Genomic DNA, 57,671 nt, shown 5'->3' on the forward strand with positions numbered 1-57,671 from the left:
TTATCTTCTATTTCTGAAAGTGCTTCGTTGAAGCGGTTCTCAAACCACAGGATAGCCTGCTTATTGGGGTTTTCAAGCTGATCGTTCACCTCCCAGCCTTTTACCAGCCTGAAGGCATTCCAAACTTTATTTGCAAAGTTCCTGCCCTGCTCACAATAGTTTTCATCAAACATGAGGTCATTTCCCGCAGGCGAACAAAGCAACATACCTACCCGTACTCCATCTGCACCGTATTTTTCTATAAGATCGATCGGATCAGGTGAATTGCCGAGCGACTTGGACATCTTACGGCCCAGTTTGTCGCGCACTATACCTGTCAGGTAAACATTGGTGAACGGCTTTTTGCCCCTGAATTCATGGCCTGCCATGATCATCCGGGCCACCCAGAAAAACAAAATCTCCGGCGCGGTCACCAGGTCATTCGTGGGGTAGTAATAATTAATATCCTTATTATCCGGATCCTTAAAACCGTTGAACACGGAGATGGGCCATAACCAGGACGAGAACCAGGTATCCATAACATCCGGGTCCTGTGTAAGAAAAGGCGCCAGCTGATGCTTAAAGCCCTTTTTCTCTTCCTCAGTAAAGACACCGTCAATGTCTTTAAGCTTAAGGAATTCGTCCAGCGCCTCATCTTTTGTTTTAGCTACCACCCAATTCCCTTTATCGTCGTACCAGGCCGGTATCTGCTGACCCCACCACAGTTGCCTGCTGATGTTCCAGTCGCGCACGTTTTCCATCCAGTGCCGGTAGGTGTTGATGAACTTGTCCGGAATTAACCTGATATCGCCGTTAATAACATCTTCCAGTGCTGGCTTGGCCATCTGATCCATTTTACAGAACCACTGCATCGAAAGCTTAGGTTCAATCGCAGCATTCGTACGCTCAGAAAATCCCACCTGCGACTTATACCCTTCCACTTTTTCCAGGTGCCCGGCTTCGTCAAGCAGCACAGCAATCTTCTTACGCGCGGCGAAACGGTCTTCACCAACCAGAATTACGGCAAGTTCATTTAAGGTACCATCATCGTTCAGGATGTCGATAACCGGAAGCTTATGTTTCACACCCAGCTCATAGTCGTTCAGATCGTGTGCGGGCGTTACTTTAAGGCAACCTGTACCGAAGTCCATCGTCACATACTCGTCCTCAACAATGGGTATCTCTCTGTTGATTAGCGGCACATACACTTTCTTGCCTTTCAGATGCGCATAACGCTCATCGTTAGGATTTATACATATCGCCGAGTCGGCCATAATCGTTTCCGGCCGGGTAGTCGCTATTGTCAGATATTCAGATGCTTCGCCGGTAGTGCCAGCAATTGTATATCTGATATAATAAAGCTTCTGGTCAACCTCCTTACGGATGACCTCCTCGTCAGATACCGCGGTCTTACCAGCAGGATCCCAGTTAATCATCCGCACACCACGATATATCCAGCCCTTCCGGTACAAGTGGATAAAACTGTCAATAACCGCCTCAGAAAGATCATCTTCCATGGTGAAGCGCGTACGCTCCCAGTCGCACGACGCGCCGAGCTTTTTTAACTGCTCGAGAATGATGCCGCCATATTTCTCTTTCCACTCCCAGGCGTATTTAAGAAACTCTTCGCGGCTGAGGTCTTTCTTCTCAATCCCTTTTTCCTTGAGCATGGCCACTACTTTGGCCTCCGTAGCAATAGACGCGTGGTCTGTACCCGGCACCCAGCAGGCATTCTTCCCCTGCATACGTGCTTTGCGGATCAGCACATCCTGAATGGTATTGTTGAGCATATGACCCATGTGAAGCACCCCCGTCACATTGGGCGGAGGAATTACAATCGTATAAGGTTCGCGCTCATCAGGCTCTGAATGAAAAAAATTCTTTTCCATCCAGTAGCTGTACCATTTATTTTCGGTTGCTGCCGGATCGTATTTAGTAGAAATGCTCATTGCTAATAAAAAAGTATCAGATTTTAGCCGGTAAAAATAACAATAAAATGCCGCTTACTTCAAGTACAGGTCAAAATAGTCCGTCACTTTCTGATACAAATGCGCACGGTCTTTACCCAATACATTGTGTTCGTGCCCCGGATAAATCATGTAATCTACCTGCACGCCCTTATCTACCGCATGCTTTACAAAGTCGACCGAATGCTGCTGCACCACAACCGGGTCTTGCTGACCATGAATAAGCAGGAGCTTACCTTTCAGCTGTTCCACACGATTACTCAGATAGGTCGCTGCATAACCCTCGGGGTTTTCCTGTGGTGTATCCATATAACGTTCGGTATACATCACCTCATAAAAGCGCCAGTTGATTACCGGTCCGCCAGCAACCGCCGCTTTAAACACACCAGGGTGAGTCAGCATGAAATTCGTGGTTACAAAACCACCAAAACTCCAGCCAAACAGTCCCATATTGGCGGCATCTACAAAAGGCTGCGCTTTCAGGTAGTCAGTCGCCCGCAGCATATCTTCCATCTGCACCGTACCTGCATTCCGGAACATAGACTGCTCAAATGCCTTTCCGCGGTTATCACTTCCCCGTACATCAACCGTTAGCACAACGTATCCGCGTTCGGCCATAAACCTGAACCAGTAGTCGCCCGCCCCTCCGTTCCAGCTATTGGTAATAAGCTGTGCATGCGGACCGCCATACCAGTATACCACCACCGGATATTTCTTTGCCGCATCAAAGCCCACAGGCTTGTATAACGTAGCGTACAGATCGTCGCCCAAATTACTCTTTATCGTGATCAGCTGAGGTGCCGAAACCGCGTAGGCCTGCAAAGGATTCTCTGCGCGGAGCAATACCTTAACATCCGATGGCTTCGCTACGGAAAGCAAACGTATTTCCCTCGGCAAGCTAATATTGCTGAAGTTGTCAATCACCGTTTTTCCCGAACTGCTTACCTGGGTGTTGTGTACCCCGGAGCCAGAGGTAATTCGCTTACTGCCACCTGTTTTCAGATTCAGCGCGTAAAGATTTCTGGTGAGAGGGGAGTCTTCGGTCGACACATAAAATAAGCTGCCGCCTTTGGCATCAAAACCCTTTACGTCCAGCACTTCCCACTGACCGCTGGTCAGCTGTTTCAACAATTTTCCAGTAGTGCTGTACAGATACAGGTGGTTCCAGCCATCGCGGTTGCTCTGCCAGATAAACTTCGAAGGGTCGTTTTTCAGAAATAGCATCGGCACCAGCGGCTCTACATATTTCTCGTCACGCTCTTCAAAAAGAGTCTTTACAAACTTTCCGTTAACGGCATCGTACTGGTTGAGCTTCATATGATTTTGCTCGCGGTTGACCACAGCGATGTAAACGAACCTGTTGTCCGGGCTCCAGGCGATATTCGTAAGATACTGTTCCGCCGGCTCGCCGGTCTGAACGTAAACCAAAGCCCTGGTCTCGGCATTGTAAACACCAAGGGTTACGTGGTGACTCTTGTCGCCCGCCATGGGATATTTTATATTTACATTTTTTGCCGGAATGCTTGTCCAGTCGATGATAGGATAATCGGTTACCATGCCCTGATCCATCCGGTAAAAAGCGAGCAGTTTACCGTTGTCACTCCAGAATGTACCTTTCGATATACCGAACTCTTCCCGGTGTACGGAAGAGGCATAAACGATGTCACTGCTGCCATCGGTAGTTACCTGAAACTTATCCCCGTCTTTGGATACAAACAGATTGTGGTTGTCTACATACGCCACATAGCCTGCACTGCTTTCCTCAGCATGCTGTTTTGTCGCGGCGTCTTTGTCGACCAGCACGCGGACTTTATTGCTTTGGGGATTAAGAGCAATCTTTTCAGTACCGGTATAAATCACCCAGTCTGCGCCCTGGTTGAACTGTATAAAGGGCATGGCCTGTAGCGTATCCCTTTGCGCTGCACGAAACCTCTGATTCAACTGCGTTAGAGTAAGGAAAGCTTTCTCCGCAGATTTCGCGTTGCCTGAATACCAAACGGGGCTTCCGCCAATAGGTTTGGCATATACATAATCCTCAGAACCGTAAATAAACTGGATCTGGGAAAGGTTCTGCGGTGCCAGGGCCGTCCGGGCATTGAGCATCGCATCCTGAATCGTTAGTTTCTTTTCCTGTGCCGAAGAACAAAACGCGACAGCCAGCAGCGGGACAATCGCTAGGAGTTTCCTGATCATATTGTAGAATAAATAGTAAGCTTGCCAAACATAACCATATTTGTTAAAATATGGTGACCAAATATCGGCTTTTTGGAGCTTACCTTTGATGTGTGAAAAACATCTTAATCGGCATCCTGTTCGCCATGCTATGGGCTTCTGCTGCCGTCGCGACCAAGTTCGGCATCCAGTCGGCACCACCTCTGTTACTCGCCAATGTACGCTTTCTGCTGGCGGGACTTGTATTGCTGTGCTACGGCTACATATACAAGCCCGACAGCTCCTATCGCCTGCCTGCCGGACCTGAATGGAAGCAACTCGCGCTCTTTGGCCTGCTCAATACCGCCGTTTATCTCGGACTGTTTGTCTATGCTTTAAAATTTACCGCCGCCGGTATCGGCAGTTTGGCTACGTCGACCAACCCACTGCTCATTGTACTCATCTCGGCATGGCTCATCGGGCGCCGGCCCGCCCGGTCTGAAGTGCTCAGTATCGTTATTGGCATGACCGGCATCGGCGTTGCCAGCTGGCCTTTGCTGCAGGACAGCTCGACTACGGTGTTCGGACTTGCCGTGCTCATGACCAGCATGGTATCGGTTTCTTTTGCCAGCGTGTACTACGCCAGCGTAAAATGGAGCCTGCCCAATATACTGATCAACGGCTGGCAGGTGGGTTTGGGCGGACTCTTCCTCCTGCCTTTTACCCTGGTGTTCAGCGACTGGTCGGCCGTAAGCATCGACAACCGTTTTATTTTCTCGGTGCTGTGGCTGGTGCTGGCCGTATCGGTAGTCGGACTCATCTGCTGGTTTTACCTACTTAAAATCGATACCGTTAAGGCTTCCCTCTGGCTGTTTCTCTGCCCTGTATTCGGTTTCTTTTACGCCTGGTGGCTGGTCGACGAGCCTATAACAATCTATACCCTTCTGGGTACTTTACTTGTTCTCGGCGGGCTTTATCTGGGGCAGCGGGACAGGCTAAAAAAAAGAACTCATGATTGAGTTTCAACACAATAAATTGTGTTAAAATATGTTAAATACATATACAACTTCAATCATGAAAACGATAAATGTTTTTTCTGTAACGGGCAACATCATGAGAAGGCTTGGGATCACAAAGATCTACTGCTGGTTTAACAAGTAATATCCTACCTTTTGAATGGTACAGTCTTACCTGTACGGGCAGACTCTTTTGCCGCTTCGAGGATCCTGACTACCGTCATATTGTTTTCTAAAGCATACAGACCAAAGTCCGGATCTTTTATTTTACCCTTAAGTACATCTGCCAGGTAAGCAAACGGATCTTCATACACCGGCATCTCTTTCGTTGTTACCGCCATAGCCTGCTCTTTCCGGTCATTTTTGGCCCTGATCCTCATATTGCTTTGGTCGACCGTGATCACATATCCGGTCTCGCCGTAAACTTCCATGTCCTTCCGGTTAAACGGCCAGTTCCAAGAGGCCTGGATGATGCATTGCGCATCTGGATAGTTCACAATGATGGTAGCGTCGTCTTCCACCTTAGGATAGATCTCCGGTTTATACTGTCGTGTAACCGCTGTAACCGATACCGGCTCCTGGCCTTTCATCAGGTTGGTCATCAGGTTTGCACCGTAACAACCGAAATCTACCAGCGCACCGCCACCATTGCCTACCGGATCGGTAAGGAAATCGAAGAATTCCTGCCCTACGCCAATCTCTCTCGGGCCTTGGTGACCATCGTGTACAACCACTTTTCTGATCCGGCCTACATAGTTGCTGTCGTTGACCAGCTGATAGGCCTTAGCCGTGCTTGGGTACCATGAGGTCTCGAAATTCGTCAGCAAATGAATCTTGTGCTTTTTAGCCAGCGTTTCCATTTTGCGGGCATGGGCCAGACTTGCTGCAAGTGGTTTCTCCACCATCACGTGGATGCCGCGGGGCGCGCAAGCCTCCACCACCATAAGGTGATCGAACACAGATCCGAAGGCCACGACAGCTTCCGGTTTCACTTCGTCGAGCATTTTGCCGAGGTCTGAATAGAAAAGCTTCGGATCGAGCTTGTAACTGTTTGCCCGTTTTTCCGCCAGCGCCTTTACAGGTTCAAAAATGCCCACAAGCTCCACGTCTGTTTTACCCTTCCTGTTCAATATCCACGGCACATGCCCATGCGCCGTACCTGCTACCGCGAGTCTTAGCGGTTTACCGGAGCTCTGGGCATATCCGCTGCTGAACGCACCACTCAACATCGCCGTGATTCCGGCAAAAAGCATGTATATTTTAACCTTGATACTGTTATGCATATTTCTGTTGCAGTTTTTTTGACAATTTAATTAATACCAGCTCCCGCGACTCCTTTACGCGCTTCAGGAGTTCCTGATCGGGCATCACCTCCAGCCCCTCTACCTCAATCCACTGCCTCCTGGCAAAATGCGGAGCCTGCCTGATGCCCGGGCGGGCGGCCAGAGCGTCGAACTCTTCGGGATTGCATTTCATACAAAAATGTCCGTCCTCAAGCAAAACCAGCACGAATATCTTTTCCTCCAGCATAAAGCAGAGGTGGTCCCATTTCATGCCTTCGGTTGTCCCCGGCAGTGCCAGACAATGATCTCTGAATGTTTCAATATCCATAACGTGCGTTGAAACTCCTAAAGTTAAACTTATTCGTGAAACCCTCATGCACATTTTATAAGTTTGCAAAGATGAACAGGATTACGCAGACGGCCGACGGTTCGAATACCCTTTACAGTGAGAGCATTGGTGAACACTATCATTCCAAACACGGCGCACTGCAGGAAAGCAGGCATGTATTTGTTGATGCGGGCCTGAACCATGCCATCGAGCGCTTCCCAGGTCGGGAGATTTCCATCCTTGAAGTAGGCTTCGGCACCGGCCTTAATTTCTTACTCAGTGCCGCGACTGCCCATGAGGCCGGTGTACCGTTAAATTATGTAGCCCTGGAGGCTTTTCCTTTACGCGCGGAAGAGCTTGAACTAACTGGCTACGGTGCTTATGTGCCTTCGGAACTCTGGCAAAGCATGCTGCTGAACTATGGAAAAGCTTTACAGCAAAGCGTAGAAATCATACCCGCACAGCGCCTCAAAATTCATCATACCTATCTTCACAGGTACGAACCTACCACATTATTCGATCTGCTGTATTACGATGCGTTTTCTGTACAACACCAGCCTGAAATGTGGACCGATGAGATCATCGCACATGCCTGCCGGTTTTTGAAGCCCGGCGGCATCTTTGTAACTTATGCCATTACAGGCAAACTGAAACGTGCCCTTAAAAGCCTAGGGTTCGATATTGAAAAACTCCCTGGCGCGCCCGGTAAGCGGGAAATGCTTCGCGCCATAAAAAATTAAACTGTCATATGCCAAATCATATACCTCCGCCAACCGCTACTGATCCAAGCTCTGCGTTTCAGCGCCTGCTCACCGTTATAGATACCCTGCGTACGGAATGCCCCTGGGATAAAAAGCAGACCATGGAAACCTTGCGGCATCTGACCATCGAGGAGACTTACGAACTTTCTGACGCTATCCTTGAGGGCAACCTCGACGAGGTTAAGAAGGAACTGGGCGATGTCATGATGCATCTGGTCTTTTATGCCCGGATAGCGTCGGAAACCAAGCAATTCGATGTTGTTGATGTGCTCAATAGTGTGTGCGATAAGCTCGTGAACCGCCATCCGCATATTTATGGGGATGTAAATGTTCAGGATGAGCAGGACGTGAAGCGAAACTGGGAGAAACTGAAACTAAAAGAGGGCAACAAGTCTGTGCTTGCCGGTGTGCCGGCCGGACTCCCATCTTTGGTAAAGGCAAGCCGTATTCAGGAAAAAGCCCGGGGCGTAGGGTTCGACTGGGACAATAAAGAACAGGTTTGGCAAAAGGTTGAGGAAGAACTCCAGGAATTTAAAGACGAATATAACGGTGCCGATCAAAAAGACATTGACCTCGACAAGGCCGAATCAGAATTTGGCGACCTGCTGTTCTCGCTGATCAACTATGCGAGATTTGTAAACATCAATCCGGAAAATGCACTGGAAAAAACCAACAAGAAATTTATAAAGCGTTTCCAGTACCTGGAGTCGAAAGCGAAAGAACAAGGCAAAGCACTTCAGGACATGACACTCGCTGAAATGGACGTCTATTGGAACGAGGCTAAAAAACTATAATACCCCTATTCTGCTTCTATAACGGCCGGAAAATTCATGAACTCGTCGACAATCCGGTTTAGCTTAGGGTGAAACGACTGCGCAAAGAACAGGTGCTGGCACTTCCCTGAACTTCTGGCAAGTTCAAAAACCTGCAGCTGCAATCCTTTGGCCATCAGTTCATCTGCGTCGTCCGCAATAAACATCTGGAGTTTATTCAGGTTCAACCCCAGCTTCAGGTAAACGGCTCTTGCCCGTTTAGGTGTAGCTATCACAATATCGGTTCCGGCAGAAAGTTCATCGATCTCATCGTCGAGCGAAACAGCGTCGGAAAGCATCATCACCCGGAGGTCGCGACGCTGGCTCAGCAGCTTGAATTGCTGTACCACTTCCCCTCCGCGTACCTCATCGGGTACCAGCACCAGGATCTTAGGAGCCTCATCTTCGGTGTATCTGATCTGTGCCAGCACACCCATCACATATGCAGTAGTTTTTCCGCTCCCGTCCGGAGCCAGCGCAACCAGGTCCTGCCCGCCGGCAATGCGTTTCAGCGTTTTTGCCTGAATGGCTGTGGCCGACTCATATCCCGCCTCCTGCATGGCCCGGATAAGGGGCTTGCTCAATTTTAACTTTTCTAACGATTCCTGCATGCTGAATGTTTAAGGACGCCGGCCTTCGTTGCCCGACGATGCAAATTTAACAGAAACACTTGTATATTTAGCCATGCAGCAACGACGAGACTTTATTAAAAAAGCTTCCCTCCTTACCGGGAGCATCGGACTGGCCGGGATACTTCCAGATTCCATTCAAAAAGCCCTTGCTATAAACCCTGTACCGGGCAGCACCTATCTGGATGCAGAACACGTGGTCTTCCTGATGCAGGAGAACCGGTCTTTCGACCATACCTTCGGCACACTTAAGGGCGTCCGCGGCTTTAATAATCCCCGTGCTATACGGCTGGCCAACGACTATCCCGTTTGGTTGCAGCGCAATAAAAAGGGCGAGACGTACACGCCTTTCCGGCTTAATATTAAAGATACCAGGGCGACCTGGATGAGTGACCTGCCCCACTCCTGGGAAAACCAGGTAGATGCAAGGAATAAGGGCCTTCATGATGGATGGCTCGAGGCGAAGCGTCCGGGCAACAAGGATTATGCAGATATGCCCCTCACCATGGGGTATTATAACAGGGACGATATTCCTTTTCATTATGCGCTCGCGGATGCGTTTACCGTATGCGATCACCATTTCTGCTCTTCGCTAACGGGTACCAGCTCCAACCGCTGCTTTTTCTGGACCGGCACGATACGCCCGGAACAAAACGCCCGGTCTAAACCGCATATCTCAAACGGCGATATAGACGGCCCGGAACGCGTATCATGGAAGACCTATCCCGAACGGTTGTCGGAACATGGGGTCGACTGGAAGGTATACCAGAATGAACTCAGTGTGGGCACCGATCTCGAGGGTGAAGCAGAGAGCTGGCTGGCGAACTTTACGGACAATGACCTGGAGTTTTTTAAGCAGTACCATGTCCGCCGTCATCCTGAACATCTGGTCTACCTGCGGCAAAGCAAGGCCAGGATCGAAGCGCAGCTTAAAGACAAACCCGACGCCAGCGCTCAGAAAAAACTCGATGAGATCAGCGAGCGCATCATCTTTCTGGAGCAAAACCCCTTAAGCTCGCTCAGTGCTGAGCAGCAGGACTTGCATAAACGGGCTTTTGTTACCAACCGGGCAGATCCGGACTACCATACGCTGGAAACCATCACGTACGACGATAATGGCGTGTCACGGACCGTACGTATTCCTAAAGGAGATGTGTTTCATCAGTTCCGGGCCGATGTTGATGCCGGCAGGCTTCCAACAGTCTCCTGGCTGGTGGCGCCCTGCAATTTCTCCGATCATCCCGGTGCACCCTGGTATGGTGCATGGTACTTGTCCGAAGCTATAGACATCCTTACCAAGAATCCGGAGGTCTGGAAGAAAACCATCTTTGTGCTGACCTATGACGAGAACGATGGCTATTTCGACCATATGCCGCCCTTTGTTGCGCCTGATCCGGAGGACAAAGAAAGCGGCCGGGTGTCTGATTCGCTCGACATCAGTACAGAGTATGCAGGCGAGGGCCAAACGAGCCGTAAAAGTCCGATAGGTTTAGGTTTCCGTGTACCTATGGTGGTGGTATCGCCTTGGACCCGCGGCGGCTATGTGAATTCGGAAGTCTTTGACCACACCTCGAACATACAGTTCCTGGAGAAGTTTCTTCAGCATAAAACCGGGAAACTTATCCGGGAAGAGAACATAAGTTCCTGGCGACGCAGTGTTTGTGGCGACCTGAGTTCTGTATTCAGGCCCTATCATGGGGAGGTGCTTAAAGGTCCCTCGCGTTTAAAACGCATTCCCTTCATTGAGCAGATTCACAAGGCTAAATTTGCAAAGCTGCCCGACGGCTTTAAAAAGCTCAGCGATGCGGAGATTACTGATATAATTAAAAACCCAATGAAGAGTCTGCTCCTGCCCCGGCAGGAGCCCGGCATTAAACCTGCCAGCGCCATTCCGTACGAACTGTATGCAGAAGCGGCGTTGACTAAGGACCGCAGCGCAATAGAACTTCGCTTTACAGCGGGCATTACTTTTTTTGGCAAGCGCTCCAGCGCCGGCAGTTTCCTTGTTTACGGCAATGGGCGACAATGGCCTTTTACCGCCGCGGCGGGAGATACGCTCAGCCATCAGTGGCGCTTGGAGGGTTTCCGGGAACAGGCGTACGACCTGCAGGTGTATAGCGTCAACGGATTCTACCGCAGGTATACCGGAAATGCCCAGGACCCCGGCCTTCTTATAAACCTGTTGTACGAACGCGACAACCGCAACCGGCCTACCGGTGGCGTAATACTGCGGGCCACGCGTACCGAGGCAGGAGCAGCCCTAAGCCTGAATATTTCCGACGCTATGTATAACATCGCTAACCGTAAGGTAAGCATGAAGAAAGGCCAGAAAGAATTGCTGCTTAGCTTCGATTTAAGCAAGGCGCACCACTGGTACGACATCAACGTAACGGTAGACCAACATCCCGGTTTTATCCGGCATTACGGAGGCCATGTAGAGCTGCTCAAGGATAGTTTTACTGACCCTTATATGGGCAAGGCTTAAGTCATATAAGCGTAATAGCTTGCAAATAAAGTTTTTAAGTTAGAATTGTTTTCGTTATATTTGTATCAACAAGGTTACAGAAAACGAAAACAATTCTATTCGTACATACGAATGCGAATTATTTAACGTATAATATCACAAGCTAACGCTTTTAACCAAATGAGTATGAGAAGAGAGATTTTAGGAGGAGCAGGATTATTGGTTACAACCATCGCTTTAACGTTTATCAGCTGGACAGCCAGTCCCGAAAAAGCAGCTTCCGCAGGCATTGACACCTCAGGTACCACCCTTAATGTACAGACAGCAGGTAAAGACACTGCTTCCGGGAACCTGATGGAAACAGAAACTTCAAGGTATCAAACCTATCTGAAGCGCGTATACGACCTTGCGCATCTTGCCGAGGCTGGTTTAAGTCTTCCGGTATTCGAGAAAGCCGTTACAGGCTTTTACAACCTTAAAAATTCAGGGAAGCTGAGCAAAGACAAATCCGTCCTTACCATTGCTGACTTTGACATGAGCAGTACAAAAAAACGTTTGTGGATCGTTGACCTGGACAAGGGGTCACTTCTGCTGAATACCTGGGTTGCGCACGGACAAGGAAGCGGAAACGATAAAGCTAATGCCTTTTCAAACAGGAGCAACTCGCACCAGAGCAGTTTAGGTTTTTATGTTACCGGCGAGATTTATCGCGGGCAGCACGGCCGTTCTTTACGTTTGGATGGTATGGATGCAGGCTTTAACTCCAATGCCCGCAGCAGGGCCATCGTTGTACATGGCGCCGACTATGTGAGTCAGGGTACCATAAATGCGCTGGGCCGTTTGGGCCGAAGCCATGGATGTCCGGCAGTGGCACCTGAACTGACAAACAAAGTGATTGACGCCATTGAAGGGAAAACCGTTTTGTTTATCAATTCAAGTGAACAGAACTACCAGTCTAAGTATCTTGATACCCAGGCTGCAGCTCTTTTCGCCAGTGCGCAGAACCTTTCGTCCGAGGTATCCGCAGCGAGCCTGGACTAAGCCTTACGCTTTTCCTGCATCTTGCTGAGGTACGAATACAGCACCACATCCAGTCCGTACACGTCCTTACGGAACTGAACCTTGCCGCCTTCATCGGCCCAGGCCGTTTTGTAGGTCAGGTGTACAGGGACTTTTTCCGGCAGTGCAATATCTTTGGCTTCGGGGTTACCCTCATTCTGCATCTCTCTGGCGATGGTTTCATATTTAGCGCCATTGCCGAAAAGTGCCTTAGCAAGTTCCAATGGTTTTTCTACACGCACGCAACCATGGCTCACCGCACGGTTGGCCAGACTAAAAGCTGCCTTAGCCGGAGTATCGTGCAGGTACACGGAACTGCCGTTCTTGAACAGAAACTTGATCTTGCCCAAAGCGTTTGCATCGCCTGGTCGTTGTTTAAAGCTGTATTTAGTACCCGCCTCCGGATCGCTCCAGTCAATTAACTCAGGATCCTCGATACGTTCACCATTCTGATACACGTCAATACCCTGGTTCGCGAGGTAGTAAGGATCAGCCGCAGCATGCTTGGAAATTTCATTGGTGGCAATACTTTTAGGTATGTTCCATACCGGGTTTACCTGTACACTGTGTATCAAACTGGCCAGTTGCGGCGTCTCGCGACTAAACGGCCGGTCTTTCTTCAAATCGTTTTCATCATACTCCCGCAATTGCGTGGGGTCAACTTCACGGCCCTCGCCTACGCAAACCTTCATGTTCAAAACAGATTTTCCATTTTCCAGCACATCGAGCCTGAAATCGGGGATATTTACCACCACCATCTTTTTAGCATCCTCACGGTTCTTCCAGCGCAGGCGCTCGAGGTTGACCTGCAAAATCCGCTTCGTTTCTTCCGCTGTCATGCCCGGCGCAGTCACTCCGCTCACCAGCGCTTTCTGCAGGGTCTGATACCCTTCAGCCTTAGGCTGTATACTGTCGAGGAAGGTTTTCAGGTCATCTACCTTCCACACCTGGCTCATAGACACACTGTCGGGCCGCTTGGTTTCGGTAAAGTAACGGGCGTAGATGCGACGCGGACTAATAATCCCGTATTGCAAAGCATTGCTGTAGTCGATCAGGGAGTTGGCCGTAGCCAGTTCCAGTTCGGCAATAGTCCTGTAGGCCTCGTCGACCGACTTAATGGCTTTTTTATCGTAAACTTTGTTCACCAAGCTGCTGATATGCGCCGCATCGAACATTTCCGGGGCCAGGCCATGCTCTTCGGCTTTGCCCAGCCTTTCCGCGAATGCCTTAACGTTCTCCTCGGGCATGTGCTTCATCATCAGCACCGGATCATAATCGTTCGTCTCATAAAACGCGCTGATCAGCTTTGGATTGCGGAGACTGCCTCGTTTCTCCTCTAGCGTTTGCTTGAAGACCTGAGCGAAGGTTTCCGCTTCAACCTTTTTAAAAATCCTGTTTTTCGTTTCATCAAAGAAAACCTTCCCGATGTCTGACCGGCTCTTCTTGCAGGCCTGCACTGCGAACAGCATAAACAGCGCAAAAATAGCGGCTGTTGTTTTGTATCTTCTCATATTGTTTAAATATCCCATAGCATACCTTAAATAAAAAAGATGATGCTTTTGTTTGACCCGGATTGCAAAACCGTCTGACCCAAGTGGCCACTTGGAAGCATGTGAGTCCGCAGTGAGTCCGCCATGAGTCCGGGGTGAGTCCGCCTTTTCCCAGAAAAAAGGCGGACTCATGGCAGTGTCATAGTGGTAGCAAGGCGCTCTCACCTGCTACCAGGTATGGGAATGGTCCGTATTATATTTTAATGGTGATTGTCCTCCCGGTAACGAGATGAAACTGGTAAGTTTTGTGCAGACCGTCATCGCCTACAACGATTTCTTCAACCAGGCCGGTTTTGCTGAAGGTATCTGTCACCAGATCCCCCTTTTTAACCTCATCCAGCACACTGGCCGGGGTATCTTGATTCAATCTTATCATACCGTGAAGATAAGCAAAGTATCGTATTACTGGACGAGGGTATCCGGATCTACGATGCGATCTGATGTTTCCGTATTGTCGCGGTTTAAAAAGAAAAAGAGCAAGGCGCCGATGATGAAAATAATAATCACCCAAAGCCAGAAATTACTTTTTCTTTTGGGTTGTACACTTAAATCTGCCATATGATGTGTTCTTGATGGTATAACTTCTGGAAATACGGAATTGTTTGCCCCGGGAGGCTCAGATATACAATTGCTGGCAGTTGGTACAGAAAAAACTGCGCCGCCGGGTCTTACCAAGATATTCCTTATGCATGGGAAGGTTACACCGCTTGCAGCTGCGCCTGGTATGGGCAAGCCAGTGTTTTTTTAAGGTATATTCTTTCTTCCAGCGAAGAAAATCGAAACTGTATATCCGGGTTTGGGCCACCATTTCTGCGAGCTTATTGCCCGGTATAGCCCGCATCGTGCTGAGCGGATGAATCCCTGTGCGGTACAGGACTTCGTTCTTGATGATGTTTCCCGATCCAGAGAAGATCTGCTGGTCGAGCAAGGCATCGCAGGCCAGCAGCGAAGGCCGGGCTTTGAGCTTTTCGAGTGCTGCGTCTTCGTCCCAGGCGGGCGACATCACGTCGGCCGACCAATCATAAACTTCGTTCAAATCGCCTTCTATGATGGCCAGTGAGCAGGCGTAGAAATTGATCTCTGCCTGTTCAAACTGGAGCGACAAACGCGCCGGCGTGTCTTTACGCTCGTTGATGCGATAGGTACCGAACAGCATAAAGTGAACACGTAAGCTGAAGTCGCCGAAACAAACCAGAAAATGCTTGCCCCAACTGGCAAAGCCCCTCAAAGTTTGCCCCACCATGCGTTCTTTATCGATACTGGTGTTCCCGCTCACAGCAATAACCTTGGTTCCTTCCAGGTGGAGTTCCTGAACCAGTTCTTTCAAAATGACGATAGAGGGTCCCTCTGGCATACGGTTTAAATAAGCAATATAGAAACCGCGCTGGGATGCTTTTGTTTTAGGGTGCTATTTGAAACGTATGGCTTTTAGCGGACTGATTCTGCTTACCAGCATAGAAGGCACGATGAGCACGAGCAGGCAAATGAGGGCGGTGGCCACATTTAATATCACCACATCTAGGAGTTCTATCTGCATAGGTACATAGGCAAGATAATACGAGGACTGATCGAGCTTAAATATATGGGTATGGTATTGGAGGAAACCGATGCCCAGACCGAGTATGTTACCAAGAACCAGTCCGATGCCCACCAGGTATAGTGCATTGTACAGGAAGATCTTCATCAGGCTGAAATTGCTCATGCCGAATGACTTTAACATACCGATCATATTGGTGCGCTCCAGGATAATGATGAGCAAAGCGGTGATCATGTTTATTACCCCTACGATCATCATTAAAGCCAGAACGATGCCGGTATTTACGTCGAGCAGCGATAGCCAGGTAAATATGGCCGGAAAGTACTCCTGTACAGACTCGGATCGCAGTTTTACGTCCAGGTTTTGATAAATGGTGGCCGCGCTTTCCTGAAGTTTGCTGAAGTCTTTGAGCCGCACCTCAATGCCGCCTACCTGGTCGGGGCTCCAGTTGTTTAACCTGCGGATCAGATTCAGATCGCCCAGCACAAAGTTCTTGTCGATCTCCTCTACACCAATGTTGTATATGCCTACCACGGTAAAGGGTCGCCTGCGGGGCGGGTCCTGAACAAAATGCATGATAAAATCATCCCCGGTTTTTAGCTTGAGCCTGTTGGCCGTAAACTGGGAGATCATAATTTGCCTGATGGCCTTCACACTGTCTGAAAAGTCGATCGTAGTACCGCTAACCAGATGCTTTTTGATATAGTTCCAGTTAAAGCTTTTATCGATGCCCTTGAAATTTATACCCTCTATCTCATCATTGGCCGTAATAATTCCGGGTTTTGTGGCGTATGACTGAAAATAATCAACGTTAGGGTCGTTTTTGAGACTTGCTAGGGTATGCGGCGAAGGTGCAAACGGACTTAACTCAAAAGAGTTGTTGAGATCGAATTTGAATATGCGGACGTCGCCAGTGTATCCGCGTACCTTTTCCTTGATCTCCCCTTTGAACCCTTTGATGATGGCGATCGCAAGCATCATCACGGCCAGACTGAGCATTACACCCGCTATAGCAATCCGCACGATCAGCACCGAGAACGTTCGCTCTGATTTAATCGATACCCGACTGGCTATGAAATATTCTGTGTTCAACCTTTACCCATTTATTGTAACTTAGCAAAAGTGCTCAAATGATTTGATTTAACATATTTAAAATAAAAAAGGTTCAGTGATGATGGTATTTGTTTCGCAGGTTTTAGGCGGTCTGATGTTCCTGCTTTCTGTTCAGGGCTGCAATGGCCGGGGCAGTGGCGAGGAAAGGAAAAATCCGACGCCAGAGCCGAAGGAAGTGGTGGCGGACGCCTCGGTAATGCCAGAGACAGCGCCGCAACTGAGGACCGGCGCTGAGCAAACGCAGGTCTATGTACCCTTGCTGAAAGGGAAACGTGTGGGCATGGTGTTAAACCAGACCTCGGTTATAGGGGCACAAACAACTGTAGACAGCCTTCGGGCGCTTGGGCTGAACATCGTCAAGATATTTGGACCTGAACATGGGTTTAGAGGCAATACCAGTGCAGGTTTGAGCGTGAAAGATGAGATAGATCAGAAAACAGGTATTAAGGTGGTTTCGCTGTACGGAAAGCATCACCGTCCTACGGATGCAGACATGAGCGACCTGGATATTGTAATTTTTGATATACAGGACGTCGGCGTCCGGTTCTACACGTATATCAACACCCTGCAATATGTGATGGAAGCCTGCGCGGCTAATGATAAGGAACTGATTGTGCTGGACCGGCCAAATCCTAACGGTTACTACGTAGACGGGCCTGTTCTTGAACCGCAGCATGTAAGCGGTATAGGACTGAAGCCCATACCAATTGTGCATGGCCTTACGGTTGGTGAATACGCAGGGATGCTGAACGGGGAAGGCTGGCTCGACAACAAGCTTAAATGCAAACTCAAGGTGATTAAAGTAGAGGGCTATACGCACGACACGCCTTATGACCTCCCGGTGAAACCCTCTCCGAACCTGAATTCCCGTCAGGCGATTCTCCTTTATCCATCAACCTGTTTGTTTGAGGGAACCTATTTAAATCATGGTCGGGGTACGCAATATCCCTTCACCGTAATAGGTTCGCCTTTCCTGAAAGGGAAATACAGCTTTTCGTTTACACCAAGAAGTATTAAAGGCATGGCTGAGACGCCCATATTCCAGGATCAGGTTTGTTACGGTTTGGACCTGAGAACTTATGATGTAGAAGAGTTCAGGCGCACACGGAAGATCAATCTGAGCTGGCTTATGGAACTGTATAAGGCCTCGCCAAACAAGCAGGATTTCTTTAACACCAAGCTGAGCAAGCAGATGGGGGTAATTGAACGTTTGGTAGGTGTTTCAGATTTCAGGCACCAGATTATGGAAGGGAAAACAGAGGCTGAGATCAGGGCAAGCTGGGAACCGGGCCTGAGCCGGTACAAAACAATGCGAAAGAAATACTTGTTGTATCCCTAAAAGCAAAGAATGGACGAGAAACCAAAACAGAAGAACGAAAAGCCGAGCAGCAATTACCGTGAGGAGGTTCCGAAAGGTAGTGTACCGGCCGATGACCAGGTGGTAAAAAAAACGGAAGATGAGGTTTATCATGCGGACGAGCCTGAGTTTAAAAATCCGGCGAAACGTAAGGAACTGGGCGAACAGCCGGTTCATCCCATAAAAAAGGCGCCCGGGGACTAGGCTGCCTTCTTCTGAGCCATGGCTGTCTTTTGTGCGCGCTTCAGGAACTGCATGAGTATTTTTTCATCATGTTCCATCGCTGATATTGAGGAAGTGGGCTTGTAGTTGATCTTCTTCAGATAAGTGTCCAGTTCGCCGTGCTCAAATGCTTCGAGCAGCAGCGGATACACATAAGAGCTCTTGCAGACCGCCCTGGTGTTTCCCAGCTTGGACGCCACGCAATCGAGCACTTCTACCACGACTTTTTTCCGGGGCACTTCAGTATGGGTGACATAGCAGCGGGCCAGTTGGCGGAATGCCTCCAGGGTTCCTCCCCATGTACGGAAGTCTTTGGCTGTAAAATCGTTTTCCGTGATCTCGCGGATATAATTGTTGATCTTTCCGGAATCTATAGCCCTGTGTTCTTTTCCTTCGGTGTAGTATTGAAATAAATCCTGACCCGGTATATCGCGACATTTTTTAACAAGTTTGGTCAGGGTGCGGTCGTTCAAGGCCAGTTCCTGCTTTACGCCTTTTTTACCCACGAAGCTTATCTTCATGGAGTTTCCATTTATTTTAACGTGCTTGTCTTTAAGCGTGCTCAGTCCGTAACTACCATAAAGCTGCTGGTAAGTTTGATTGCCCACACGTATCAGGGTTTTGATCATGAGCTGAACACAGATGGCCAGCACTTTACGTTCGTCGAACTCTTTCCTGCGGAGATCGCGTGCAATGCTCTTCCTCGCTCCGGGAAGTGCTTTGCCAAACTCCAGCAACCTGAAATATTTACTGTCTGACCGCCTGGATGTCCACAAGGGGTGGTACTTATACTGCTTTCTTCCCGCCGCGTCTATACCGGTTACCTGCAGATAGGCATTTTCGGCAGGCGCAATCCAGACTTGAGTCCAGGCCGGAGGTATGACCAGGGTCTTGATACGGTCGAGCTGTTCCTGATCTTTTATCCTTTTGCCCTCGGCATCTGTAAAAAAGAACTTCCCGGGGTGACCTTGCCGGGTAATACCCGGATTTTTATCGGACACATAGCAGAGTCCGCTCGACTTAATTTCGTCTAAGGTTTGCACCATAGGGGAGGATAATTTCGTTCAATTTTTAGTTAATTTGTATGCCGGCCTGCTTTTTAGCTCGCAGCTTAACATAAACATACGATGATGAGAATAGTTTTCATGGGAACTCCGGATTTTGCCGTCGCCTCTTTAGCTGCGCTTTTAGAGGCAGGCTTCGATATAGTGGGTGTGGTGACGGCCCCTGATAAGCCGTCGGGACGGGGGCAAAAAATACAGGAGAGCGCGGTTAAGCAGTTTGCCGTGGCGCGTGGCCTTAATGTGCTGCAACCGGTTAAGCTGAAAGACCCTGCGTTTGTGGCAGCGCTAAAAGATCTGCAGCCCGACCTACAGGTGGTTGTTGCCTTCAGGATGCTTCCGGAAATTGTATGGAACTTGCCGTCCAGGGGCACCATCAATTTGCATGCTTCTTTATTGCCTCAGTATCGCGGGGCTGCGCCGATAAACCATGCCATCATTAACGGGGAAAAAGAAAGTGGCGTAACGACTTTCTTCCTGAAACATGAGATCGACACGGGCGACTTGATCTTGTCTGAGAAGGTGGCCATCGCGGATGATGACAATGCCGGACAGCTTCATGATAAACTTATGGAGGTTGGTGCAAAACTGCTGGTGAAAACAGTGAGATCAATTGAAGAGGGCAGCTATAGTGAACAAGCACAGCTTACTTCCGATGACTTAAAGCATGCGCCGAAAATCTTTAAAGAGCATTGTTTCATCGATTGGAATCAGCCGACTGAGCAGATTTACAATCTTATAAGGGGATTGAGCCCCTACCCCACGGCATACACCATGTTAAACGGCAAAATACTTAAAGTGTTCGGTTCCGCGGTTGAGACGAAGGAAACGGGCCTGGCCCCAGGGGGTTTTCTGACTGATGGCAAAAGCTACCTGAAATTTGCCGCAAAGGATGGTTTTGTGAGGCTAACCGACGTGCAGTACGAAGGTAAAAAGCGCATGCCGGTTGACGAGTTCCTGAGAGGAATCCGCTTGTAGCAGGGTTATCGGATTACTTATCCGACATTCATTTCGTTGAGTTTGACGCTTAATAGCTTGGAAATTTCGTTGAAATATCGCTTTCTGCCATAGCCCATTACCCAGCGGATTCCACCTATAGCGTTGGTGATAAAAACTTCCTCAGCTTCCCGCAAGACTTCGGGATTGATCTGCGCTTCTGTTACGGCTATGTCGTTCGATTTGGCCAGTCCCATGACCACCCCCCGCATAATACCGGACACACAACCTTCTGAAAGGGCTGGTGTAAACAACTGTCCGTTATATACCACAAAGATGTTAGAGCTGATGCTTTCACATAAAAAACCTGACTGATTGAGAATAAAGGCCTCGTCGAGCCTTCGCTGCTTCTTGAAGATTCCGGCCATGACGTAGAGCAGCGAACTGCTTGTTTTTACGTTGGACAGTTTATTGACCGGCTTGGTCATCTCGTCGTATACATCGACAATAAGCCCCTTCTTGTTTAATTCGTAGCCCTCTTCTGATATGGACGCACTTTCAAGTACATAAGCCGCCTTATTGGATTCGGGCGTATACAAGCCCTCGCCATCGCGATAAACGCTAAGCCTGAACCTTGCATTCCCTTCCAATTTATTTCGCCTGGCCAGCTCTGTAACCTTGCTTTTGAGAAAATATTCGTCCATAAGCGCTGAGCCATCTATTTTGAGCGCCTTCATTCCGGCTTTGAGCCTGTCGGCATGCTGCTGGGCAAACATAAGTTTGCCGCCCAAAAGACGCATAGACTCGAAAAGGCCGTCGCCATACCTGAAGGCACGGTTTTGCGCAGTTAAGATGCTCTGTCCGGCCGGCACCAACTGATCGTTGTGCAAAATGTACTGCTGCATACTATCCATTGACTGCATTATATGCGCTATAATCTCTCCACTTGTCTAGCGCAGCACTGAAGTCGGACGGCAGCGGTGCTTCAAATTCCATGTATTTCCTGGTGGACGGATGCATGAAGCCCAGAACCTGGGCATGTAGTGCCTGACGGGGAAGGAGATCGAAGCAGTTTTGCACAAACTGCTTATACCTGGTGAAGGTAGTGCCCTTTAAGATCTTGTCGCCGCCATAATTTGCATCGTTGAACAGCGGATGTCCTATGTGTTTCATGTGTGCTCTGATTTGATGTGTACGCCCTGTCTCAAGCTGGCAGCTTATGAGGGTTACGTATCCTAAACGTTCGAGCACCGTATAATGTGTTACCGACCACTTGCCTTTTTCTTCATCGTCGTACACATCCATGATGATACGGTTTTTGGCACTGCGGCCTATATAACCTGTAACTGTCCCGTTCTCAGCAATATCGCCCCAAACGAGTGCAACATACCTCCGCGTAATGGTATGATCGTAAAATTGTTTGGCAAGCTTCGTCATGGTGATCTCGTTCTTGCTGATCAGCAGCAGGCCGGAGGTGTCTTTGTCGATCCGATGCACGAGGCCCGGCCGGCCTTCGTTGCCCGGCAGGTGCGGCAGCTGGGCAAAATGGAAAGTCAGTGCGTTGACAAGTGTGCCGGTGTAATTGTTATAGCCGGGATGCACAACCATGCCCGCCGTTTTGTTGACGATGAGCAGGTCATTGTCTTCATATACTATATCAATGGGTATATCTTCCGGGTAAACCTCCGTATCTCTGGGAGGGTGCGGAAATACGATGGATATTTCGTCGGCGGGCTTGACCTTGTAACTCGGCTTGACAGCCTGTTTGTTCACAAGCACATTTCCTGCATCGATAGCGTTCTGTATGCGGTTGCGGGACGCGTTTTCAACGCGATGCATAAGAAACTTGTCGATACGCAGCAGTGACTGTCCTTTATCAACAACAATGTTCAGATGTTCGTACAGATCCTGGTCTTCGGTCTCTTGTGCAGATATGCTTTTCATTAAATGCAAAGCTAATCTTTACAAACCATAAACGGAATGTGAAACTGGCCTATTTTTTGTGAAGCATCATACTACCTGTAATACATGCTTATGAAAAACTTTACTCAGAACGTTAAAATTATTCTTAACTTCTTCCCATATCTACTAAAACAGATTTATTTTAAAAACTGAGCTCTGCTGGGGCTGACCTCTATATCTTTGCGTCATGTGCGCAATTATACATAGCCCGTTGCAAAGACTGAGGGATGGCTCGAGGGGAAATATCCTGGTAAAAAGGGACGACCTGATCGATCCGTTTATTTCCGGAAATAAATGGCGTAAGCTAAAGTATATTCTGGAGAAGGCGGAGCTGGAAGAAAAGTCTCACCTGGTAACCTTCGGGGGTGCTTATTCCAATCATTTACTCGCTACGGCGGCTGCGGCTGCGTCAAACGGACTAAAATGCAGCGCTTTTGTCCGCGGCGAAGAAGTCAACAATGAGATGCTGGTGCTATGCAAACTGTATGGCATGAAACTGTTGTTTACTGACAGGATGCATTATAGAGACAAAGCGCATCTTTTTAAGACGCATTTTGGAGGCGATCCTGACGCATATTTTGTAGATGAAGGCGGTGCGGGCGCGGAAGGCGCGCGAGGTTGCAGCGAGATCATCGGCGAACTGCCTGACAATATTGAACATCTGTTTTGTGCGGCCGGCACAGGCACAACGGCAGCGGGCCTGCTTAAAGGTATCCATGACCAGGGCAGGAAAACGATACTCCATGTTGTCCCGGTATTGAAAGGGGCCAGCTTCATCAGCGACGCAATTCTGCGTTATACAGGGTCTTTGAAACAGCTGGTGCTTCATGAGAATTACCACTTCGGCGGCTACGCCAAAACTACACCTGATCTGATTGCATACATCCGCTCGTTTGTTGCTGCAGAGGGGATATTGATTGACCCGGTGTACACGGCGAAAATGTTTTTTGCCATTGACGACCTCCGGATAAAAGGCAGTCTTGACAGATTGGAGTCGGTTGTGGCCCTGCATACCGGGGGACTGTTGGGTATTTTGGGGATGAAAGAAAAGCTGGCTTAAGTGGTTTACCGCAAGTGGAATAGATCATCTACGCCGAGCAGCTTACGGCTGGTAAAGCCTTCTGCATACGTTGCGCCTATAGCCTTGCCAAATTCCCTTGCCCTGGAGATAACGCTTTCCATGAATTCCGGTGAAGAGATATAGGTTGCGGGGCCCTCGAGCTCAGGATTGTAAAACTGGGTTTTAAATGCCTTTATAGCAGCGATTTTGGTGTCCATAAACGGGGTTATGTCGACAATAATATCCGGTTTGATATACCGGTCCTGTATGTACTGAAGTACCAGCGACGGCCGCCACGCAGACTGTGCTGTCCCGTCTAATGATGTTTCTATTTTGGAAAGACCGGAAAGGAAACAGGCATCATTGGCCAGATCGCCGGCACGGCCATGATCAGGATGCCGGTCATCAAGCGCATTGGTGAGCACAATTTCGGGCTGATACTTACGGATCATTTTAATGACTTCGATCTGATGCAGTTCATCGTTCTTGAAAAAACCGTCGCGAAGCCTGAGGTTCTCACGGGCGTGCAAACCGAGTATCTGTGCTGAATCAAGAGCTTCCTGGTCCCTCGTCTCTGCCGTGCCTCTGGTGCCCAACTCTCCACGGGTAAAATCGACAATGCCGACTTTCTTTTGTTGTGCTATATGTTTAAGAATTGTTCCTGAGCATCCGAGCTCAGCATCGTCGGGGTGGACTGCGAGTACGAGTATATCTAATTTCATTAAAAGGTGTCTTACGAAGTATTACTGATAATAGCCCGAAGATACAATTATGGATTCAATATCGCGTTCCTGAGATGGGTCGTACGTGCTTTTTAAATTGTGCCCGACAACTCTGGCAACCGACTGATACAGGAACGCTGTAACTCCGCCCTTGGTTTCCTTCACGATATCGTAGGTCGTCCGTCCTAATTCTCGGTCGATCAATTTGGTCAGTATCTGCCCCTGGGTGATTGTAAGTTCCTTGATCTCGCGGTTAAACATGTCTTTAATTTCCTTATCACATTGTTTTACCAGCTTCTTCTGCGCTCTTTTGTCGGGCGTTACCGCAAGATCGCGTTCAAGCTGTTCGTAACGCCTTTTGGCATACAGCGCATAAGGCATTACTTTCATAACGTTATATCTGAGGCGGTTGTAGGCAACGCGCTCGGCGTTGGACCTGAAGATGCGTGTGCCGTAGATGGTTACTTCCCGAAGCGGGATCCAGGGGATCATTTCGCCGTCTACATTGGTTCCGGCTACACGGATAGTATCATTTTTACCGAGTACAGGCATTTTTACTGATATGCCACTAACCTGCGCCCGCACGGGAGCCACAGCAATAATGACAATTAACAGAACAATTAACCTATAAAATTTCATAAATTTATACCCCTGTAATGATAACGCTAATATAATCTGGCATTTGATTTTATTCTAATGTAGCAAATTATTCGCAACTAATCAAGCATCCCAACTTAACAGTAAACTGATATTTCGAATAATTATTGTACATTATAACGCAGGCTTTTGCAAAAGGTTAAATTTAGTTTATGAAAGGAAATAAAGATTGATGAAGAACGCCTTGGTGATAGATCTGGAAGCGGAAAAACAGGAGATATTAAAGAGATACCGGGCATTGCTGCGCGCCTGCAAACCTACATTGCAGCGGGGAGATAAAAAGGAGATCAGAAAAGCATTTGATATGGCCCTTGAAAGCCATAAAAACATGCGCAGGAAGTCTGGCGAGCCTTATATCTATCATCCTATTGCCGTGGCACAAATTGCCGCGGAAGAGATTGGACTGGGCACCACTTCTATCGTTTGCGCTTTGCTGCACGATGTTGTTGAGGATACGGATATAACGCTGGAGGATATTGAGCGGGAGTTTGGCAAGAAAACGGCGAAGATCATTGATGGCCTCACCAAGATTTCCGGGGTGTTCGATTACAACAGTTCGCTTCAGGCTGAGAATTTCCGGAAGATGCTTCTTACGCTTGCTGACGACGTGCGCGTTATTCTGATCAAGCTGGCTGACAGGTTGCATAACATGCGTACGATGGACTTTATGCCCCGGCAGAAGCAGCTGAAGATTGCCTCGGAAACGATTTATTTGTACGCGCCATTAGCGCACCGATTGGGTTTGTATGCGATTAAGTCGGAGTTGGAGGACTTGTCCATGAAATACCTGGAACCTGACACTTACAAATATATAGCGACTCAGCTCAATGAGAAAAAGGCAGAAAGGGCGCTTTTCATAAAGCGTTTTGTGGAACCGATCAATGAGATTCTGGCTGAACAGGGATTGGTGGCCGACGTGTATGGCCGCCCGAAGTCTATTCATTCGATCTGGAACAAAATGAAAAGCAAGAATATTCCTTTCGACGAGGTGTACGATCTTTTTGCGATACGTATTATTCTGGATAGCGCTCCGGAAAGTGAAAAGGCCGACTGCTGGAAGGCTTATTCTATTGTAACGGATCTATACCGGCCCAATCCTGACCGGCTGCGCGACTGGGTATCGTCGCCCAAAGGGAATGGATATGAATCTCTTCATACCACGGTAATGGGCCCGAAGGGGCAGTGGGTGGAGATTCAGATTCGTACAAAACGGATGAACGAGATTGCCGAGAAGGGTTTTGCTGCCCATTGGAAATACAAGGAATCGAGTAATGACAATGGGCTTGACCAGTGGATCATGAAGGTACGGGAGATGCTGAACAATCCGGAGTCGAACGCCCTGGATTTCCTTGATGATTTCAAGATGAACCTCTTTTCTGATGAGATATTCATCTTCACGCCTAAGGGGGCGCTGATTCAGCTCCCGCTGGGGGCCACCGCACTGGATTTTGCGTTTGAAATACATACTGATGTTGGCGCAAAGTGTATTGGCGCGAAAGTGAACCACAAACTGGTTCCTCTCTCCTATAAATTGCAGAACGGCGATCAGGTGGAAATTATCACTTCAGGCAAACAGATGCCGAAGGAAGATTGGCTGAGTATTGTGGTGACGGCCAAAGCGAAGTCGAAGATCAAGTCGTCACTGAAAGAAGAGAAGCGTAAGATTGCAGAAACGGGCAAAGAGATCCTTGAACGGAAGTTAAAGTCGCTCAAAATCACTTACAGCACGGATAACCTGAACAAGATTGCCTACTTTTTTAAGTTACCCTCCACACAGGACTTATTTATCGCTGTTGCAAACGGAAAGATAGAGGTTAAGGATTTGCGCGAGTACCAGGCGAGCGAAAAGGAACTTGAAAGCCGGGTAACGGAGAAAACGGAGCAGCAGCAGATTGAAACGATATTAAGCAAGGTTAAAAGCCCGGAGTCTGACACCTTACTGATTGGCGAAGACCTGCAAAAAATTGACTATACCCTTGCGGCTTGCTGTAACCCAATTCCGGGTGATGACGTATTTGGCTTTGTGACGGTTAACGAGGGGATTAAAATTCATAGGACAAGTTGCCCGAATGCAGCACAGCTGATGTCGAATTATGGCTACAGGGTTGTGAAGGCGAAATGGAACAAGCAGCAGGAACTGACTTTCCTGACCGGACTGCATATTATTGGTATTGATGATGTGGGGCTGATCAATAACATCACCAAAGTAATTTCGAACGATTTTAAAGTCAATATGCGGTCTATAACGGTGGATACAGATAACGGGATATTTGACGGTTCGATCATGGTGTTTGTGCATGACAAGGAACACCTGGATAACCTGATCGAAAACCTGTTACGTGTAAAAGGGGTAACGGGAGTTACGCGATTTGACGCCTAAAATTCCGGACAAATATTAGCGTTTTATATAAAAAGTGGTACCTTTGAAGGAGTTGAAATTTATGTCTACAAACCATAACAGCGAGCTGGTAAGAAAAATATTTGAAGCTTACCTCGAGAATAAAAGCCTTAGGAAAACGCCTGAACGTTTTGCTATCCTGGAAGAAATTTATTCGAGAGATGATCACTTCGACGTAGAGACCTTGTATATACACATGAAAAACCAAAAATATCGTGTGAGCAGGGCAACTGTTTATAATACCCTCGAATTGCTCGTATCGTGTGACCTGGTGACCAAGCATCAGTTTGGCAAAAACATGGCGCAGTTTGAAAAGTCGTATGGATATCACCAGCATGACCATATCATATGCATCGATTGTGGCAAAGTGGTTGAATTCTGTGACCCAAGGATCCACCAGATCCAAACTATGGTTGGCGATTTGTTAAAATTTGATATAAAGCACCATTCGCTTAACCTGTATGGTATTTGTTTCGATTGTTCAGCAAAGGCCGCGATGAATATCCAGAATGCTGACGTGAAAAATGCAAGTTAAACTATCCAATTATATATATCCTAGTTTTTAAATTTAAGTAATGACGCAAGTAGATGTGCTTCTTGGCCTGCAATGGGGCGACGAAGGCAAAGGTAAGATTGTTGATGTGTTAAGTCCGCAATATGATTTGATCGCTCGTTTCCAAGGTGGACCAAATGCTGGCCATACGCTGGAATTTGATGGTAAAAAATTTGTATTGAATACCATACCTTCTGGTATCTTCAATGAAAAAACCATGAACCTGATCGGCAACGGCGTTGTTATTGATCCCATTATTTTAAAGAAGGAACTGGACAAACTTAAAGATGCCGGACACGACCCTGTAGCTAAAGGTAAACTTGTAATTGCGCGGAAAGCGCATCTTATATTGCCTACTCATCAGCTTCTTGATGCAGCTAATGAGCAGAAGATGGGAAAAAACAAGATAGGCTCTACTTTAAAAGGCATAGGCCCGACTTATATGGATAAAACCGGAAGGAACGGGCTTCGTGTTGGTGACACTACGCTTCCGGATTTCAGGGAGCGTTATGACAGGCTTGTGGAGAAGCATAAAGAAATGCTTGCTCACTATGATTTCCAATATGACCTTACTGAAAAGGAAGCTGCTTTTTTTGAAGCGATCGAATTTATTAAGCAGATACCGCATGTAGACAGCGAGCATTACGTAAATGGTTACTTGAGAGAGGGCAAAACAGTATTGGCGGAAGGTGCTCAAGGTACTTTGCTTGATGTTGACTTTGGATCATATCCCTTTGTAACTTCTTCTAACACAACTACCGCAGGGGCCTGCACAGGTCTTGGAATTGCCCCAACCAGTATTGGTCATGTTTACGGTATTTTTAAGGCATATTGTACCCGGGTAGGTGGAGGCCCTTTTCCAACTGAGCTTGACGATGAAACCGGTGAAACCTTACGTAGCGTAGGCCACGAGTTCGGTGCAACTACGGGAAGAGCACGCCGTTGCGGGTGGATTGATTTGCCGGCGCTGAAATACGCAATCATGCTGAATGGTGTGACGGAATTGATCATGATGAAGGCGGACGTTCTGGACGGCTTTGAGAAAATCTATGTTTGTACGCATTATGAGCATGACGGACAGATCATTGACTATATGCCGTATGACATTACCTCGATTAAACCAACACCTGTATTGAAGGAAATTGAGGGTTGGAAAACTGATGTGACGGGCATTACATCTGCAAATGAAATTCCTGGCAGATTGTCGGAATATATCAGCTACCTGGAGCGCGAGCTTGCGGTACCGATCCGCTTCCTTTCTGTAGGGCCTGACCGGAAACAGACACTGCAATTGACATAAGTGATAAAGAGCGGCTATGCCGCTTTTATTATTTATCACATGCTTATTAATCGGATGGATCCAGAGGATTTTCTGCTGTTTAAACGAAAAGCGCTGCAATGGGCGTCGAATTTTGACGTTTGCTGCTGCCTGGACTCTAACGGCTATGACGATAGATTTGGACATTATGAGTTTATGCTTGCCGCCGGAGCAGCCCGAAGTGTTGAGGCGCAGGCAGGCAATGCTTTTGACACGTTAAAGCATTTCTACAGCAAAGATAAGCCTTGGATGTTCGGCCTGTTTGGGTACGACCTTAAAAACGAAACCGAACGCCTTCGGTCCGAAAATATAGACGGTCTTGAATTTCCTGACTTGTTTTTTTTCGTTCCCGAATATCTGATTATCGCTTGTGGGACGAAGATTGAAGTCGTAATCGGAGAAACGCACATTCTCAAAGAAATTGACAGACAGGAAACGTTCCAGACGCCTGATGTCGCAATACAATTTCAGCAAAGAATTTCCAAGCAGGCGTACCTTGAAATTGTGAGCAAGCTGAAAAACCATATATCGCGTGGTGATATATATGAAATCAACTTTTGCCAGGAGTTCTTTGCTAATCAGGCATACCTTGACCCTGCCGGGGTGTACCAGCAACTTAAAGCAATATCCCCCACTCCATTTTCGGGCTTCCTAAAAATGAACGACAAATATATACTTTGCGCCAGTCCGGAAAGGTTTATCTGTAAGCATGGCGAACGCTTGATCTCACAGCCAATTAAAGGAACAGCACCACGCGGATCTAACGCCGATGCGGATCAACTCATCCGGGAACGATTAAAGACGGACATGAAAGAGCAGACCGAAAACGTGATGATTGTTGACCTGGTAAGAAACGATTTGACCAAATCTGCCAAGAAAGGCACAGTTAAGGTAGAGGAACTCTTTGGCATCTATGCTTTCCCGCAGGTTTATCAAATGATTTCCACGGTGACCTGCGAAAGGGATGCTGAAGTGGATCTGATCGACGTGATTAAAAATGCTTTTCCAATGGGCTCGATGACCGGCGCGCCAAAAGTAAGTGCCTTGAAATTGTCTGAAGAATATGAACGCAGTAAGCGAGGTGCTTATTCCGGCGCGCTAGGGTATTTTACTCCCTCTGGAAACTTCGATTTTAATGTGGTGATCAGAAGTATTTTGTACAACGAAACTAAACATTATGTCTCTTTTCAGGTTGGCAGCGCAATAACGCATACTGCTGTCGCTGAGAACGAATACGAAGAATGCCTTTTGAAGGCCTCTGCGATCATGGCTGTGCTTAACAACAAAAAAACCGCTGTGAACAGCGGTCTTGAATCTATCGGATAGGTTTCCCTGTTGTAGAGTTGTAATATCGTTGTGCCTCTGGTAGAGCTCGCTGGATTTGAGCAATACGTGTAGCATCACTCGGGTGTGTACTTAAAAACTCAGGTGGTTTCTGGCTTCCCTGTGAGGCGCTGGACATTCTTTGCCAGAAGGATGTGGCATTTTGCGGATTGTATCCTGCCATTGCCATAAATATGAGACCTAATCTGTCTGCCTCCAATTCCTGATTTCGCGAGTATTTTAACATCGCAATTGGAGCTCCAACGCCGTACAGGGTGTTAAAAACAGATTGACTGCGTGGATTTCTAGACAAGGCCACGTTTCCGGCGACACCTATGCCCTGCGACACCATTTCCTGAGACATACGTTCGGCGCTGTGGCCTGCTATTGCGTGAGCGATTTCATGCCCTAAAACCGTTGCCAGGCCAGCATCATCCTGCGTGACAGGCAGTATTCCGGTATAAACCACAATTTTTCCGCCGGGCATGCACCATGCGTTCAGCTCCTTACTCTGAACAACATTCACTTCCCACTTATAGTCGGCAATCAGGTCTCCGTAATTGTTGTTGTTCATATAATTCTTCACAGAAGCAATTAGCTTGTTGCCTACATTCTTAACCCGCTGCGCCTGAGCGTTATTACTGGGCAAAACCGCACTTTTGTTTTCTGTAAGAAACTCGCTGTAAGCTTGAAATGCCATTGGCAACACCTGATCGTTACTCACCAGGTTTAACCTGCTTCTGCCAGTCAAGGGTACCGTAGAACAAGATGATAGGGCCAGCGCAACCGCAACTGATCCTGTAAGTAATATCCTTCTCATGATTTAGAATTAAATTTTTCCTTTTTTAAAGAGGTATACTTTCGATTCCTTGCCTTTAAGCAGCCGTTCGAGATTTTTCTGGTGGGTAACCAGGACCAGTATGCAGACACACATCCCATATAAAACTTCCGACTTTATAGAAGAATGCAGAATAAATACAATGCTTAAAGGGAATGTAAACCCTGCACATATGGAGCTTAGTGATACGTACTTCGTAACCAGCAACACGACAACAAAGACAAGAACACAAAGCATAGCCGCCTGGAAGTTTACTGCCAAAATCATTCCAAAAAGCGTGGCAACGCCCTTACCACCCCTAAACCCGGCGAAAACAGGAAAAAGATGGCCCATAACAGCGGTGACGCCAAGTGCCAGCTGGTAATTGATAAACTGTGAAGAGTTTTGCGGCCCGGTAACAGAGAGCCCTATAAAATAAGCCAGTTGGGTTGCTGTAAAACCTTTAGCTATATCGATGATCATTACGGCAAGTCCTGCCTTTTTTCCCAGTACCCGGAAAGTGTTTGTCGCCCCGGCATTCCCACTTCCGTATTCCCTTACATCCACGCCATAGAATGCCTGTCCGAGCCAGACTGCCGTGGGTATGGATCCTAAAAGATAGGCAAACAGAACCGCAAAAATCGAGTAGACCGATATCATATCCTTAAAAAGCTTTTAGACTCAGGTCAAGACTTTTTACAGAATGAGTGAGCGCACCCATGGATATATAATCGACGCCACAAGCGGCGTAAGCCACCAGGTTGTCTCTGGTGATGCCACCTGATGCTTCGGTTATATAACGTCCGCCGATCAGGTTAACTGCCTCTGTCAGGTCGGCATAGTTAAAGTTGTCTAACATGATCCTGTCTACAGAGCCTGCCGCTAAAACTTCCGACAGCTCCATAAGGTTTCTCACCTCAATCTCGACCTCCAGTTGCTTTTTATGATTGCTTAAATAGTCGTTTGCCGACTCAATTGCGTTTTTGATACCTCCGGCAAAATCAACATGGTTGTCTTTGATGAGGATCATATCGTATAAGCCCGTACGGTGATTAACACCCCCTCCGATACGTACTGCCCACTTCTCGAAGTAGCGGAATCCAGGCGTCGTTTTGCGCGTATCTAAAAGCTTGGTTTTGTAGGGTTCGAGAAGGTTGACGAGGTCGCGGGTTATGGTTGCTATCCCGCTCATGCGTTGCATGCAGTTCAACACCAACCGTTCTGAAAGTAAGATGGACTGCACATTTCCGGAAACGACCAGAACAACATCACCTTCTGCAACCTTGTCTCCATCCTTAGCGTACGCTTCAACGATCAACTGCTCGTCTACTGCGTGGAATATGCTTAGCGCGAGTTCGACTCCTGCTATGACCCCACTTTCTTTCACAAGCAGTTTTGCTCTGCCTTGTGTATTCCCCGGAATTGTTGCTAGTGAGGTATGATCACCATCTCCCTGATCTTCTGAAATAGCGTGTCTTACGAACTGATCTATGATTTGCTTATCCAAAACTTAAATTTATTCCAAAAATAGCATTTTAGAACTACTTCTCGGCCTCAATTCGCAATTCGGTGATAAAAAACGAAGCGGCGATTTTCTTCATTGTAACAGATACCCTGAAATTTCCGCTTTTTGTTGCAAGCGAGAAAGCTCCGTATCTGTAATTAGGATTTGTATCAAGGCGGTGTATAACTGCTGCCTTGACAGGAGGATGCTTAGAAAAGAAACTTCTCAATATTTGTTCTGCCTGTGCTTTTGCATACACATCTTCTTCGTCAATAACGCTTAATTCCACTGATGAGGTAAATGAGGATGCGATCTCTTTGGAATTACCCGCCTTGAGCTGATTCGATAGATTATCTAAAATATCGACCTGTACCGCATTGCCTGAAACAACGCTGTAAGAGAGCAGGAGTATGGATAAAAGGTACTTGATCATATCATTAGCTAATGTCAGAATTCGCACACAAACTATGCCACAGGTGTCCGAACTTGCGAATTTGCTTCGAAAGAACATATCTATGCCCTATATTTGCCATTCCACAGATTCTAAACTTGTGCTAATGAATACTAATAAAAAGGTCGTGCTTCTAATCCTGGATGGATGGGGATATGGAAAAAGAGATCATTCCGACGCAGCTTTTGTTGCAAATACACCGTTCTTTGACAGTCTGCAGGAGAAATATCCTCATTCCAAATTGGAAGCCTCAGGAGAAGCGGTTGGCTTGCCTGCAGGACAGATGGGTAATTCTGAAGTAGGTCATATGAACTTGGGCGCAGGCAGAATTGTGTACCAGGAACTGGGCAGAATTAATAAGGCTATAAGCGACAGAACATTGCACGCTAATGAGGTTTTATTGGATGCATTCCATTATGCCAAGGTAAACAACAAGGCTGTTCATTTTATCGGTTTGTTGTCAGATGGAGGAGTACATGCTCATATTAACCATCTTAAAGCGCTTTGTGACGCTGCCGACGAGCAGCATCTTGAAAACGTTTTTATCCATGCGTTCCTGGATGGCAGAGATACTGACCCTAACTCAGGAAAGGGCTTCGTTACGGATCTTTCCGAGCATTTGTCTCAGAGGAATTCGAACGCGAAACTTGCCAGTGTAGTGGGTCGCTACTTCGCGATGGACCGGGACAACCGCTGGGAGCGAATCCGTATTGCCTATGATATGCTTACAAAGGGCATCGGCCAACACACCAATGACGTGCTCGGTGCTATTACTGCCTCATACGAAAAGGGCGTAACAGATGAATTTGTACAACCAATAGTTATAACAGCACCTGATTTGCGTCCGGTTGCCACCATCCAGCCCGACGATGTGGTAATTTGTTTTAATTACAGAACAGACCGTGGCCGCGAAATTACTTCGGCGCTTTGTCAGACAGATTATCTTGACTTTGATATGCATTGTATGAAGCTGCATTATGTAACGATGACGAGTTACGATGAGAGCTTCAGGAACGTTAATGTTATTTTTAGAAAAGACGACCTCTCGCTTACACTGGGCGAAGTTTTGGAGCAAAACCAAAAACGGCAGATCCGCATTGCTGAAACGGAAAAATATCCTCACGTTACGTTCTTTTTCTCGGGCGGACGTGAAAAAGAGTTTGACGGAGAGAAGCGTATCCTTATCCCCTCTCCGAAGGTGGCTACCTACGACCTGCAACCTGAGATGAGCGCAGATGGAATTGCTGATGCAATTTGCTTAGAGCTGGTGACTGGCTGGCCTGATTTCGTTTGTCTGAATTTTGCAAATCCGGATATGGTAGGCCATACAGGTGTTTTTGAGGCTGTGGTAAAGGCGGTAGAAACTGCAGACCGTTGTATGGAGCGCGTGGTGACAACAGGCGTTGCGCATGGGTATTCTTTCATCATTTTAGCCGATCATGGCAATTCTGAATTTATGGTTAACGAGGATGGCTCTGTAAACACCGCCCATACTACTAATTTGGTGCCGTGCATCTTAATTGATGATGATTACCATTCAGTTGCGGACGGAAAATTAGGCGACATCGCGCCCACCGTTCTGAAAATTATGGGTATTGCCAAGCCTGAGGTAATGACCGGGACGAGTCTTGTTTAATGAAGCCTGCTTCCAAAATACTTTGTTTACTGATTGTTACCTTATCTGCTTGTACCAGCGAACCGAAGGAGGTATTAAGAGGCGAGTATTTCGACCTAGCGGGTTATCTGCATAAAGAGGCCAGGCAATTATCATCAACCGTACGGAGAGCCAAAAAAACCGTAGGTATTGATGGTAGCTATGAGACAAAGGAATTGCAAATCACAGATTGGGAAGAGGAGCTTGCCCCTTTCATCGATGCCGACATCAATAAGGCTGCATGGAGGGGAAAGTTTAGGGAAGTTAAGGATACGAATAAGGTTTCTTACGTGTCGGAAGACACAAAGATACCGGTTAAGGAGCTTTCAGTTTCGTTCGAAAACAATGCGATAAATGCGATTTCTATAGTACTTAAAACGGATAATATATTGTATTCATCGTACGACAGCCTGCGGTTCTTCCCCGATAGTCTCTATGAGATCAGACGGGTTCAAAAAATTAACATGCTGGGACAAAAAGTTTACACGGTTCGCGCCTCCTTAAAAAAAAGCAAAGCGGAATAATTGCTATTTTAAACTGGCTATTTGTGCCTTTACGTAATCTACCAGTGAAACGATGTCTTTACGTTGAGGCTGGATCAGGAGGATTTTATTAAAGTCAGAAATTGAGTTATTAAACAAGGCAAGGCATCCTGCTTTGTCGGACGACCGCTTGATCTTGTAGGACTTATAAATTGCATAGTCCTTATAGGCAAGTCCCCTGTTTTGGAGAAGTTGCGGATCTTCTTCTCCGTTTATTTCTATTGCTTTGCTGAAATCTTTTATAGACGCCAGATAGAAGCCTTCCCGCAATTGATTCGAGGACTCTTTAGGGTCGTTTGCAACGTTTAGCCGTGCTTTGCCACGATAGTAGTACGCGGAATAATCGCTTGGCTTCACATTAATAAACCGGGAATATGCGGATATGGCGTGATCAAAGTTGCCGCATTGATAATACGAGTAACCAAGCATTTTTAAAATGTTAGCATTGCTGGGGTCTTTTGCCTCCGCCTTTTCCAGCTGCGTTACCGCTGCCTTATAGTCGCCCTTCAACATGGCGCGCATTGCTAATCTATCGTAATTATTCGCTTGACTGAGGGCAGCACTGCTGGAACTTAGCAGAAGTATAAACACAGCCAGTTTTAAATGATTCATCTTTTTATGTTAAAAACTATCCCACATGTACAAGCAAAGTTATAATTATTTGCGACTTTTCCTTTGCCTCTTCAATGTTATAACGGCAATTGGAGGGAATTATGACTGACGATAAGTTAATAGCTGACTTTTTATCCGATAATTATACGTATCCCCTTTTTGGCATAGGAGTTGAAATCCTGTAATGGGCAGCGGAGACTACTGTTTTAATAAGACGGGGCTGTCACAATGTCGTTTTTAAATTTTAGAGGACCCATTAATGAGCATACTGGACCAATTTGACTTTTCCCAAGCATTACCTATTATAAATGAAGATACGGAATTTTTCCCCCTTATGTCGCAACAGGATGAAGACGACATGAACAATGAGGAGACGCCCGATATCTTACCAATTCTGCCTTTGAGAAATACCGTGCTGTTTCCCGGCGTGGTTATCCCTATCACGGTGGGGAGAGATAAATCTATAAAACTTATCAGGGAAGCTTACAAGGGTGACAGGACGATTGGCGTAGTGTCTCAGCGCGATACAACCATTGAAGATCCAACCTTTGAGCAATTGAATACGGTGGGCACCGTAGCCCACATTATAAAGATGTTGCAAATGCCTGATGGCAATACGACAGTAATCATTCAGGGCAAGCAACGGTTTCGCCTGGTAGAACCGGTGCAACTTGAACCATATATAAAAGTAACCATCAGCCGCTTCCAGGAATCGAAGCCGAAGGAGGACAAGGAGTTTAAGGCGCTCGTGGCATCGATTAAAGAAATGTCCGCACAGATCATTCAGCTTTCACCTAATATTCCGAGCGAAGCGGGCATTGCGCTGAAAAACATTGAAAGCACTTCATTTCTGATCAATTTCATATCCTCCAATATGAACGCCGATGTTTCGGACAAACAGAAAATGCTTGAGATGGGCAACCTTCGGGAACGTGCGACCATGGTTATGGAATTGCTTACTCTTGAGTTGCAGATGCTGGAACTCAAAAATCAGATACAATCAAAAGTACGTACTGATCTGGATAAGCAACAAAGGGATTATTTTTTAAATCAGCAGCTAAAAACCATACAGGAGGAACTTGGGGGAAACTCATCAGATCTGGAGTTTGAGGCCCTTCAGGCACGGGCTAAGAAAAAGAAATGGGCTGCACCAGTGGGGCAACACTTTAATAAAGAGCTCGAAAAACTAGGCCGGATGAATCCTGCCGCTCCGGATTACTCGGTCACTTTAAATTATCTTGAATTATTGCTGGATTTGCCCTGGAACGACTTCACCAAAGATAATTTCGACTTGAAACGGGCTCAGCGCATCCTGGACAAAGATCATTTCGGGCTGGAAAAGGTAAAGAAGAGAATTATAGAGTATTTGGCGGTACTTAAATTGAAACGGGATATGAAAGCGCCGATCATTTGCCTTGTGGGCCCTCCGGGAGTTGGAAAGACTTCTCTGGGAAAGTCTATCGCTAAAGCGCTTAACAGAAAATATGTGAGAATGGCACTAGGTGGCGTGCGTGATGAAGCGGAGATACGTGGCCACAGGAAAACCTATATCGGAGCGATGCCCGGACGCATTATCCAGTCGATAAAGAAGGCCGGAGCAGCTAATCCTGTGTTTGTGCTGGACGAAATAGACAAGGTTGGATCCGACTTTCGGGGCGACCCTTCTTCTGCATTGCTTGAGGTTCTGGATCCTGAGCAAAATGCTGCGTTTAACGATCATTACGTCGAGACTGAATATGACCTGTCTAACGTTTTGTTTATCGCTACGGCCAACTCGTTAAGCTCTATTCAGCCTGCATTACTGGATCGTATGGAGATCATTGAGGTAAATGGCTATACCATTGAAGAGAAAGTGCAGATTGCAAAAAAATATCTTTTGCCTAAGCAGAAAGAGCAGCACGGCATACAGACTAAGGATATCGTCCTTAAAAATTCTCTTATTGAGCGGGTTATTGAGGATTATACCCGGGAGTCGGGTGTCCGTGGGCTGGAAAAGAAGATCGGCGCTCTTGTTCGCGGGGTTGCAACAAAGATTGCTATGGAAGAGAAGTACGAGCCGTCCCTGACAATAAGTGATGTGGAAAGGATCTTAGGCGCGCCTGTTTACGATAAAGACCTTTACGAAGGTAATGAAGTAGCCGGGGTGGTGACCGGCCTGGCCTGGACACAAGTAGGCGGAGATATTTTGTATATCGAAGCAAGCCTGAGCCCGGGTAAAGGTAAACTCACTTTAACGGGTAACCTGGGTGATGTAATGAAAGAATCTGCCATCATAGCCTTAGCCTACTTACGTGCACACGCCAGGCTTTTTGATATAGACTACAGGTTGTTTGACCACTGGGACGTACATGTGCACGTACCGGCGGGTGCAACTCCGAAAGATGGCCCGTCGGCCGGGATCACCATGCTTACTGCGCTTACCTCTGCTTTTACGCAGCGTAAGGTAAAACCGAACCTGGCTATGACAGGCGAGATAACGCTGAGAGGAAAGGTTTTGCCCGTTGGTGGTATCAAGGAGAAAATCCTGGCGGCAAAACGCGCGAACATAAAAGATGTCATTTTATGTGTTTCTAACCGCAAGGATATTTTGGAAATTAAAGAGGATTATATCAAAGACCTGAATTTTCAATATGTAACGGATATGCGCGAGGTAATTAATCTGGCCCTCACTAAGGAGAAAGTAAAAAATCCGCAGGATTTGAGTATTATTGCGCTGGACCAGCCTGCTATTAACCTACCATAAAGATGGGTGTACGGAATAAAAAATATGATGATTAAAACCGGGTTCTCTGTTTTTTTATTACTGATACAGGCGGCGTACTGTTATTCCCAGTCTTACAGGAATGAGTTCGGGTTTCGCAGCGAAAATGATTCTTACCTCGGACAAGGCTCCGACCGTTATTACACCAATGGACTATTTCTGTATTATCGCCACGCCGGGAATCCGGAAAAACTGATTGAGAACGTAGAAAAGAAAGTCTTTGAAATTACGGCAGGACAGCGTATATATAACCCGTTTTCCGGATATGCGCCAGATCCGGCTAAACATGACCGTCCTTTCGCTGGCTATCTATACGCTGGAGCTGCTCTTCACTGGTTGTATGCAGCAGAATCGTCTTTAAAAGCATCAGTGGAAGTTGGCACCATCGGACCAAACTCATTGGGAGAAGATGGACAGGATCTTCTGCATCGGACAATTGGCTTCTATCGTTTATCAGGATGGGATTATCAGATCAGTAACGAAGCGACTGTCAATCTGGCTGCGCGGTATACCCGTTTGCTGCACAGGGCAGCGAATCAGCATACCGACTTTTTGCTGGATGGGTATGTAAATGCAGGCACACTCCGTAATGACGCAGCGGCAGCGATTGTTTTTAGAGCCGGTAGGATTAATCAATTGTTTAATTCAGGTTATAACGATGCCGTTGTTGGTGAATCCGGAACAACGAAACTGACAAATAGGGAGTTATATTTTTATGCTAAACCGCAGCTGAATTACGTGGTATTCGACGCCACTGTGCAAGGTGGCATTTTTAATAATGACAGCCCCGTTGTTTTTGACGTTAAACCACTGGTATTTACGCAGCAGCTGGGTTTTAGCTATAATTCGCCGCGATTTACGTTTGACTTCAGCGTTTTCTTTAAAACGAAGGAGATTGAAAGCACGGCAAAGGCCCACCAATATGGCGCTGTGTCTGCTTCATACCGGTTTAATTAGAAGTATTTTGCATGAGAACGAACCTTATCATTGCTATTGATGGATATTCGTCTTGCGGTAAAAGCACCTTAGCCAAGGCGTTAGCAAAACGGCTTAATTTTATTTATATCGACAGCGGGGCGATGTACCGTGCCGTTACACTGTTCTTTTTGAGGAACAATGTCGACGTTGCCGACTTAGCACAGGTACAGAACGCGCTCGGGGAAATTGAGATCAACTTTCATTCTCGGGATTATGATTCGCATATCTCGTTGAACGGAGAAGACGTTTCCGAAGAAATCCGCGGCATGCGTGTTTCTGAAAGTGTTAGCGAAGTCTCAGCGCATAAAGCTGTGCGAAACGAAATGGTGAAGCAGCAACAGCGGATGGGGAAATTTAAGAATGTTGTGATGGACGGGCGTGATATTGGAACCACCGTATTCCCAGATGCGCAACTTAAGCTCTTTATGACAGCCGACCCAAAGGTGAGAGCGGAACGAAGGTATCGTGAAATGCAGGCCAAAGGCGACACGGAGACTACCCTGGAGGAGGTATTTGAAAATCTTGCGCACCGCGATTATGCAGATACAACGAGGGCAGAAAGTCCGCTTACACGAGCTCAGGATGCTGTTATTCTGGACAACACCACAATGACTGAAAAAGAACAGCTTGAATTTGCGTTAGAAGAGGTACACAAGCATTTTCCGGTTTAATATCTAAGTAGTATTAATCACTTCCGCTTTTTTTTGCAAAGCTTTAGTTACACAGCCGCAACCGGTTTAAACATTACATTTCGATGGTTTATCTCTAGCAGTCTATAGATAATTTCGCGTTCTAATTTAGAATCTCAAAAACTGCAATTGATGAAAAAGTTAAATTTCTGTCTATCACTGAGTATTCCGGCGCTACTACTTTTGGCCAGTTGCGGCAATAGCGGTCAGGACAAAGGTGATGCGAAAGCTGGTTCTCTCCCCTCCTATCCGGTATTTTCTGTGGAAGCGAAGTCCACTTCCTTAGAGACAGAATATCCAGCTACACTGGAAGGTGTGCAAAATGTGGATATCAGGGCCAAGGTAGACGGCTTTATCGACAAGATTTACATCGACGAGGGCGCGACAGTCAAGAAAGGACAGTTACTCTTCTCGATTAATGCGCCCCAATATGAACAGATTGTCCGAACTGCCGGAGCAGCCATCAGCAGTGCAGAGGCTGACGTTAACGCGGCGCAACTACAGGTTAACAAGACAAAGCCTCTGGTTGAGAAAGATATCATAAGTAAATATGATCTGGAAGCTGCGCAACTCACGCTACAAAGTAGACGGGCAGCCCTGGCCCAGGCGAAAGCAGAGTTGGCAAATGCAAAAACAAACTTAAGTTACACAAAGATATTGAGCCCCGTAAGCGGGGTGGTGGGGAGCATCCCATTTAAAGAAGGCAGTCTTGTAGGTCCCTCAAATAGTCAGCCTCTCACAACGGTTTCAGATATTTCCAGAATCTATGCCTATTTCTCCATGAATGAGAAGCAGCTCCTGGACTTTACACGCGACACTAAGGGTACGAGTGTTGAAAGCAAGATTAAAAGCATCCCCCCTGTTACCTTAACCCTGGCAGACGGAACAACTTTCCCTGAAACCGGCAAAATTGAATCTATTAACGGGTTGATAAACACAGGTACCGGATCGGCCAGTCTGAGGGCGACTTTCAGTAACCAGGCAATGCTATTAAAAACAGGCGCCAGTGCCTCTGTACGCATTCCAAAGCATCTTGAAAACGCCATATTGGTTCCGCAGAAATCGACTATGGATTTACAGGGTAAGAAGTTCGTTTACCTGGTAGATGCAAAGGGAACTGTAACACAAACGGAAATCGAGATCATGGAGGTTACCAGTGGTGACTTCTATGTGGTTACAAAAGGACTTAAACCTGGCGACCACCTGGTGCTGGAAGGTTTCCAGTCTCTTAAGAACGGCGCTCAGATTAAACCAGAGATGCAGAATTCGGACGTGGTGTACACCGGAATTTAGAAGTAATTATGTTTAGAAAATTTATTGAACGACCGGTACTTTCTACGGTTATATCTGTTATCATCGTAATTCTGGGCATACTGGGCCTAATCACCCTTCCTGTTTCCCAATATCCAGAGATTGCCCCCCCTACCGTTCAGGTTTCAGCTTCATATCAGGGTGCAAACGCCGACGTGGTAATGAACAGCGTGGTAATCCCGCTTGAGGAACAGATTAATGGCGTAGAGGATATGACTTATATGACCTCTACCGCTGGAAATGACGGGACTGCAACAATCACGATCAATTTCAAACTGGGAACCAATCCTGATTTAGCAGCGGTAAACGTGCAGAATCGTGTATCGCGAGCGGCGAGCCTGCTACCCGCAGAAGTAACCAGGGCCGGAGTGGTGACTGCCAAAAGACAGGCCAGCAATGTGCTTATCTTCGGGATATACAGCGACAATGATTCTTATGACCAGAAATTTCTCCAGAACTATGCAAACATTAATCTTATACCGCAAATAAAACGGATCAATGGTGTCGGCGATGCAAGTGCTTTTGGATTAATGGATTATAGTATGCGTATCTGGCTTAAACCGGATGTAATGGCTACTTATGGTCTCGTTCCAAATGACATCAGTGCGGCACTTGCCGAGCAAAACGTAGAAGCGGCGCCGGGACAACTAGGCGAACAGGGAAATGAATCTTTTCAATATATACTAAAGTACTCCGGCCGGCTAAAAACTGAGACGGAATTTAGCAATATCATTATCCGTACTGCGGATAATGGTCAGGTATTGAGATTGCGTGATGTGGCCCGTATTGAATTGGGCGCGCAAAGTTACGCCAGTTCCGTACGGTTTAACGGTAAGCCCGCCCTGGGTGTTGCCATTAACCAGACAGCTGGATCAAACGCTAAAGAGGTTATTGAGGGATCGCTTAAGGTGCTTGAAAATGCTTCGACAAGCTTCCCGCCAGGCATTCACTATACCGCGCTTATTAACATTAATGACTTTCTCGACGCTTCTATCGAAAAGGTGATTCACACATTGGTGGAAGCGTTTATTCTCGTTTTCCTTGTGGTTTTTGTCTTTCTTCAGGATTTAAGGTCGACACTTATTCCAGCCATAAGTGTTCCTGTTGCAATTATTGGTACGTTCTTTTTCCTAAATCTTTTCGGTTTTACCATCAATCTTCTGACGCTGTTTGCACTGGTGCTGGCAATCGGTATTGTAGTGGATGATGCGATTGTGGTAGTGGAAGCAGTGCACGCCAAACTTGACAGCGGCTATAAATCGGCCCGAAAGGCTACGGTTGATGCAATGGAGGACATTACAGGTGCTATTGTGTCCATTACGCTGGTTATGGCCGCCGTGTTCGTCCCTGTAAGCTTTATCCAAGGGTCGTCTGGAGTATTTTATAAACAGTTCGGCTTGACGCTTGCGATTGCCATTATACTTTCTGCGGTGAATGCATTAACATTGAGCCCGGCGTTATGCGCACTGCTTTTGAAGCCTCACAAGGAAGATCATCATCGCAAGAGTAATTTCCTGCAACGATTCTTTACTGCTTTTAATACGTCATTTGATACGATGACAAACCGATACAAGCGTTCGGTAAGCTATCTTGCCCGCAGGAAATGGATTGCGCTAGGCGGCATCGGAGTCTTTGTCGTGATGCTGATCTGGGCTATGAACACCACACCTAAAGGCTTCGTTCCTAATGAAGATTTAGGTACAATTATGTCTGACATCTCCTTACCTGCAGCTACTTCGCAGGAACACACGGATGAGATTATCACGCGAATTGACAGCATTGTTCATACCATTCCCGAGATAAAAAGCTCACTGCGGGTTGTGGGTCGGAGTATGATCAGTGGAAGTGGTAGTTCGTACGGCATGGTAATATCTAGACTTAAACCCTGGAACGAAAGGGAACGAGACGTTAAACAGATTATCGGTGAGTTGTTTGCGAAGACAGCAAACATCAGAGGGGCTAAAATTATATTTTTTGCTCCCCCAACCATCCAGGGTTTTGGGACAAGCGGAGGATTCGAATTCCAGTTGCAGGACAAGACTGGCGGTGACATCAACAAGTTTAACACAGTAGGCACTTCCTTCCTGGCGTCTCTGGCTCAAAGACCAGAAATCCAGTATGCCTCGACCTCTTTTAACCCAAATTTTCCGCAGTATCAGATTGACGTAAATGTAGCTAGAATAAAACAGGCCGGAATTAGTGTAACTGACGTCTTGAGCACGCTGCAGGGTTATTACGGCGGTGTTTATGCCTCTAACTTCAACAAGTTCGGCAAACAGTACCGCGTGATGTACCAGGCTGATGCCATCTACAGAAATAATGAGCAATCATTGAATCGTATATATGTCCGAAACGCGACCGGAAACATGGCCCCGATCTCCGAATTCATCACTCTAACCAGGGTATACGGACCGCAGACGATATCGCGATTTAACCTTTTTACATCCATCTCGGTGACTGGTGCTCCAAACCCGGGATATAGTTCCGGTGACGCATTGAAAGCAGTCCAGGAAGAGGCGGCAAAACATCTTCCTGCCGGCTACGGCTATGAATTCTCAGGTCTTTCAAGGGAAGAGATGGCTGGCGGTAGTCAGACAATCTTCATCTTCCTGCTTTGTGTGGTGTTTGTCTACTTCTTACTTTGTGCGCAATATGAGAGTTATATTTTGCCGCTTGCTGTACTAATCTCTCTGCCAATCGGCTTAGCAGGAGTTTTTATTTTCGATAAAATATTCAAGGTTGACAATAACATATACACACAAATCACGCTGATCATGCTGGTTGGGCTACTGGCAAAAAACGCTATCCTGATCGTGGAGTACGCGGCAGACAGGCGAAAAAGAGGTATGAGCATAGTGCGCGCTGCAATAGATGGCGCAACGGCTCGGCTTCGTCCGATTCTGATGACCTCATTTGCATTTATTCTCGGTTTGCTTCCGCTGATGCTTTCAACAGGCGTAGGTGCAGCCGGGAATAAGTCTATCGGAACCGGAGCGGTTGGGGGCATGCTTATAGGTACTATTTTCGGAGTGTTCGTGATACCTACACTGTTTATCATATTTCAGCATCTGCAGGAGAAAATAAGCCGAAAACAACCGTTTGATCAGACAACTATTGAATTTAATGACCGGAATGAAGATGATCATCGTCATTAGGTCTTCCAGAAACGTATCAGAAAAGATGAAAATACCCCGTCTCAAAAACTACTTACTTGCCGGACTTTTCTTACTCAGCCTTGGTGGTTGCGTGACAAAAAAATATGACTTGCCGTCGCTGAACAAAAACGGGTTGTATCGCGGCTCGTCGGGAGAAGATACTGCCAGCATTGCCAAACTGCCTTGGCGAGCACTTTTCACCGACCCAATCTTGCAAAACCTGATAAATCAAGGCATCAAGAATAATTTCGATCTGAAAAGAGCAGTAGAACGCATACGGATTGCGGAGGCTAATCTACGCCAGAGTAGTTTGGCGATGCTACCCAATTTGTCAGCAGACGCCTCGGTTACCGACGCAAAACAATCAAGGGCGGCACTAAACTTCCCCCCCGGAATCAACATCAACACAGAAACACAAACCTATAGACTGCAACTGAATACGAGTTGGGAGGCGGATATATGGGGGAAGTTAAACAGCGCTAAGAGATCTTCGTACGCCGCCTTACTGCAGACTGAAGCGGCCAGACGGGCCGTTCAAACGCAATTGGTAGCAAGTATAGCTAACGGTTACTTTTCGTTACTTGCGCTTGACAAGCAGCTTACCATAACTGAACAGACTATTGAAATCCGAAAAGCCGACGTTGAAACCATGAAGGCGCTGAAAGAAGGGGCTATTGTAAACGGGGCAGCTGTAGTACAAAGCGAAGCCAACTTGTATGCGGCGCAAGTAACGATACCGGATATTAAAAGAAATATCAGGGAGACTGAGAATGCCCTTAGTGTGCTGATAGGGCAATCGCCGCAGTCAATCGAAAGAACGAGTTTGGATGAGCAAAGGCTGTATGAGGATCTGAAAACCGGGGTGTCTGCACAATTACTGCAAAACCGTCCTGATATTCAGGCAGCAGAATTCGCTTTCCGTGCCGCCTTTGAAAACACGAACACCGCACGCACTTTCTTTTATCCCTCACTCACGCTAACTGCCAGCGGCGGCTTATCTACACTTGAACTGAAGAATTTTTTTGACAACTCCATTTTCTATAATCTAATTGGAGGAATAACACAGCCTATATTCGCCCGTGGCCAGAACAAAGCCCGCTTGAAAACTGCTCAGGCTCAGCAGCAGATAGCCTTCTATGATCTTCAGCAAAATTTGTTGATAGCAGGACGGGAGGTGTCTGATGCGCTATTCGCCTATGAAACTGCTTTGCAAAAGGAGCTGTTGAGAAATCAGCAGATTACCGCTCTTACTAAGGCAGTAGATTTTACAAAAGAGCTACTCAGATATAGTTCGGCTACCAATTATACGGATGTGTTAACATCGGAGCAAAGTTTGCTTACCGCGCAAATAAGCAGTGTTAGCGACCGCCTTCAAAGACTGCAATCGACAGTGAATCTCTACAAAGCACTCGGTGGAGGCTGGGAAAATGAATAGCAGAATGTTGTAACAGTAGCTTAGCCTTAATACAATTGGTTCAAAATCAATAACATTTCTAAAAAATACTTTTCTATTAGAAATATTAATGTTTATCTTTGCCGTCCCTAACGGGGAAAAGGAGATTTAATTTTAATGGCTAAAAAACAAGTAGCAGAAAAAGAACTAGAAGCTAAAACAGCTGAACTGCAGGGAGCAGATGCTCGCTTGGCAGAAAAAGAAACCATTGAATCGGAAGCTGATTCAGTGTCGATCGAACAGATCAAATCATCACTAGCTACCCCTGATCAGGATTTTGACTGGGACGCAGATGATAAAGTATTCGGAAAATACTCTGCCGAAGACCGTAAAAAGTTTGAGGATATGTATACCGATACCTTTAACCAAATCACCCAGGGTGAGATAATCAGCGGAACTGTTGTTTCAATTAACAACAAAGATGTGGTATTAAACGTAGGCTTTAAGTCGGACGGTTTGGTATCTGCTTCTGAGTTTCGTGACATGCCTGACTTGAAAGTGGGCGACAAGGTCGATGTTTTCGTGGAAGCACCCGAAGACGCAAATGGCCAGCTAATTTTATCTCGTAAAAGAGCAAAAACTCAGCGGTCGTGGGAAACTATCAATGAAGCTCTGGATAATGACAGGATCATTAACGGTTTCGTTAAGAGCCGTACTAAAGGTGGTCTTATTGTGGATATTATGGGCGTTGAGGCATTCCTGCCTGGTTCTCAAATCGACATTAAGCCGATCCGCGACTACGATATATATGTAGGTAAGACAATGGAATTCAAGGTGGTAAAAATCAACCACGAGTTTAAAAATGTTGTTGTATCTCATAAAATCCTTATCGAAGACGATCTGGAAAGCCAGAAAGTTGAAATTGTATCTAAACTTGAAAAAGGCCAGGTACTTGAGGGCACCGTTAAGAACATCACTGACTTCGGCGTGTTTATTGATCTTGGCGGTGTAGACGGATTGCTTCATATCACTGATATCTCATGGGGCCGCATAGAGCATCCGAAAGAGGTATTGAGCCTGGATGAGAAAATAAACGTTGTTGTTCTTGACTTTGATGATGAGAAAAAACGTATCGCCCTTGGCTTGAAGCAATTGACTCCACATCCTTGGGAATCTTTAGATGCTAACCTGACTATCGGCTCTAAGGTTAAAGGAAAAATTGTTACTGTAGCTGATTATGGTGCGTTCCTGGAAATCATCCCGGGAGTGGAAGGCCTTATTCACGTCTCTGAGATGTCGTGGTCACAAAACTTGCGCAGTCCGCAGGAATTCCTGAAAGTAGGTGATGAGATAGAGGCTGAAGTATTGACTTTGGATAGGGATGAGCGCAAGATGAGCTTGGGTATTAAGCAACTTACTGAGGATCCTTGGCAAAACGTAGCCGCAAAATATCCGATCGGAAGCAGACATACTGCTGTCGTTAAAAACATGACAAACTTTGGAGTGTTTGTGGAAATCGAAGAAGGAATTGACGGTTTAATCCATATTTCAGATCTTTCCTGGTCTAAAAAGGTGAACCATCCTAATGAATTCACGAAAGTAGGTGACACTTTAGATGTAGTAGTACTTGAGCTTGATGTAGAAAGCCGGAAACTAAGTTTAGGTCATAAGCAACTGGAAGAAAACCCATGGGATACTTTTGAGACTATCTTCACGGTAGATTCGATTCACCAGGGCACCGTTGTAAAAGTTACTGATAAGGGTGCTGTAATAGCTTTACCTTATGGGGTTGAAGGATTTGTACCTACCAAGCATATGGTAAAAGAAGACGGTACTTCGATCAAGGCTGAAGAGACCAATGACTTTAAGATCATTGAATTCAATAAGGATGCAAAACGCATCGTTGTATCTCACGCACGAATTTGGGAAGAGGCAAAAGCAGAAGCTGCTAGTGAAGAACGTAACGCTAAGAAAAAAGAGGCTAAAGCTTCGAGCAATGCGGTGAAGAAAGTGAAAGATTCTGTTGAAAAGTCTACTCTAGGTGATTTAGGCGTGCTTGCACAACTAAAACAGCAAATGGAAGGCGAGGAAAATAAAGCTAAAAAATAGGCGGTAATATCCTTAAATTATAAAGGCGTCGTTGACTTCAACGGCGCCTTTTTTTATTTTTGTTTTTCCCAAATTGCGGAAAAGAAACACTATTCAATTTCATTTCTTTATATTTGCCTAATCATAAGTCAATGCAAAAACGAACACTGCTAGACGGAAAAAAATTCCAGATCACAATCAAACGGCTTTGCCACCAGCTTGTTGAGAATCATGATAATTTCTCTAATTCTGTTTTAGTTGGTATACAGCCAAGAGGACCTTTCTTTGCTGACCGTATAAAAAAGGAGCTTTCCGTAATTCTGGGACAAGACTCCATACTCAAAGGAAACCTGGACATTACTTTTTTTCGGGATGATTTCAGAAGAAAGGATGGCATTGTGTCTGCAAACAGTAATACAATAGATTTCATAATCGAAGGCAAGAATGTCATTCTGGTTGATGATGTGTTATGGACCGGCCGGACTATTAGGGCGGCTATGGATGCTTTGCTGGCTTATGGCAGGCCCGCAACGGTAGAGCTTATGGTACTTATAGATCGTCGTTTTTCACGGCAACTCCCTATTGAGCCGAATTATATTGGCCAGCAGGTAGACAGTTTAAATTCTCAACGGGTTAAAGTAAGCTGGAGCGAGACTGAAGGAAAGGACGAGGTGGTATTATTATCAGAAACTATCAAATAACATGGCAACTGAAAACCTATCAACGAAACATCTGTTGGGCATTAAAGATATCAACCGAAGTGATATCGAACTGATTTTTGAGACAGCGGACAATTTCAAGGAGGTTATCAACCGGCCCATAAAAAGGGTGCCTTCGTTGCGCGATATCACCATAGCAAATGTATTTTTTGAAAATTCTACCAGAACAAAACTATCATTCGAGCTAGCTGAAAAAAGGCTTTCCGCAGATGTCATTAACTTTGCTGCGTCCTCTTCGTCTGTTAGCAAAGGAGAAACACTGGTTGACACGGTAAACAATATTCTTGCGATGAAGGTTGACATGGTAGTTATGCGTCACCCGTATGCCGGGGCAGGACAGTTTTTAAGCAAACATGTCAAAGCCCAGATCGTAAATGCAGGTGACGGCGCGCATGAGCACCCGACGCAGGCACTACTTGACGCCTTTTCGATTCGTGAAAAATTAGGCACAGTAGAAGGCAAGAAAGTGGTCATAGTTGGAGATATATTGCATTCTCGGGTAGCGATATCAAATATCTTGTGTTTACAGCAATTGGGGGCACAAGTGAAGGTATGCGGTCCCAGCACGTTAATCCCAAAATATATTTCTGCATTAGGTGTGGAAGTTGAACACGATTTGGTCAAGGCCCTAAACTGGTGTGACGTAGCAAATATGCTTCGCATACAGCTGGAGCGCCAGGACATTAAATATTTCCCCTCATTGAGGGAGTACGCGATGATGTACGGTCTTAATAAGAAAATTCTGGACAACTTAGAAAAAGAAATTGTTATTATGCACCCCGGACCGATTAATCGTGGTGTTGAAATTAGCAGTGACGTGGCTGACAGTAAGCAATCTATTATACTGGAACAGGTAGAAAATGGAGTGGCTGTTAGAATGGCTGTACTATATTTACTCGCTTCCCAGCGTGGTTAACGCTTAAGTGACCGAATAACATTTTCCGGAACCGTTCGTTAAACCGTTATCAACACTTGTTAATTTCTTGCACGCGTTAGATGTTACACTATATTTATATTAGTACCAACCATATTTGAAACTAGATGCAAAAAAAATATTTCCTCGTCCCGCTCCTGATGGCAAGCGGGTTAACGGCCGCATATGCGCAATCAAGTGTACTCGTAAATCTCAATAAACATTACCGTTCCGGAGTAGAGCTCCTCAATAACGAAAAATATGTGGCAGCGGCGGAACAATTCAGACTCGTTGAGAAGGATCGTAACAGACCAGATGCCCAACAAGAAAGCAATGCTGAGCTTTCTTTGCTTAAAGAAAACGCTAAATTTTATGCTGCTGTTTGTGCGTTAGAGTTAGGCAATGACGATGCAGAAGAGCAATTTATGGATTTTATACGGAACTATCCCTTAAATCCAAATACGAAGCTCGCCTATTTCCATGTCGGAAAATCATACTTTGATCGTAAAAACTACACCAAGGCATTAGAGTGGTTTGAAAAAGCAGATCCCAATTTATTTTCCGCTAAACAACGTCTAGAGTATCAGTTTAAACAAGGCTATGCATACTTCGTTTCCGACGATATAGAAAAAGCAGAACCGTTATTTGAAGCAGTAAAGAAGGACCCATCCCCTTTTCAGGAGAGTGCAACCTATTACTTCGCTTATATCAACTATCTCAATAAAGAGTATAAAACTGCCTTAACAAATTTTGAAAAGCTTAAAGGCTCCCCAACGTATGAAGCTAGCTATCCATATTACATCACCTCAATGTATTATCTGGATGAACGTTATGATGATGTTATAGAATATGCGCTACCTATTCTTAAATCTTCTAAACAAGAATATGAAGCGGAGATGTTAAGTATCATAGCCGCCTCGTACTTTGCCAAGGCAGACTATATAAATGCAGAAAAGTATTTCAGGGAGTTCTATGCAAAGGACAAATCGAATAACAGAAATAACCTGTTCACTTATCAGTTCGGTTATTCACTCTTCACGCAAAAAAAATATAAGGAGGCTATAGCCGTACTTGAACGTCTGGACACCGACGACGTTTATCTGCAGAACGGAATGTATACACTTGGACGTGCTTTTATTGAATTGCAAGACAAGCCGAAAGCGCGCAGTGCTTTCTTCAGAGCATCAAGGCTTGATTTCGATAAAGTTATTCAGGAGGAGGCTTGGCTTAATTATACCCGTCTAAGTTATGAACTGGACTTTAACCAACAGGCGCTGGAATCAATCCAATCATTCTTAACTCAGTTCCCATCATCTCGAAAATTGAGTGAGGCTAAAACGCTTTTGGGTGAGATCCTCCTGACCAGCAAGAATTACCAGGCTGCTGTAGACATACTTGAATCGATACCGAACAAATCACAAGAAGCAGAGGCTGCCTATCAAAAGGTGACGTATTTTCGAGGTCTCGAGTTTTATAATGAACGGGCATTTCCGAATGCACTATCCATGTTTTTAAGATCAGAGAAATTCCCTATTGATGAAGAAATTCATGCGCTGAGCACATATTGGAAGGCGGAGGCATCGTATGAATTAAGAAAGTTCGGCGAAGCCGTAAGACACTTCGAAACGTTTTTAAGTATGCCCGGCGCCAAAAAGACCGGAGTTTATAATTTTGCCAATTATGCTTTGGGTTATGCAGCGTTTGAGGATGAACGTTATTCAAAAGCTGCAAATTATTTTGAAAGATTCCTTGCTGGAAATGATAAGGACCCTAAAACTGTTAATGATGCGATAATTCGACTTGCCGACTCATATTTCGTGAGTAAAAGCTATGGGAATGCCTTGGTCAATTACAATCGGATTATCAACAGCAGGGCCACAGGAGAAGATTATGCTCTCTTTCAAAGAGGTATGATCCAAGGTTTGGAAAATCAAAATGACGCCAAGATAGCGACCATGCAGGAACTGCTAAAAACCTATCCGAACTCGAATTATGCAGACGACGCCGGCTTCGAAACGGCGTATACCTACTTTAATAAGGGTGACTTTGATAAGTCAAAATCTGATCTTTTGGGGCTAATTCAACAGTATCCGAGAAGCAGTTATGTACCTCGTGCCCTGGTGACTATCGGACTGGTGCAGTACAACCAGGATCAGAATGATGAAGCTTTGGAGTCGTTCAGAAAAGTGATCAATGAGTATGGCAGCACGGAGGAGGCAAAACAGGCCTTGGAGTCTATTAAAAACATTTATTTGGACAGAGGCGATTCGGAGGGCTTTATCTCTTATGCAAATACAACTCCTATAGGAAATTATACAACTGCAGAACAAGACAATATAGTGTTCCAGGCCGCGAGCAACCGTTATTTAAAAGGTGATTTTCAAGGCGCGTTTGAGTCAATCAATGCGTATTTCGATAAGTTTCCAAAAGCGATACACGACAAGGAAGCTAAATTCATTAGGGCCGAATCGCTTGTGAAACTGGGACGCCCGCTGGAGGCTGTTCCGGATTATGAATACATCTTAAATGATTGGACAAGTGACTATACGGAGAGATCGCTGTTGAGCATTTCTGAATTGTTCATGAACCAGAAGAAATACAACGAGGCAATTGTCTATTTGAAGCGACTCGAGACCACCACCGATTATAAGTCGCATTACAGCTACGCCATCAATGGACTTATAAAAGCATACGATGCTTTAAACATGCCTGACGACATGCTGAAGTATGTCAAACTGATCAAGGAATATGAAAAGTCCTCAGAAGAGGAAAAAAACAGCGTCGATCTTTATGCAGGCAAAGCATATCTGCTTAAATCTGACACGACTCAAGCCGTAAAGGCACTTAACAACGTAGTGAGCAAGACAAAAACTGTAGCTGCAGCTGAGGCAAAGTACAATCTTGCTGCCATTCAGTATGCAAAGGGCGACTACAAAACCTCAACCAAAACCTGCTTCGATTTGATCAACAATATGCCTTCATATGATTATTGGGTAGCAAAATCATTCATCCTTTTGGCTGATAACTATGTGGCCCTGAAAGATAACCTGCAGGCAAAGAGCACCCTGTTAAGTTTGATCGACAACTATGAAGGTAACGACGATATCGTTCCTACCGCTAAGCAAAAACTAGAAAAAATAAAATAACATCCGATGAGATTTCTTAAATATATCTATATATTATTATTAGTTGCGGCCGTCTCTAATGTTGCTGCTCAGGACCCGGTGAAAACAGAAGAAAAGGCTGTTACGGAAGAGATTGAGGTTGTAAGGCCTTATAAGCCGGTCTTAGCTGAGGCGGTAAAACTCCGACGCAGCCCGGACCTAAACGATGTTAAAACCTACAAAGCCAAATTTAACTATAGCTTGTCTGACAGAAGGCTTGAACTTAATTCAGACATCAACAAATTGAAGGCACAGGAAGTTGCCCCGGCACGGGAGGAAGAACTTACCAACAACTACGTTAAGGGGGCTTTCGGTACGGCTAAAACCATATTTGGAGAGGCCTATGCCAACATTGGCCGTGACGAAGCACTTCAGGCAGGCGCATTTTTTCGGCACTTTAGTCAATCCGGAAAACTAAATAAACAACAATCTGATCAGCAAACGCTTAGCGCTTTCGGCAGAAGTATCACAGATAATAATACGTTTAGCGGACGAGTAAACTTCCAAAGACACGGTTTATTTTTTTATGGATTTGACGAGAACGCGATAGTTCATCCAGAGCCGGAAAAGCAGGTACTTAACTTCTTTGAAGCGGAAGGGGAAGTAGTTAGCAAGTATACCGAGGATCCTGACGCATTTAGCTATGCGGCGAAGATAAACGGTTATGTGTGGGGCGATCGCTTCAATGCAGGCGAAAACTCGGTGATTCTGAACGGCTATTTGAACAAACGGATCAAGAGCTTCAACTTGGGCCTGGCAAGTTCTGTAGAACTGGGAAAAACGAAAGATTCGTTGTCGGTCGGCAATAACATCTTTAAATTGAATCCGCATATCAAACTTCAGACGAATGGGATAGTTATTAAAGCAGGAGTCAACTTTGTACAAGAATTTGGTGATTTTTCGTCGACCAGGATATTTCCAGCCGTTACTGCTGACTTCACTTTAATTCCGGACTATCTGCAGATATATGGGGAAGTCAAAGGGGATGTTGACCGTAATTCATTGAAGCACTTTACGGATGAGAATCCCTTTTTAAACCGGAATATCAGCATAAAAAATACAATCGAAAAGCTCAATATAAGCGGTGGCATTAAAGGTACTGCCGGCCCTGGCTTTGGCTACAAAGCACGTATCTATCACCGTCAGATAGAAGATATGCCCTTGTTTGTGAACAACTATTACGAGCCAAATAAATTTGATGTTATTTATGACTTCGGGACGATGAAATTGGTTGGACTGGAAGGAGAATTGTCTGTTCAGATAAGTGATGCGCTCAAATGGACAGGAAAACTGATTTTTGAGGACTACAAGCCTGCCTCGGAATCTCAGAGCTGGTTCAAGCCCCAAATGCGTCTAAGTTCCGACTTATCTTTCAACATTACCAAAGAACTCACAATGGAGGCATCGGTTGCTGTGCAGGATGATAGCAAAGCCAAAATATACACAGCAGCCCCTCCCCGCCCCTACTTTGTACCTGTTTTGCAGAACGAAAGAGTCGTCACCGTGAAGGGGTTCGTTGATTTAGGCGCAGGTGCTTCGTATAGGATAAACGAAAAGTTTGCTGCTTTCTTAAGAGTCAACAATCTATTGAACAGTAACTACAACAGGTACTTGTACTACCAGACTATAGGTATGAACATTTTTGGTGGCTTGAGTTATTCATTTTAGGTTTCATTTTTAATTGGTTCGTAGAGAATTATAGTTTATTTTTATCGGAATGGATATTCTATCTAATCTTATTGAACTTCTTAAACGTCGGAGCCGCGTTGCTGTTCCAGGACTCGGAACATTTGATAAGCACAGGATACCAGGCAGATACGACACAGGCAATCACACTTTTGTTTCTCCCAGTCTGCAATTTACGTTCGATCACAGCGTGGCGGAAGACGATGATCTATCATCATATGTTGCCGAATATCATGAGATCGCAGGGGAAACTGCGGAATTTTATGTCAGCAAGTTTGTCAAAGACATTCTGGAAAAATTAAAGGGTGGTGACAGTGTTAAAATGCATGAGCTCGGGTCTCTGCATGTGGTGGAGGACAAAATAGTTTTAAGTCCATCCGACGATTCAGGCAAACATTTTTTCGGCTTGCCGTCAATCGGTGACGACACAACAAAACCTTCGGCCGAAAAATCCGATGAGCAGGAATCAACGGTAGTTGACCCCCCGACACACAGCCTGATAGAAACACCAGAACAATTTTGGAACTTCAAAACGGAGACTGAAACGGTAGTTGCGCCGGAACCCGCCACTGAAGAACATCATTCAAAGAACAACCCAGGATTTAAGTTGCTGGCAATAATAGCAGCCGTAGTTGCCGTAGTTGCGGCAACATACCTTCTTTTCGGAGATCAAATCCTCTCGGTCGCCGGCAAAGCTGGACAAAAGCGCGACAAAGCTGACTCAAAGAAAGCAGCTCCCGCGAGCATACCCCACAGACCTGACAGTTTGAAAAGTACGGTTGCAATCGCTTCTTCGGGAGATAGTTTGAAAAAAGACTCCGTCATTTCAGCTCAGATTGAATTGCGTTCAGATACAACATGGGAAGTAATAGGCGCTTCCGTCATAAACCAAAAGGAAGCCGACCGGTTTATAGCTCAAATGAAGAAAATCGGAATAGCGGCGAAAGTAATTCCTACGGCGCCCGGAAAACGTAGAATTAAAATTAGCGTAGCCACGTTTGGCGATGAACAAAGCGCGAGGGCGGGTCGAAAAGAACTGGTGTTGAAGTTAAAGAACCCAGAATTATATATTCATCAAAACAGACAAACACACAAATAAAACAAAATATGTTCACATTATTACAAGCAGCTACTGACACAGCGAACCAGATGATTGATACAGCCAATGCCTTAACACAAACTGTCGCAACACCGCCGGAAGAGCTGAGATTTATTGATTTACTTTTTAAAGGCGGATGGGTTATGATCCCGCTTGCCGCTCTGGCGTTTCTTGGGTTAGTTATTTTTGTTGAACGTTATATTACGATAAGGAAGGCGTCGAGGATGGAGTCTAACCTTATGCTGCAGATCAAACAATACATACATGATGGCAGGCTGGAGAATGCCATTGCACTTTGCCGTAACAACAACTCTCCTCTTGCAAGGATGTTGGAAAAAGGATTAAAACGAATCGGAAGACCAATAAAGGATATAGAAGCTGCCATTGAGAACAACGGCAAACTTGAAGTCTCCAAGCTCGAAAAAAACATCAACATTTTAGGTATTATCGCAGGTATAGCACCTATGCTTGGATTCGTAGGAACGATTATTGGGGTAATTACCATCTTTCATGACGTTTCCATCAAAGGTGCAATTGAAATAGGAACGATTTCAGGCGGATTATACACCAAGATGATCACATCAGCCACCGGGTTAATCATTGGTATCATCGCCTATGTACTGTACCACATTCTAAATATGATGGTGGAGCGTATCATCCTCCGGATGGAGACCGATGCCATCGAATTTATTGATCTACTTGAGGAGCCAGGGAAATAATGAATCTACGTAAAAGAAATAAAGGGACTGTAGAGGTACACACTTCAGCATTAAATGACATCATGTTCTTTTTATTGCTGTTTTTTCTTCTTGCATCGGCTGTAGTTAACCCTGAAGTAGTGAAATTGCTGTTGCCTCGCTCTGAGTCGGGCCAACAATCTTCAGCCCAAAAAACCGTTACTGTTTCTATAGATGAAGACTTAAACTATTTCGTAGAAAAACAGCGTACCACTTTAGAAGATCTTCAGGCGAATATAGAGACATATCAGCGTGTATCTCCCGACCTTACCATAGTACTGTATGTGGCGAGAGGGGTTTCTATCGAGAATACCATGCTCGTTTTTGATGTTGCCAACAAATTGAAACTCAAAGTAGTACTTGCTGTCGAACCGAAAAAATAATGGCATACTATAAAGAAGAGAATAACTATCCTAAGGCCTTAGCAATATCTTCAGGAATAATGGCCGCCCTGCTCCTGTTGAGCATATTTATTGTTATAGGGAAATTTGAGCCTGTGGAAGCAGGTATGGGAGGGATTGTTGTGAATTACGGAACTTCTGTAGAGGGCATGGGGACGGACTATACCAGTATCGAGGAACCCTCGGCCGATCCGAATGCGAATCAAAAGGCTCCAGACAAAGTGGTGACGACCGAGCCAACGCCTCAGCAGCCTACTTCGGAAAATAGCGACAAAGAAATTGTAACCCAGAATACGGAAGAAGCCGTAAGTGTGAATACAAAAACCAATAGCAAAAGTTCCACGGTGTCTCCAACCACGGAGAAGAAGTCAGACGCTCCCGTGATCAATCAAAATGCCCTTTACAAGGGAAAGGCCAACAAGGGAACCGGATCTGGCGACGGAACTGGCTCTACACCTGGTAATCAGGGCGACCGTGACGGCGACCCGCTTTCCAACAACTATGGCGAAGGTGGATCTGGCTTTGGAGAGACTCCTATTGCATTAAGGAGATTTACAAACCTGGTCCTGCCGCGTGATGATGGACAAAAAACCGGAAAAATTGCCGTGAGAATCCAGGTGAATAAGGCAGGTGTAGTGGTTGGCGCTGTTCCTGGTGTGAAAGGTACAACGTTAAACGACCGCGAACTTTGGCAGAAATGTAAGGAAGCCGTTATGGGCGCACGATTGTCTGCCGCTGAAAATGCACCGGAGCTGCAAATAGGCGTAGTAGTATTCAAT

General features: G+C 46.1%; 50 protein-coding genes (2 of these 50 cut by a window edge). 30 read left to right on the forward strand and 20 right to left on the reverse strand.

All coding sequences use genetic code 11. The features are described 5' to 3' along the window. Positions 1-1,928, reverse strand: the 5' portion of a protein-coding gene (locus J3P40_RS17470; protein ID WP_256007564.1) for a valine--tRNA ligase. It extends 751 nt beyond the left edge of the window; only the first 1,928 of its 2,679 coding nucleotides appear in the window; it begins with the start codon at positions 1,926-1,928; its stop codon lies off the left edge, out of view. A 54-nt stretch (positions 1,929-1,982) separates the two neighbouring features. Then, entirely contained in the window at positions 1,983-4,139 is a 2,157-nt protein-coding gene (locus J3P40_RS17475; protein WP_256007565.1) for a S9 family peptidase, read from the reverse strand. 92 nt (positions 4,140-4,231) lie between these two features. Here J3P40_RS17475 and J3P40_RS17855 point away from each other — a divergent pair, with 92 nt between their 5' ends. Then, positions 4,232-5,116: a DMT family transporter gene (locus J3P40_RS17855; protein ID WP_256007566.1), complete on the forward strand. Its 885-nt coding sequence runs from the start codon at positions 4,232-4,234 to the stop codon at positions 5,114-5,116. A gap of 146 nt (positions 5,117-5,262) precedes the next feature. Here J3P40_RS17855 and J3P40_RS17485 read toward each other — a convergent pair whose 3' ends face one another. Together J3P40_RS17485 and J3P40_RS17490 are read right to left on the reverse strand one after the other, a co-directional pair. Beyond that, the gene (locus J3P40_RS17485) at positions 5,263-6,396 is read right to left on the reverse strand and encodes a Gfo/Idh/MocA family protein (RefSeq protein ID WP_256007567.1); all 1,134 of its coding nucleotides are present in this window, start codon (positions 6,394-6,396) and stop codon (positions 5,263-5,265) included. Next, positions 6,389-6,724 (reverse strand): MmcQ/YjbR family DNA-binding protein, encoded by a 336-nt coding sequence (locus tag J3P40_RS17490; RefSeq protein ID WP_256007568.1) that lies wholly within the window; start codon positions 6,722-6,724, stop codon positions 6,389-6,391. Before J3P40_RS17490 ends, J3P40_RS17485 begins: the two co-directional genes overlap by 8 nt. Positions 6,725-6,795: 71 nt before the next feature. Between J3P40_RS17490 and mnmC2 the strand changes: the two genes are divergently transcribed. Both mnmC2 and mazG read left to right on the forward strand, forming a co-directional pair. Next, a complete protein-coding gene (gene mnmC2, locus J3P40_RS17495; RefSeq protein ID WP_256007569.1) occupies positions 6,796-7,464 on the forward strand; it encodes a tRNA (5-methylaminomethyl-2-thiouridine)(34)-methyltransferase MnmC2 in 669 nt (222 codons plus the stop codon). Positions 7,465-7,472: 8 nt separating this feature from the next. Beyond that, positions 7,473-8,279: a nucleoside triphosphate pyrophosphohydrolase gene (gene mazG, locus J3P40_RS17500; RefSeq protein ID WP_256007570.1), complete on the forward strand. Its 807-nt coding sequence runs from the start codon at positions 7,473-7,475 to the stop codon at positions 8,277-8,279. Between the two features lie 5 nt (positions 8,280-8,284). On the opposite strand, the gene J3P40_RS17505 is transcribed toward mazG, so the two are convergent. Further along, the gene (locus J3P40_RS17505; protein ID WP_256007571.1) at positions 8,285-8,908 is read right to left on the reverse strand and encodes a DEAD/DEAH box helicase; all 624 of its coding nucleotides are present in this window, start codon (positions 8,906-8,908) and stop codon (positions 8,285-8,287) included. A 73-nt stretch (positions 8,909-8,981) separates the two neighbouring features. Here J3P40_RS17505 and J3P40_RS17510 point away from each other — a divergent pair, with 73 nt between their 5' ends. Together J3P40_RS17510 and J3P40_RS17515 are read left to right on the forward strand one after the other, a co-directional pair. After that, the gene (locus J3P40_RS17510) at positions 8,982-11,411 is read left to right on the forward strand and encodes a phosphocholine-specific phospholipase C (protein WP_256007572.1); all 2,430 of its coding nucleotides are present in this window, start codon (positions 8,982-8,984) and stop codon (positions 11,409-11,411) included. A 165-nt stretch (positions 11,412-11,576) separates the two neighbouring features. After that, positions 11,577-12,431: a murein L,D-transpeptidase catalytic domain family protein gene (locus J3P40_RS17515; RefSeq protein WP_256007573.1), complete on the forward strand. Its 855-nt coding sequence runs from the start codon at positions 11,577-11,579 to the stop codon at positions 12,429-12,431. Here the strand turns inward: J3P40_RS17515 and J3P40_RS17520 are convergent. The 5 genes from J3P40_RS17520 to J3P40_RS17540 form a co-directional block, all read right to left on the reverse strand. Further along, entirely contained in the window at positions 12,428-13,960 is a 1,533-nt protein-coding gene (locus J3P40_RS17520; RefSeq protein ID WP_256007574.1) for a L,D-transpeptidase family protein, read from the reverse strand. The two genes, J3P40_RS17515 and J3P40_RS17520, sit on opposite strands and share 4 nt — an antisense overlap. A 232-nt stretch (positions 13,961-14,192) precedes the next feature. Beyond that, positions 14,193-14,375: a hypothetical protein gene (locus tag J3P40_RS17525; RefSeq protein WP_256007575.1), complete on the reverse strand. Its 183-nt coding sequence runs from the start codon at positions 14,373-14,375 to the stop codon at positions 14,193-14,195. Between the two features lie 26 nt (positions 14,376-14,401). Beyond that, positions 14,402-14,557 (reverse strand): hypothetical protein, encoded by a 156-nt coding sequence (locus J3P40_RS17530; protein ID WP_256007576.1) that lies wholly within the window; start codon positions 14,555-14,557, stop codon positions 14,402-14,404. Positions 14,558-14,615: 58 nt separating this feature from the next. After that, positions 14,616-15,353: a DNA-formamidopyrimidine glycosylase family protein gene (locus J3P40_RS17535; RefSeq protein WP_256007577.1), complete on the reverse strand. Its 738-nt coding sequence runs from the start codon at positions 15,351-15,353 to the stop codon at positions 14,616-14,618. A 54-nt stretch (positions 15,354-15,407) separates the two neighbouring features. Then, positions 15,408-16,628: an ABC transporter permease gene (locus J3P40_RS17540; protein WP_256007578.1), complete on the reverse strand. Its 1,221-nt coding sequence runs from the start codon at positions 16,626-16,628 to the stop codon at positions 15,408-15,410. A gap of 217 nt (positions 16,629-16,845) precedes the next feature. Here J3P40_RS17540 and J3P40_RS17545 point away from each other — a divergent pair, with 217 nt between their 5' ends. Continuing rightward, entirely contained in the window at positions 16,846-17,988 is a 1,143-nt protein-coding gene (locus tag J3P40_RS17545) for an exo-beta-N-acetylmuramidase NamZ family protein (RefSeq protein ID WP_256007617.1), read from the forward strand. Between the two features lie 9 nt (positions 17,989-17,997). Further along, entirely contained in the window at positions 17,998-18,210 is a 213-nt protein-coding gene (locus tag J3P40_RS17550) for a hypothetical protein (RefSeq protein WP_256007579.1), read from the forward strand. Here the strand turns inward: J3P40_RS17550 and J3P40_RS17555 are convergent. Next, positions 18,207-19,274: a DNA topoisomerase IB gene (locus tag J3P40_RS17555; RefSeq protein ID WP_256007580.1), complete on the reverse strand. Its 1,068-nt coding sequence runs from the start codon at positions 19,272-19,274 to the stop codon at positions 18,207-18,209. The genes J3P40_RS17550 and J3P40_RS17555 overlap by 4 nt on opposite strands. A gap of 81 nt (positions 19,275-19,355) precedes the next feature. On the opposite strand from J3P40_RS17555, the gene fmt reads away from it, so the two are divergent. Then, positions 19,356-20,267, forward strand: a complete 912-nt coding sequence (fmt, locus tag J3P40_RS17560) for a methionyl-tRNA formyltransferase (RefSeq protein ID WP_505558760.1) — start codon at positions 19,356-19,358, stop codon at positions 20,265-20,267. A gap of 17 nt (positions 20,268-20,284) precedes the next feature. On the opposite strand, the gene J3P40_RS17565 is transcribed toward fmt, so the two are convergent. Both J3P40_RS17565 and J3P40_RS17570 read right to left on the reverse strand, forming a co-directional pair. Then, positions 20,285-21,130: an aminotransferase class IV gene (locus J3P40_RS17565; protein WP_256007581.1), complete on the reverse strand. Its 846-nt coding sequence runs from the start codon at positions 21,128-21,130 to the stop codon at positions 20,285-20,287. A 1-nt stretch (position 21,131) separates the two neighbouring features. After that, complete coding sequence (locus J3P40_RS17570) at positions 21,132-22,169, reverse strand: RluA family pseudouridine synthase (RefSeq protein WP_256007582.1); 1,038 nt, start codon at positions 22,167-22,169, stop codon at positions 21,132-21,134. A 229-nt stretch (positions 22,170-22,398) separates the two neighbouring features. Between J3P40_RS17570 and J3P40_RS17575 the strand changes: the two genes are divergently transcribed. Then, positions 22,399-23,247 (forward strand): 1-aminocyclopropane-1-carboxylate deaminase/D-cysteine desulfhydrase, encoded by an 849-nt coding sequence (locus J3P40_RS17575; RefSeq protein WP_256007583.1) that lies wholly within the window; start codon positions 22,399-22,401, stop codon positions 23,245-23,247. A 5-nt stretch (positions 23,248-23,252) separates the two neighbouring features. Here the strand turns inward: J3P40_RS17575 and bshB1 are convergent, their stop codons facing one another. Then, positions 23,253-23,969, reverse strand: a complete 717-nt coding sequence (gene bshB1 / locus J3P40_RS17580) for a bacillithiol biosynthesis deacetylase BshB1 (protein WP_256007584.1) — start codon at positions 23,967-23,969, stop codon at positions 23,253-23,255. Between the two features lie 21 nt (positions 23,970-23,990). Then, the gene (locus tag J3P40_RS17585; RefSeq protein ID WP_256007585.1) at positions 23,991-24,608 is read right to left on the reverse strand and encodes a DUF4294 domain-containing protein; all 618 of its coding nucleotides are present in this window, start codon (positions 24,606-24,608) and stop codon (positions 23,991-23,993) included. A gap of 190 nt (positions 24,609-24,798) precedes the next feature. On the opposite strand from J3P40_RS17585, the gene J3P40_RS17590 reads away from it, so the two are divergent. The 4 genes from J3P40_RS17590 to J3P40_RS17605 all read left to right on the forward strand — a co-directional run bounded on the left by J3P40_RS17590 (position 24,799) and on the right by J3P40_RS17605 (position 30,221). Then, positions 24,799-27,006, forward strand: a complete 2,208-nt coding sequence (locus tag J3P40_RS17590) for a RelA/SpoT family protein (RefSeq protein ID WP_256007586.1) — start codon at positions 24,799-24,801, stop codon at positions 27,004-27,006. A gap of 61 nt (positions 27,007-27,067) precedes the next feature. Further along, positions 27,068-27,559 carry a Fur family transcriptional regulator gene (locus J3P40_RS17595; RefSeq protein ID WP_256007587.1) on the forward strand — a complete coding sequence of 164 codons (492 nt, stop codon included), beginning with the start codon at positions 27,068-27,070 and terminating at the stop codon, positions 27,557-27,559. A gap of 40 nt (positions 27,560-27,599) precedes the next feature. Then, the gene (locus J3P40_RS17600) at positions 27,600-28,877 is read left to right on the forward strand and encodes an adenylosuccinate synthase (RefSeq protein ID WP_256007588.1); all 1,278 of its coding nucleotides are present in this window, start codon (positions 27,600-27,602) and stop codon (positions 28,875-28,877) included. A gap of 39 nt (positions 28,878-28,916) precedes the next feature. Beyond that, complete coding sequence (locus tag J3P40_RS17605; RefSeq protein WP_256007589.1) at positions 28,917-30,221, forward strand: anthranilate synthase component I family protein; 1,305 nt, start codon at positions 28,917-28,919, stop codon at positions 30,219-30,221. On the opposite strand, the gene J3P40_RS17610 is transcribed toward J3P40_RS17605, so the two are convergent. The 4 genes from J3P40_RS17610 to J3P40_RS17625 are packed head-to-tail and all read right to left on the reverse strand — an operon-like array spanning position 30,211 to position 32,972. Beyond that, positions 30,211-31,038: a M48 family metallopeptidase gene (locus J3P40_RS17610; protein WP_256007590.1), complete on the reverse strand. Its 828-nt coding sequence runs from the start codon at positions 31,036-31,038 to the stop codon at positions 30,211-30,213. The genes J3P40_RS17605 and J3P40_RS17610 overlap by 11 nt on opposite strands. Positions 31,039-31,047: 9 nt before the next feature. Next, the gene (gene plsY / locus J3P40_RS17615) at positions 31,048-31,695 is read right to left on the reverse strand and encodes a glycerol-3-phosphate 1-O-acyltransferase PlsY (protein WP_256007591.1); all 648 of its coding nucleotides are present in this window, start codon (positions 31,693-31,695) and stop codon (positions 31,048-31,050) included. Positions 31,696-31,699: 4 nt separating this feature from the next. Next, a complete protein-coding gene (nadC, locus tag J3P40_RS17620) occupies positions 31,700-32,542 on the reverse strand; it encodes a carboxylating nicotinate-nucleotide diphosphorylase (RefSeq protein WP_256007592.1) in 843 nt (280 codons plus the stop codon). 34 nt (positions 32,543-32,576) lie between these two features. Continuing rightward, on the reverse strand, positions 32,577-32,972 hold the full coding sequence (locus J3P40_RS17625; protein WP_256007593.1) for a DUF4783 domain-containing protein: 396 nt from the start codon (positions 32,970-32,972) through the stop codon (positions 32,577-32,579). A 124-nt stretch (positions 32,973-33,096) separates the two neighbouring features. Between J3P40_RS17625 and gpmI the strand changes: the two genes are divergently transcribed. Both gpmI and J3P40_RS17635 read left to right on the forward strand, forming a co-directional pair. Next, positions 33,097-34,626 (forward strand): 2,3-bisphosphoglycerate-independent phosphoglycerate mutase, encoded by a 1,530-nt coding sequence (gpmI, locus tag J3P40_RS17630; RefSeq protein WP_256007594.1) that lies wholly within the window; start codon positions 33,097-33,099, stop codon positions 34,624-34,626. Continuing rightward, positions 34,626-35,168, forward strand: coding sequence for a hypothetical protein (locus tag J3P40_RS17635; RefSeq protein ID WP_256007595.1), 543 nt, complete (start codon positions 34,626-34,628; stop codon positions 35,166-35,168). Before gpmI ends, J3P40_RS17635 begins: the two co-directional genes overlap by 1 nt. 3 nt (positions 35,169-35,171) lie before the next feature. Here the strand turns inward: J3P40_RS17635 and J3P40_RS17640 are convergent, their stop codons facing one another. After that, positions 35,172-35,798, reverse strand: a complete 627-nt coding sequence (locus J3P40_RS17640; RefSeq protein WP_256007596.1) for a tetratricopeptide repeat protein — start codon at positions 35,796-35,798, stop codon at positions 35,172-35,174. A 259-nt stretch (positions 35,799-36,057) separates the two neighbouring features. Between J3P40_RS17640 and lon the strand changes: the two genes are divergently transcribed. From lon to J3P40_RS17715, 15 genes are all read left to right on the forward strand, one after another. Further along, entirely contained in the window at positions 36,058-38,541 is a 2,484-nt protein-coding gene (gene lon / locus J3P40_RS17645) for an endopeptidase La (protein ID WP_256007597.1), read from the forward strand. A 24-nt stretch (positions 38,542-38,565) separates the two neighbouring features. Continuing rightward, entirely contained in the window at positions 38,566-39,516 is a 951-nt protein-coding gene (locus tag J3P40_RS17650) for a lipid A deacylase LpxR family protein (RefSeq protein WP_256007598.1), read from the forward strand. A gap of 11 nt (positions 39,517-39,527) precedes the next feature. Further along, on the forward strand, positions 39,528-40,208 hold the full coding sequence (gene cmk, locus J3P40_RS17655) for a (d)CMP kinase (protein ID WP_256007599.1): 681 nt from the start codon (positions 39,528-39,530) through the stop codon (positions 40,206-40,208). A gap of 150 nt (positions 40,209-40,358) precedes the next feature. Next, entirely contained in the window at positions 40,359-41,519 is a 1,161-nt protein-coding gene (locus tag J3P40_RS17660) for an efflux RND transporter periplasmic adaptor subunit (RefSeq protein ID WP_256007600.1), read from the forward strand. Positions 41,520-41,527: 8 nt separating this feature from the next. Continuing rightward, entirely contained in the window at positions 41,528-44,692 is a 3,165-nt protein-coding gene (locus J3P40_RS17665) for an efflux RND transporter permease subunit (RefSeq protein WP_256007601.1), read from the forward strand. Beyond that, complete coding sequence (locus J3P40_RS17670; protein WP_256007602.1) at positions 44,670-46,127, forward strand: efflux transporter outer membrane subunit; 1,458 nt, start codon at positions 44,670-44,672, stop codon at positions 46,125-46,127. The genes J3P40_RS17665 and J3P40_RS17670 overlap by 23 nt, the downstream gene beginning before the upstream one ends. Before the next feature lie 135 nt (positions 46,128-46,262). Continuing rightward, positions 46,263-48,194 (forward strand): 30S ribosomal protein S1, encoded by a 1,932-nt coding sequence (rpsA, locus tag J3P40_RS17675; protein ID WP_256007603.1) that lies wholly within the window; start codon positions 46,263-46,265, stop codon positions 48,192-48,194. 131 nt (positions 48,195-48,325) lie between these two features. Continuing rightward, positions 48,326-48,874, forward strand: a complete 549-nt coding sequence (pyrR, locus tag J3P40_RS17680; RefSeq protein WP_256007604.1) for a bifunctional pyr operon transcriptional regulator/uracil phosphoribosyltransferase PyrR — start codon at positions 48,326-48,328, stop codon at positions 48,872-48,874. Between the two features lies 1 nt (position 48,875). After that, entirely contained in the window at positions 48,876-49,808 is a 933-nt protein-coding gene (locus J3P40_RS17685) for an aspartate carbamoyltransferase catalytic subunit (protein WP_256007605.1), read from the forward strand. A 125-nt stretch (positions 49,809-49,933) separates the two neighbouring features. Then, positions 49,934-52,951: a tetratricopeptide repeat protein gene (locus J3P40_RS17690; RefSeq protein WP_256007606.1), complete on the forward strand. Its 3,018-nt coding sequence runs from the start codon at positions 49,934-49,936 to the stop codon at positions 52,949-52,951. Positions 52,952-52,957: 6 nt separating this feature from the next. Then, positions 52,958-54,637, forward strand: a complete 1,680-nt coding sequence (locus tag J3P40_RS17695) for a porin family protein (protein WP_256007607.1) — start codon at positions 52,958-52,960, stop codon at positions 54,635-54,637. A 49-nt stretch (positions 54,638-54,686) separates the two neighbouring features. After that, positions 54,687-55,754 carry an HU domain-containing protein gene (locus J3P40_RS17700; protein WP_256007608.1) on the forward strand — a complete coding sequence of 356 codons (1,068 nt, stop codon included), beginning with the start codon at positions 54,687-54,689 and terminating at the stop codon, positions 55,752-55,754. Positions 55,755-55,762: 8 nt separating this feature from the next. Then, positions 55,763-56,473: a MotA/TolQ/ExbB proton channel family protein gene (locus tag J3P40_RS17705; RefSeq protein WP_256007609.1), complete on the forward strand. Its 711-nt coding sequence runs from the start codon at positions 55,763-55,765 to the stop codon at positions 56,471-56,473. Further along, the gene (locus J3P40_RS17710) at positions 56,473-56,874 is read left to right on the forward strand and encodes an ExbD/TolR family protein (RefSeq protein ID WP_256007610.1); all 402 of its coding nucleotides are present in this window, start codon (positions 56,473-56,475) and stop codon (positions 56,872-56,874) included. The genes J3P40_RS17705 and J3P40_RS17710 overlap by 1 nt, the downstream gene beginning before the upstream one ends. Continuing rightward, a protein-coding gene (locus J3P40_RS17715; protein WP_256007611.1) for an energy transducer TonB crosses the window boundary here: on the forward strand, positions 56,874-57,671 show its 5' portion. 15 nt of this gene lie beyond the right edge of the window; the window shows 798 of its 813 coding nt (coding positions 1-798); the start codon lies at positions 56,874-56,876; the stop codon falls past the right edge of the window. Before J3P40_RS17710 ends, J3P40_RS17715 begins: the two co-directional genes overlap by 1 nt.

This window comes from Pedobacter deserti (assembly GCF_024436415.1).
Lineage (GTDB): Bacteria > Bacteroidota > Bacteroidia > Sphingobacteriales > Sphingobacteriaceae > Pedobacter > Pedobacter faecalis.

Coding starts and splice junctions, on each gene's coding strand:
- J3P40_RS17475 (WP_256007565.1), bottom strand. CDS start 4,139: ATGATCAGGAAACTCCTAGCGATTGTCCCGCTGCTGGCTGTCGCGTTT.
- J3P40_RS17485 (WP_256007567.1), bottom strand. CDS start 6,396: ATGCATAACAGTATCAAGGTTAAAATATACATGCTTTTTGCCGGAATC.
- J3P40_RS17490 (WP_256007568.1), bottom strand. CDS start 6,724: ATGGATATTGAAACATTCAGAGATCATTGTCTGGCACTGCCGGGGACA.
- mnmC2 (WP_256007569.1), top strand. CDS start 6,796: ATGAACAGGATTACGCAGACGGCCGACGGTTCGAATACCCTTTACAGT.
- mazG (WP_256007570.1), top strand. CDS start 7,473: ATGCCAAATCATATACCTCCGCCAACCGCTACTGATCCAAGCTCTGCG.
- J3P40_RS17505 (WP_256007571.1), bottom strand. CDS start 8,908: ATGCAGGAATCGTTAGAAAAGTTAAAATTGAGCAAGCCCCTTATCCGG.
- J3P40_RS17510 (WP_256007572.1), top strand. CDS start 8,982: ATGCAGCAACGACGAGACTTTATTAAAAAAGCTTCCCTCCTTACCGGG.
- J3P40_RS17515 (WP_256007573.1), top strand. CDS start 11,577: ATGAGAAGAGAGATTTTAGGAGGAGCAGGATTATTGGTTACAACCATC.
- J3P40_RS17520 (WP_256007574.1), bottom strand. CDS start 13,960: ATGAGAAGATACAAAACAACAGCCGCTATTTTTGCGCTGTTTATGCTG.
- J3P40_RS17525 (WP_256007575.1), bottom strand. CDS start 14,375: ATGATAAGATTGAATCAAGATACCCCGGCCAGTGTGCTGGATGAGGTT.
- J3P40_RS17530 (WP_256007576.1), bottom strand. CDS start 14,557: ATGGCAGATTTAAGTGTACAACCCAAAAGAAAAAGTAATTTCTGGCTT.
- J3P40_RS17535 (WP_256007577.1), bottom strand. CDS start 15,353: ATGCCAGAGGGACCCTCTATCGTCATTTTGAAAGAACTGGTTCAGGAA.
- J3P40_RS17545 (WP_256007617.1), top strand. CDS start 16,846: ATGCCAGAGACAGCGCCGCAACTGAGGACCGGCGCTGAGCAAACGCAG.
- J3P40_RS17550 (WP_256007579.1), top strand. CDS start 17,998: ATGGACGAGAAACCAAAACAGAAGAACGAAAAGCCGAGCAGCAATTAC.
- J3P40_RS17555 (WP_256007580.1), bottom strand. CDS start 19,274: ATGGTGCAAACCTTAGACGAAATTAAGTCGAGCGGACTCTGCTATGTG.
- fmt (WP_505558760.1), top strand. CDS start 19,356: ATGATGAGAATAGTTTTCATGGGAACTCCGGATTTTGCCGTCGCCTCT.
- J3P40_RS17565 (WP_256007581.1), bottom strand. CDS start 21,130: ATGCAGCAGTACATTTTGCACAACGATCAGTTGGTGCCGGCCGGACAG.
- J3P40_RS17570 (WP_256007582.1), bottom strand. CDS start 22,169: ATGAAAAGCATATCTGCACAAGAGACCGAAGACCAGGATCTGTACGAA.
- bshB1 (WP_256007584.1), bottom strand. CDS start 23,969: ATGAAATTAGATATACTCGTACTCGCAGTCCACCCCGACGATGCTGAG.
- J3P40_RS17585 (WP_256007585.1), bottom strand. CDS start 24,608: ATGAAATTTTATAGGTTAATTGTTCTGTTAATTGTCATTATTGCTGTG.
- J3P40_RS17590 (WP_256007586.1), top strand. CDS start 24,799: ATGAAGAACGCCTTGGTGATAGATCTGGAAGCGGAAAAACAGGAGATA.
- J3P40_RS17595 (WP_256007587.1), top strand. CDS start 27,068: ATGTCTACAAACCATAACAGCGAGCTGGTAAGAAAAATATTTGAAGCT.
- J3P40_RS17600 (WP_256007588.1), top strand. CDS start 27,600: ATGACGCAAGTAGATGTGCTTCTTGGCCTGCAATGGGGCGACGAAGGC.
- J3P40_RS17605 (WP_256007589.1), top strand. CDS start 28,917: ATGCTTATTAATCGGATGGATCCAGAGGATTTTCTGCTGTTTAAACGA.
- J3P40_RS17610 (WP_256007590.1), bottom strand. CDS start 31,038: ATGAGAAGGATATTACTTACAGGATCAGTTGCGGTTGCGCTGGCCCTA.
- plsY (WP_256007591.1), bottom strand. CDS start 31,695: ATGATATCGGTCTACTCGATTTTTGCGGTTCTGTTTGCCTATCTTTTA.
- J3P40_RS17625 (WP_256007593.1), bottom strand. CDS start 32,972: ATGATCAAGTACCTTTTATCCATACTCCTGCTCTCTTACAGCGTTGTT.
- gpmI (WP_256007594.1), top strand. CDS start 33,097: ATGAATACTAATAAAAAGGTCGTGCTTCTAATCCTGGATGGATGGGGA.
- J3P40_RS17635 (WP_256007595.1), top strand. CDS start 34,626: ATGAAGCCTGCTTCCAAAATACTTTGTTTACTGATTGTTACCTTATCT.
- J3P40_RS17640 (WP_256007596.1), bottom strand. CDS start 35,798: ATGAATCATTTAAAACTGGCTGTGTTTATACTTCTGCTAAGTTCCAGC.
- lon (WP_256007597.1), top strand. CDS start 36,058: ATGAGCATACTGGACCAATTTGACTTTTCCCAAGCATTACCTATTATA.
- J3P40_RS17650 (WP_256007598.1), top strand. CDS start 38,566: ATGATGATTAAAACCGGGTTCTCTGTTTTTTTATTACTGATACAGGCG.
- cmk (WP_256007599.1), top strand. CDS start 39,528: ATGAGAACGAACCTTATCATTGCTATTGATGGATATTCGTCTTGCGGT.
- J3P40_RS17660 (WP_256007600.1), top strand. CDS start 40,359: ATGAAAAAGTTAAATTTCTGTCTATCACTGAGTATTCCGGCGCTACTA.
- J3P40_RS17665 (WP_256007601.1), top strand. CDS start 41,528: ATGTTTAGAAAATTTATTGAACGACCGGTACTTTCTACGGTTATATCT.
- J3P40_RS17670 (WP_256007602.1), top strand. CDS start 44,670: ATGAAGATGATCATCGTCATTAGGTCTTCCAGAAACGTATCAGAAAAG.
- rpsA (WP_256007603.1), top strand. CDS start 46,263: ATGGCTAAAAAACAAGTAGCAGAAAAAGAACTAGAAGCTAAAACAGCT.
- pyrR (WP_256007604.1), top strand. CDS start 48,326: ATGCAAAAACGAACACTGCTAGACGGAAAAAAATTCCAGATCACAATC.
- J3P40_RS17685 (WP_256007605.1), top strand. CDS start 48,876: ATGGCAACTGAAAACCTATCAACGAAACATCTGTTGGGCATTAAAGAT.
- J3P40_RS17690 (WP_256007606.1), top strand. CDS start 49,934: ATGCAAAAAAAATATTTCCTCGTCCCGCTCCTGATGGCAAGCGGGTTA.
- J3P40_RS17695 (WP_256007607.1), top strand. CDS start 52,958: ATGAGATTTCTTAAATATATCTATATATTATTATTAGTTGCGGCCGTC.
- J3P40_RS17700 (WP_256007608.1), top strand. CDS start 54,687: ATGGATATTCTATCTAATCTTATTGAACTTCTTAAACGTCGGAGCCGC.
- J3P40_RS17705 (WP_256007609.1), top strand. CDS start 55,763: ATGTTCACATTATTACAAGCAGCTACTGACACAGCGAACCAGATGATT.
- J3P40_RS17710 (WP_256007610.1), top strand. CDS start 56,473: ATGAATCTACGTAAAAGAAATAAAGGGACTGTAGAGGTACACACTTCA.